The following is a 54005-nucleotide window of genomic DNA, read 5'->3' as shown; positions in this document are numbered from 1 at the left end:
ATCAATGCTGGCCGACTCACCGCTCTTCACCAGGATGCGCGGGGTGGACAGGATGGAGACGCGACTGTCCTTGGCAAACAGATTGAGGATGGCCTTGACCTGACCGGACGAAGACAGCCCCTGCCAGACCAGGCCGCCGCCGGTGCCGGCCAGCCCCTGCAGCGCGGTCAACGGACCGGACATGCCGTCCACGCTGACGTTGCGCAGCGCCCATTCGACGCCGTGGCTGAACTCGTCGGTCATGGTGACCTCGGCCACCGTGACCTCGATGACCACCTGCCGCGCCGGCTGGTCCAACCGGGCCAGCACGCCCTGGATGGCCCGCCAGCGCTGCGCCTCGCCCTGGAAGACGATGACGTTGCGGATGGGGTCGACGGCGATCTGTCCCCCCACACCGGCAATGGTGGTGGCGGCATTGCTGTTGTTGCTGCTGTTGTTGCCACGCGCATTGCTGTTGGCGCTGCCGCCACCGGCGATACCGGCATCACCACTGCCACCCTGCTGGCCGACGCGGGTGCCACCACCGCTGGACGATGCACCAAGCAGCGATTCCAGCACTGGCAGCAGGGTCTGCACCGTGGTGTGGCGGGCGGCATACAGGTACATGCCGCCGCCGGCGCTATCTTCGCTGGGCTGGTCGAGGCGATCGGCCCATTCCTGCACGGTCTTGAGCGCGGTTTCCGATTCGCTGAACACCAGCAGTGCATTCGCCGACGAGACCGGCACGAAGGTCACCACGCCGCCTGTTCCCGGACCGGTCCTGACCGCGATGCCCTGCCCGGTCAGCACCTCGCGCAGCTCCTTGGCCAGCAGGTCGGCCGGCAGGTAGAGCGGATTGATGCGCAGCGAACGCCTGCCGATCAGGCCACCGCTGTCCAGCGTCATCACCGCGCTCATCGCCGCGCGCACGGCATCGCCCGGACCGCTGATGAGCAGGGCATTGGCGTCGACCATCTCGGTGAAATTGACCTGGTAGGAGCCGAACAGGTTGCGCACCTGCGCGGCGACGACGCCAGGCTGGGAAATCTCAAGCGGCATGGCAACGAAGACGGTGCGCTGCCCGGCCGGCACATCCGGCAGCGAGCGGGTGGCCAGGATGGCGGGCATCTCGCCGCCGCCGCGCCCCTGCGCCACCGGCTGGAACTGCAGCACGCCGCCCAGCTCGCTGACCCGGACGCCATAGGCATTGAGGACTTCCTGGGCCACGGCAAACGCCTTGGCCGGCGGCTGCGGCGAGGTCAGGCTCAGGCTGAGCAGCTCGGGGCGGGAGCGCAGCGACTGGTCGATCTGCACGCCGAAGCCCAGCTCCATGCCGTACACGACATTGATGAAGGACTCGATGGTGACGCCTTCCAGCACCAGCGCGACCGGGGTCTTGCGCGGGATGGCCTGCGGGACCATGCCGGCCGCCTGCGGGGATTCGGCGGTGGTTGCGGGTTTGCGCGGCGCCAGCACCGGCCCCTCTTCGACCAGCGGGCGGGCCCGCGTGGCCGCGGCCTCGCCATCGAGCACTTCGCTTGCCGCCGTTGCGGGCTTGGGCGGGCGCAGCGGCTCCGGCAAGACCAGCGGCCGGGTGGCACAGCCGGCCAGGAGCCCGAGCAGGCAGGCGCCAAGGACCGTGTGCAGGACCGCACGGCGATCGCGTGATGGCGCCTCGTGCGTTCGATTCGTCATGCGGCTGCCGATCGTGTTCGGGACATGCGCGAGGAGATTGTGCAAAGCAGGGGCTCCGCGATGCGGGCAATGGTGTCTGTACCTCATTGCCCGCCCTGGAAGTCGTTGAAGATTTCACGTTGTTGGCGTTTGCCGTCGGCATCCAGCCAGACGATGCGGCGCCCGGACACCTGCAGCACCTTCCCGCCGTCGGGCAACCGGCCGCCGGCGCGCAGGCGCATGACGCCGTTGCCGTTGACCTGGAAGATGGCGATGTAGTTCCTTCCCTCCTTGGCCACGCCCACCGGCACGGGCGCCGGCGGCGGTGGCGGCAGTGCCTCGGCCGCAGCGGCGGGAGCCGCGCCCCAGGGCGAGGCCGACTGCCAGACGGAGACGGCATCGGCCGGATCCGGCCCGGGCGCCCAGCCATCGGTCCACACGACTGCCGGCTGGGGCTGCGCCCGCACGGCCGCGGGTGACGCGGCGAGATATTGACTGGCCAGCGCGCCCAGCAGCAGCGCCGCGACCACGACAATGACGGAACGAAGCAGACGGTTCATTGCGCAATCCCCGCGGTGGCCGCACGCGGCGCGGCGCGATCCTGACCGACGTCGCCACGTGCCGGCTTGGCGGCCCCTTCTTCGACGGCCTTGCGGTAGTAGCTGCGGAAGGTGGCGACCACACGCGGGGCGTCGCCCTCGGCCACTTCCAGCCGCTCTACCTGCACCCACGGCAGGGCGTCGGACAACGCGCGCATGAAAGCCTCGTGGCCGTGCGCGGGCAGCGTCCCCTCCAGGCGCGCGATCACCTGCCACAGCTCGGGGTAGCCTTCCACTTCGACCGTGTCTTCCACTTTGATGCGCGGCTCGCCCAGTTTCTGCTCGGCCGCCAGCGCCGTCAGCCAGGCCTGTGATTCGGCCTGCGCCATGCCCTTGCCGGCGACTTCCGGGATCTGCTCGGTCACCGCGTCGAGCTGGGCGCTGGCCGCCTTGGCGCGCGCCAGCCAGACCGTTTCCTTGCGCAGGCCTTCCAGGCGCGACAGCATCTGCAGATCGGCGGCGTAGGCGGCCCTTCGCGCGTGCACCCGGTCGGACAGCATCAACAGCCCCTGCACGCCAAGGATGGCGATGATCACCATGCCGCCGTAACGCAGGCGCGGATTTTCGCGCCACTGCGCCTGCAGCTGGGCCAGCACGGCCGGCTTATTCATCATCGGACTCCCGCGTATCCGCCCTGGCGGCAACCGGCAGCTCGAACGCCAGCCGCATGACCCCGCCGCCGGCGGGCGTCACCGCCACGCCGGACAGTACGGGATCGCCCTCGAATGCCGCCACGAAGGCGCGCGGGTCGGTCTGTTCGCTGCGCAGGTGCACCTGCAGCTTGTCCGCCTCGCGCTGCCAGGACAGCAATACGCCGCCCGCGGGCAGGTGCCGGGCCACCTCGGCCATCAGCCGATAATCGTCCGCCAGCGGGCGCAATGCCTGCAGGCGGGCCAGCTCGGCCTGCGCGGCTTCCGCCTGCTCGCGCGCGGCCAGCAGCGGATTGACTTCGGTGCGCACGCGCTCGACCCGCGCGGCCAGCTGCGCGCCGGCCTGCTGCCAGCGCTGCAGCGACGCGAGCTGCCAGCCCAGGCCCGCCGCCAATGCGGAAAACAGCAGCAGCCACGCGAGCCGCTCCTCGAACACCCCGGCCAACCGCTGCGCCAGACTCACCTCGCCCCATGGACGTGCGGACCACGTCGGGCGCACCGGCTTGGGCGCCGCGACACCGGCAGGGTCGAGGCCGGCCGCGCGCGCGAAGCGCAGCCAGGCCTCGTCGCCGGGCACTTCGCTCCACCACTGGCTGCCGGTCAACTCGCCGCCCTGCCAGAACTGTCCCTCAACCCCGCGCACCAGCTCCACCAGGCGCACGCCATCCACTGGCGAAGGCGGAAGCAGCAATGTTTCCGGCACCCAACGCCCTTCCATGTCGGCGCGCAATTCGGGCGGTGCATCCCAGAACCAGAAGTGGGCGACCCCACCGGTCCAGGCCACATAGGTCAGTGCGGTGGGCACGGGCCGATGGCGGATGGCCGCCAGCCGGGCAGCCTGCAGGCGCCTGCGCACCGGCAGCGCCCGCAGATCCTCGCGTCGGTACTGGCAGTCACCACGGGCCACCACCCACCGACGGCCGCCGAAAACCCCTCCCGGCACCATCCGCCCTTGGGCGTCATTGACCAGGCGTCTCGTGGGCAAAAAGAGGGCTGCCAGTTGGTTCCACAGGGTCATGGGCGGTCGGACGGGCGATGGGATAGGCGGCCAGAATGGCCCAGGGCCCCTGCTTGTCCGCAAGGGGCGTCAATCTTACATGCATCCGCCACGCCACGCCGGTGCGGCGCCACAGGGTCAGGCGCAGGGTTTCGTCGGCCACGTAGCGGTAATCCAGCGCGTCATCGCCGGGCACCCGGATAGCCAGCCGCCCCTGCAGATCGGGGGTGGAACTGAACGGACGCCGCTTCCGCTCTTCCAGCAGCCGGCGGCAGGCTTCCGGGCAGCCGGGGATGCGCAGCGGCAGCAATGCTGCCGGCATGGTGTTGGGATTGATACCGCCGGAGTAGAAGGGTGTCACCAGGTCAATCATTTGCGCCAGCGTGGCCGGCGGCAGGCTGTCCCAGCCCAGGACGCGCGCCAGTTCGCCCGGCGCCAGCAGGCGCCGGTTGGGCGGCGGCTTGCGATGCTCCTGCGTGTATTCGCGCGCTTCGGCGCCGTCGATGCGAGTCAGGTCATCGGCATCGATGTAATCCTGCAATGTGTCACGCAAGCGCGGCCATTTGTCGGGTTCGACCCCGTTGATCTGGAGGAAGCGGTTGAGTCCTTCCGGATTGGGCAGTACCACCGAAAAAAGCCCGCCCTCATCTTGCAGCGCGAACACCGCGCTGCCGAATCCCTGGTAGGGGCTGCCATCCAACCGCAGCTCCCCGCCCACCGGCGCGCGGCTGAGGTCGCCGAACTCGCTGAGCCTGCGGATGGCGAGGTCGGCTTCCACCAGCGGCGTAGTGGGCAGGCCGGCCTGCGTGGCCTCACGCGTAGCGATGAGGTAGAGCAGGGTGTCGCGGGTTTCGTACAGCGATGCTTCGTCCTGCACCTGTTCGCGGCCGATGCGTGCGTCCTGCACCTGGGAGACGGCCCACAGCGTCATCAGCCCCACCGCGATGGTGATGCCGGCCAGGATCCACAGCGTGACCGCCAGCACGAAGCCGCGCGGCAAGGCGCGCGGGAGGCGGGGCTCAGATGCCCTCATCGCCTTCCTCTCCGATTTTCAGCTCCCAGGGTTTCAGGCCGTCGGCCATCACCGGCACGACCCAGTCCAGGGCGCCGCGCTCCGTCATCGCGGTGAAGCGCACCATCCGCGGCATGCGGGCATGATCCTTCCAGCGCCACTCGTCCACCCAGTCGCCCTGTTCGTCCAAGTAGGCAAATGCCGCCCCGCGCAGCGGCCCTTCGACCACCACCACATCGGCCACCTGGCTGTCGGCGTAGTGCAGGCTGCCGTCCTGCAGCCACCAGCGCACGCCGGAAAAACCGCGTGCGACCAGAGGCGCCGGAGTGTCGTAGGCCAGCGACTCGCGCGTGCCGAGCTCCCCCACCTGCAACGTTTCGGCCTCCGCGTCGCGCTGCATGCCGGCCGCGGCTTCGCGGAACCATGCCTCCTGCAGCGCCGCCAACCGGCTTTCCCCCTCGAAGCGCAGCAGGCGCGTGCGCAAGCTCATGGCCTGCGCCAGCGCCTGCATGAGCACGGTGACCAGCATCGAGACGATGACGAGCGTGACGATCGCTTCCAGCAGGGTGAATCCCCTCTGCCTGCGCGCGCACGGTGACAATGGCCGGGAGGTGGTCACAGCTGCGCCGGCTCCCGGACCTGCACGTAGCCAACCTTGCGCAGGCGCAGCGATGTCGCAATGCCCTCGCCGGCGCGCACGTCCAAGGTCACGTCGTAAAGCCCGATCCGATACAGGCCCGCCTGGCGATAGCCTCCTTCCGCATCGCGCGGCGGCTCGACCGGTTCCGAGCGCCATTGCAGCACCACCTCCCCCAGCCGTTTCTCGCCGCTCGGGGTCTGCGCCGGGTTGACCGTCTCCATCCACGCCAAGGCGTTGCGCATGGCCGAATCGGCCTTGCGCGCCTGGTCGGCCCGCGCGGCCATGCGGATGGACTGATTCATGGCGGCAAACAGCGCCATGCCCGCGCCAGCCACGATCGCCAGCGCCACGATCGCTTCCAGCAACGAGAATCCGCCGTGGCGGCTAAGGCGCATCGGACACCCGGCAATCGGGACTGCGCAGCGCCCAGCGCTGCTCTCCGTCGGGACTGCTGACGTCCAGCAGTGCCGGCGCACAGAAGCCGTTGGCGGCCACTTGCAGGGTTTCGACCACGCGCACCGTCCATCCCCCGGGGAGTTCGACCCCCGGCAGCGCCAGTGCCTGCCCGGGACCGCGTTGAATCGGCGTGCCATCACGTCGTGCCAGCATCGGCAGGCGCTCCAGCTGGCGCACCGCTTCGGCGCGATCGCCGCTGCGGGAGATCGCATCCAGGGTGGTCTGCAAACGCGGTACCACCAGCGCGGTCATGAAGGACAGCAGCGCCAGCACCACAAGCAGCTCCAGCAGGGAAAACCCGAAAGCCGGCCGCGTGGCCACCGCCTCACTGGCCCGGCGGCAGGAAGCCCACATCGGCATCATTGCCTTCGCCACCCGCCTTGCCGTCGGCGCCATACGAATAGATCGCGAACGGCATGCCGTCGCGCCCCGGAATGGCGTACTGGTAAGGATTCCCCCAAGGATCCGCCGGCACCTTCTCGTCCAGGTAAGGCCCATGCCAGCGCGCGCGCGCGCGGTCGTCCGCCGGCGCCGCGTACAGCACGGACAGCCCCTCCTCAGCGGTGGGCAGGCGCCCGACCTCCAGCCGGAAGGTCTCGATGGCGCCGCGCAGCAGACGCGTCTGCGTGTCCGCCACCTGCACTTTGGAGGTGTCCACGCGGCTGAACAGCCGCGGCCCGACCAGGCTCGCAATCAGCCCGATGATGACCAGCACCACCAGCATTTCCAGCAGGGTGAAGCCCCGCGCAAGCCGCATTTCAAACTGCTTCATTGTCTTCACCTTTTCAGGCATTTCAGAGGGGAACATCGTTGACGCTGGTGATGGCCAGGATGATCGCGGTCATGATGACACCCACCACCGCCCCGATCACGATGATCGCCAGCGGTTCGACCAGCTGCAGCAGGCGCTTCATGCGGTCGCGCCCGGTGGTTTCATACAGCCCCGCCAGCGCCGAAAGCAGCTTGGGCAGCTCCCCGCTGGCCTCACCAACGGCCACCAGATCGTACCCAGTGGGGTTGAGCGCGCGATGTTCGCGCAGTGCCGCCGACAGCGTCATGCCGCCCTTGACGCCCTTGACCACCGCCGATAGCCGGTTGCGCAGAAAGTGAAATCGCACCGATGCGGCAGCAAGGCCCAGTGCGCGCACAAGTTCCACCTTGCCTTCGAGCAGCGCGGACAGCGTGCTGGCCCAGCGCCCAACTTCGGCTTCCAGTACCCAGTCGCCAATGACCGGCAACCGGATCAGGAACTCCGCCAGTTTCTCTTTTACGCCGGGCATCGCATACACCGCCCGTATGGCCACGCCCGCACCGACGAGCGCTGCAAGCACCCATCCCACGTGGGCGCTCAGCCACACCCCGGTGCTGATGACCCAGCGCGACAGCGCGGGCATGTCCGCGCCATGCTGCGTCAGCAGGCCGCCGAAGCGGGGCACGACCCACAAAAAGATGATGCCGACCGCCGCCACGCCGGACAGCACCAGCACCGCCGGATAGATCATCGCGCCGGCCATTTCCTTGCGTACGCGCTGGTCGTATTCGAACTGGCGGAGGCCGCCACGCATCGCTTCGGCCATGCGACCCGTCGCTTCCCCTGCATGCATCAACTGGTGTATGTACTCGGGCACCGGCAGCCCCGACTCGCGCAGCGCCGTGCTGAAGCTTTCGCCTCGGCGCACGGCTTTTTCCATCGAGACGAAGGCGCCCGTCAGCTCCGGGTGATGGCTGGATTTTGCGAGCGATGACAAGCTGGTCACCAGTCCCACGCCCGCCTCAAGCAGCGCCGTAAATTCCTGCAGGACCAGTTGGAGTTCGCGAATCGACGCCCGTTTCCCTTGCAGGGAGAACATGCGGCCGGCGCGCACCGGCCGCAATGAATAGGGCGTCAACCCCATCGCCGACAACCGCCGTGCGGCCTCCGTCTCCGATGCCGCATCCACGCTCCCGGTCAGCGTGGCCCCATTCCTGTCCAGGGCTTCGTAGCGGAACTGCAACACGTCAACCGTCCGCGCCCATACCGCCGGTCACGCGGATGACTTCTTCCACCGTGGTCAATCCGGCACGCGCCTTCAACAGGCCATCGTCGCGCAGGGTACGACCACCCTGGCTGTTGACGAGAGCCCGCATGCGCTCCGCGGTGGCGCCGGCGATGATCAATTCTTGCAACTCCGGCGTCACGTCCACCAGTTCATAGATGCCCAGCCGCCCGCGGTAGCCGGTGCCCTGGCAGTGGGCACAACCCGTTGCCGCTTTCCAATTCGCCGTGTCGCGATCCGCGACCAGACCGGCGATCATCCGCTCGAACGCCGGCAACACGCTGGCCGGCTGGCTACAATGAGGGCACAGCCGGCGGACCAGGCGCTGCGCCTGCACGGCCCGCACGCTGGTGGCGACCAGGAAAGGCTCCACCCCCATGTCCACCAGACGGGTGAACGCACTGACCGCATCGTTGGTATGCAGCGTAGACAACACAAGGTGGCCGGTCAGCGAAGACTGTACCGCGATCTCCGCCGTTTCAAGATCGCGGATTTCGCCGATCATGATGACGTCGGGATCCTGGCGCAGGATGGCACGCAATGCGCGCGCGAAGGTGTAGCCGATGTCCGAGTTCGCTTGGATCTGGGTGACCCCGTCCACCTCGTACTCGACCGGATCCTCCACCGTGATGATCTTGCGGTCACGCTGGTTCAGTTCTTCGAGCGTTGCGTAGAGCGTCGTCGACTTGCCCGATCCCGTAGGACCAGTCACCAGGATCACCCCGTGCGGCTCCGCCACCCAGGTGCGGAACAGGGCTAGGTCCGGCGCTGAAAACCCGAGGCCCTCGAGGCTGAGCTCTCCGCGCTCTTTCGGCAGCAGGCGCAAAACGATCGACTCGCCGTGCACGGCAGGCACTGCCGATGCGCGCACATCCACTTCCTGGCCGCTGACACGCACGCTCAGTCGGCCATCCTGCGGCAGGCGGCGCTCTGCGATGTCCATTCCGGAAATCAGCTTGACCCGCGAAGCAACAGCCGGGTACCGCGACGCCGGCAGCACCATCCGCGTATGCAAGATGCCGTCGGTACGCATCCTGACATTGAAAACCGACTCCTCCGGTTCGATGTGGATGTCGGAAGCACGTTGGTCCATTGCCTGGGCGAGGATATTGTTCACCAGTTCGATGACAGGCGCCTCCTCCGCCAGCTCGCGCAGATGGCTTACGTCGTCGTCCAGATCCATATCCTCGTGCGGCCTGGCATTGCTGACCATGTCAATCAGACGCTCTGTCTCCTGAGAGCGGGCAATTCGCCACTGCCAATCGCGACCGAAAGACTTGTCCATCGCCTCGTTGACCACGGGATTCAGGGGATCGCGCGCTACCGCGAGCACATCGCCTGCGGACGTCTCCCAGACCACCACACCGTTATCCAGCCACCAGTCGATGCTGCAATCAGCACGCTCAAGTACCGCACGTACGCTCCCCCCACCCGCAGGCCATTCAGATCCTTCCAGCTGGCGGATCCCCAGCTGCTCGCAAAGCACCGGCAGCAGCGAATCCTCCGACAGCGCACCAAGACGGACCAGCACGCTACCGATACGCCCGCCGAATTGGGACTGGAATGCAAGTGCCTTCTGTACATCGCCGGCACCGACCAGCTGGCGGTCCACGAGCAACTCACCGAGCAGGCGCTGCCGCGGCAATGGGGAGATCGCGGCTTGCGCGCTGTCGGGCATGGAGGCATCCATCAAACGTAAGCAGACGGGATTGGTGAAGGGGAATCAACCCACCCGCCGGCGCAGGTGGTTCAGCAGGTCGATGCGGGTGACCAGGCCGACGAAGGCCTCCCCGTCCATCACGATCGCGACGTGGCCGCGGTCGAATACCGGCAGCAGCGCCTCCACCGGGGCGCGCATATCGACCTTGTCGAGCCGGCTGACCATCGCCGCCGACACCGGGTCGGTGAAGCGGGCCTCGTCGCCATAGACATGCAGCAGCACGTCCGATTCGTCCAGCATGCCGACGATGCGTTCGCCGTCCATCACCGGGAGCTGGCTGACGTCGTGCGCGCGCATCCGCTGCCAGGCCGTGTTCAGCAGCTCGTCCGGTGCCACGGTCACCGTGCCCTGCGCGGCATGCGGGCGGGGAATGAGGTCGCGAAGGTCGCCGCAGGTGGCAGCCGCCGGCGCCATTTCGGCCTGCAGCGCCCGCTCGATGCCCTGCCTGGCGGCATCGAGCCAGGCCTGGATGCGTTCCGGCGCCAGCTGGAACCGCGCCGCTGCGGCGGCCACGGTGGTCGCGCCCTGCAGGAGGTCCAGCACCAGCGCGGCCTTGCGCTGCACGGTCCAGTGGGAATTTGCGTCGTTCATTACAGCGCCCGGGAAGCCACCGGCAAAGGGTAGCATCCGCCGTCGCGTCTTTAGCTCGGCCAGCCATGCGCCGGCAGCTGCGGCCTTCGCCGCAGGGGGGCCTGACGGCTGGCTTGGGACGGGACGGCGGCAGCAGCCCGCGGCCGCCGCCATCCCGCGCAACGAACCCGTTGCGGGGTCGCTCGCGCGCCTCAGTTGGCGCGTTCGTACATCTGCAGCAGGCGCTGTTTCGCGGCCAGTTTCTCGCGCTTCATCTGGCCCAGCGTGGCGTCGTCGATCGGCAGGACGCCCAATTCCGCGTCGAGGACCTGCTTGTCGAGTTCCCGGTGGCGGAAGTACAGCTGCCTGAATTCGCTGTTCGCCTTCATCATCGCTTCGATCTCAGCCTGGGGTTGCGCTTCGAACATGAAAGCCTCCTGATCGGCAATACGCCGCCTTGCGCGGTGTCCTGGCGGCGCGGGGGGGACGGCGGCGGATGCCGCCGGGGGATACGCAGCGGGCCGCGTGGGCGCACTGCGGAGCGGGCGGGCAGGATCCTCGCCATGCCACTGACAAGGGCCTTGCCGGAAACGGAAACGCCCCGGCCGGCAGGCACGGGGCGTTGCGATTTGCAGGAGCGGCCGGAACGGGACGGGCATCCACCACCCACCCGCCTCCGCCGCGCTGGTGGCTTGCGGCGGCGATCTCCGGGTTGTCGAACGGGTCATGCATAGGCCTGCCTCGGGCCAGACGATCCTGGGGAATTCAGGCCATCCGGGTATCCGACCCTACGCCTGCCGAAACGGCTTGGCAAGTGCCCGCGGCGGCGGCGGCGCGGGCGCCCAAATAGCGCATAAGCCCTTGATTTTTCAGTTTTTCGTGGCGACGATGATGTCCACGCGGCGGTTCTTCGCCCGCCCGGCCGCAGTGCCGTTGTCGGCCACCGGCTCGGCAGCCCCCCGGCCCTGCGCACCCACCCGGTCCCGCGCCAGTCCGGCGGCCACCAGACTGGCGCGCACCTGCTGGGCACGCTGTTCCGACAGGCGCTGGTTGGCAGCGGCATCGCCCTGACTGTCGGTATGCCCGATCACCTGCACGGCGCCACCCGGCAGGGCCGCCAGATAGATGCCAAGCGCCTTGAGGCTGGCGGCCGCGGCCGTGGTCAGCCGGGCCTGCCCCGAGGCGAAGGCGTCGCCCGCGAGGGTGAACACCTCTCCGCGAGCGTCGCGCCGCAGCGGCGGCAGCTTCGCCCCGGCCACCAGTTCGGCTTCCTTGCGCGCCAGCGCCGCTTCCTTCTCCCGCGCGGCCTCCAGCTTGTCCTGCTGGGCAGCCTGGGCCCCGTCCAGCACCGCCTCGACCTGCTCCGCCTGGGCGCGCAGGCGCGCGGCCTCCTCGGCCTGCAGCTGGGCCTGGAGGCGCATGCGCTCGGCCTCGGCGCGGGCCCGCTCGGCATCGCGACGACTGGCCTCGATCAGCAACTCGCTGCGCTCGCGCTCCAGCCGCTCGATCTCGCGCTGCGCAGCCTCGATGCGCGCCGCCTGCTCGGCGATGGCGACCCGCCGCTCCGCCTGCGCCAGTGCAGCCGGCAGCGCGCGACGCGACACCGACGGCAGCATCGCCAGGGCCTGCCGCGCCTGCAGGCGTTCGTACTGGCCGAGGGCGCCCAACCGCGGGTCGGCATCCAGCGCCTGCATGCGTTGCTCGGGCGTGCCTGCCGGCACCGGCAGATCGAGCGGGTCGTCGGCGGCTGGCATTGCCTCGACCTGCAGGCGCGCCTGCAACTCGGCGATCTCCGCGCGCTTCTGCAGCAGCTCGGCGCGGGTGCGGGCCGCATTGCTGCGCACCCGCGCCTGATCGGCTTCGCCGGCGGCCGACAGGGCGGCGGCACGCGCCTCGTCGTCGCGCCCCCGGGCCATCGCCTCCTGCGCGCGCTGCAGGCTGGCGCGGGCAGCCTGCAGGGCCTCCGCTGCGTACTGGTCGGCATCGGCCGACTCCGCGCGCAGTACCGCCTGCCGCGCGGCGTCCAGTTCGGCAGTGGGTGGCGGCAGGCTGGCGCAGCCACTGGCGAGCAGCATGCCGGCGAGGACCGGGGCATACAGCGCGATGCGGAAGTGTGCGAAGCTTTGGCGCATGGGAGGTCGCGGCTCGTTGTGACGTCGCGGCCATTGTGGGAAGCCATCGCCGGCGATGCAAACCCCGGCGGACGCGCAGCAAGGGAGCCTCATGGATATCAGCCATTTCTTCAAGCTGATGGCGGAGAAGGACGCCTCGGACATGTTCCTGTCCACCGGCGCGCCTGTGAACATCAAGATCGAGGGCATGCTGCAGCCGATGAGCGACAGCCCGCTCACCGCCGGCGAATGCCGCGACATCGCCTATGGGCTGATGGACGCCGCCCAGATCGCCGAGTTCGAGCGCGAGAAGGAACTCAACATGGCGATCTCGGTGCCCGGTTGCGGGCGCTTCCGCGTCAACGTGTTCCAGCAGCGCGGCGAAGTGGGCATGGTGATCCGCGCCATCCGCAGCATCATTCCCACCATCGAGGAGCTGCAGCTTCCGACGGTGCTCAAGGACATCATCATGGCGCCGCGCGGGCTGGTGCTGATCGTCGGTTCGACCGGCTCCGGCAAGTCCACCACGCTGGCGTCGATGATCGACCATCGCAACAGCACCAGCACCGGCCACATCCTCACCATCGAGGATCCGATCGAATACCTGCATCGGCACAAGCTGTCGGTGGTCAACCAGCGCGAGGTCGGGCTGGACACGCACAGCTTCCACGCCGCCCTGAAGAACGCGATGCGCGAAGCGCCCGACGTGATCCTGATCGGCGAGATCCGCGACGCCGAGACGATGGAGGCGGCGATCGCCTTCGCCGAGACCGGCCACATCTGCCTGGCCACGCTGCACTCCAACAACGCCGACCAGACCATCGAGCGCATCCTCAACTTCTTCCCCGAGGGCGCCCACAAGAACGTGCTGATGAACCTGGCCTTGAACATGAAGGCGGTCATCAGCCAGCGCCTGGTGCTGGGCGTGGACGGCCGCCGCATGCCGGCCACCGAGGTGCTGATCAACACGCCGCTGATCCGCGACCTGCTGCGCCGCGGACAGGTCCACGAGATCAAGGCCGCGATGGAGGAGTCGCTGCAGGACGGCATGCAGAGCTTCGACCAATGCCTGTTCCGCCTGCACAAGGACGGACGGATCGAACTGGAGGAGGCGCTGAAGGCGGCCGACTCCCGCGACGGATTGGCGCTCAAGTTCCGCCTGTCGGAAGGCGCCAGCGGCGAGCACGACCCCTACGCGGACGTGTTCGCGGCGCACTGAACCGCGCGCCGCGCCGCCATCCGGCCCGCCGCTACCGCGCGGCGGGTGCGTCCGGCTGGTTCTCCGGCCGCGCGGCGTCGAAGGCAGGCAGGGTCAGGCACGAAGCCTCGATCCGGGCCAGCGTGGGATAGGCGGCCATGTCCACGCCGAAACGACGCGCGTTGTAGATCTGCGGCACCAGGCAGCAGTCCGCCAGGGTGGGCGTTTCGCCTTCGCAGAAGTCGCCGGTGGACGGATGTTCCGCCAGCAGCGCCTCGGCGGCGACAAAGCCCTCCGTGATCCAGTGCTTCACCCACGCATCGCGCTCGGGCTGCGGCACGTTCCACTCGCGCTCGAAATACTGCAGCACGCGCAGGTTGTTGAGTGGATGCACGTCGCAGGCCACCAGCAGCGCCAGCGCGCGCACCCGCTGGCGCGCGCGCGCGGTCGCCGGCAGCAGCGGACGGTCCGGCCAGACTTCGTCGAGGTATTCCAGGATCGCCAGCGACTGGCCCAGCCGGCGCTGCCCGTGGCCGAGCGTGGGCACCAGCTGCTGCGGGTTGATCGCGCGGTAGTCCGCGGAGTGCTGCTGGCCGCCGTCCTGCACCAGGTGCACCGGCACGATCTCGTAGGGCAGGCCCTTCAGGTTCAGGCCGATGCGCACGCGGTAAGCGGCGCTGGAACGCCAGTAGGAATACAGCTGCAGCAGTTCGCTCATGCCCGCCACCTTAGCGCGGTGGCGGCGCGGCGCAAGACCGCTGGCGCCGCCGCTTCGCCCGTCCGCCCGCGCGCCTCAGGGCAGCGGCTGGCGCTCGATCCGCTGCTCGATCGCGCCGAAGATGCTGTTGCCCGCGCGATCCAGCACTTCGATGCGGACGGTGTCACCGAACGACATGAACGGCGTGCTCGGCTTGCCGTCGCGCAGGGTTTCCACGGTGCGCTGTTCGGCAAAGCAGGAGGCGCCCAGCGTGGTGTCCTCGTTCGCCACCGTGCCGGAGCCGACGATGGTGCCCGCCGACAGCGGCCGGGTCTTGGCCACGTGCGCCACCAGCTGGGCGAAGTCGAACTGCATGTCCACGCCCGCTTCCGGCGCGCCGAACCACTTGCCGTTGACGTGGGTGAGCATCGGCAGGTGCAGCTTGTTGTCCCGCCAGGCGTCGCCCAGTTCGTCCGGGGTCACGAACACCGGGCCCAGCGCGCTGCGCGGCTTCGACTGCACGAAGCCGAAGCCCTTGGCCAGTTCCGGCGGGATCAGGTTGCGCAGCGAGACGTCGTTGACGATGCCGACCAGCTGGATGTGGCCGGCGGCCTGTTCCGGGGTGACCGCCATCGGCACGTCGTCGGTGACGATGACGACCTCGGCCTCGAGGTCGATGCCGTAGTCCTCGCTGACCACCTTGACCGGGTCGCGCGGGCCGAGGAAGCCGGCGCTGACCGCCTGGTACATCAGCGGATCGACGTAGAAGCTTTCCGGCACCTGCGCCCCGCGCGCGCGGCGCACCCGCTCCACGTGCGGCAGGTAGGCGCTGCCGTCGACGAATTCGTAGGCGCGCGGCAGCGGCGCGGCCAGCGCGTGCACGTCGAGGTCGAACGCGCCGGCTGCGTTGCCGGCGTTGAGGTCCTCGTACAGCGCGTTCAGCCGCGGCGCGGCGTTCTCCCAGTCTTCCAGCGCCCGCTGCAGCGTCGGCGCGATTGCGCTGGCGCGCACGGCGCGCGCAAGATCCTGCGACACCACGACCAGGGTGCCGTCGCGCCCGCCTTCCTTGAGAGAACCCAGCTTCATGGTGACCTCGGACTCCGAATTCGTTAGTTGCAATTGTAACGGTGCCGCCGGGGAATCGCAGCCAGGCGCGGCCAGCGGATCAACCGACGGGATCGCCGAGGAAGCCTGCGGCGCGAAAGGTCAGCACCAGGGTGTCGCGATGGCCGCCCGCCGCGTCCAGCGGCTGGATCGGGGTGGATTCATGGATCACGCGGGCATCGTCCATCAGCAGCAACGACCACGGCTCGTCGAGGGTGAAGCGCTGGCCGTCCGGGCCGTGCGCGGCGAACACGCGGGTTTCGCCGCCCTTGATCGCCTCCCGCGCCACCAGCAGTACCGCCACGAAATCCACGCCGTCGCGATGCGCGCCTTCCGGCGTGGGCCGGCCGAGGCCATCGCTGGTGTCGATGCGGAACTGGTGCGCCTCCACGTGCCAGCGCGCCACCCCGGGCCGCTGGCCCGAACAGGCGCGCGCCAGCGCGAGGATCAGCGCCGGCCACGCAGGCTGCGCCACCGTGGCCGGCTCCACCGGCTCGAACCAGCGCTCCATGCCGCCGTGCAGGGCGTTGTATTCGACCGGCTGCCAGTGCATGCGGTGCGGCACCTGCCGCAGCGCCTCGCCTTCGACCACGAAGCAGGCATGGCGGCGGCGCCGATAGCGGCCACCGTCCTTCAGGTATCCGTCGCGGCGCAGGTCTTCCCAGCTTGGTACCAGTGCCTGCAATGCCTCCGGCCCGACACCGGCCAGCGCCGCCACGCCAGGCGCATCCAGCACCGCATAGCCGCGATCCCGCAGCGCCTCGTCCAGCGACGACAGCGGCACGGTAGGCGGCGCGAAGTGGGCGACTGACGGCATGGCGGGGTTCCTGGCGGGAAGCGCGATTGTCGCATCGCGCTTTCGCGGACAAAACAAAACCCGCCTTGCGGGCGGGTTCTGTCGGTATCGCGACTTCGTATGTGGCAGCCCCGGATGGATTCGAACCACCGAATGCCTGAGTCAGAGTCAGGTGCCTTACCGCTTGGCGACGGGGCTATGGAGCTAATTGTACCGCGTTCGGAATGAAGTGGAACCCAACGCGGCTTGCCGTTTTCCGGCGGAGGCAGGCAGGCAGCGGGCGTCGACGACGTCCCCGATGCCGGCGCGCCAGCGCCGGAAGGCGGCGATTAGCGCTTGGAGAACTGGGTCGCGCGACGGGCCTTGTGCAGGCCGACCTTCTTGCGCTCGACTTCGCGGGCGTCGCGGGTCATGAAGCCCGCCTTGCGCAGCTCGGTCTTCAGGGTTTCGTCGTACTCGACCAGCGCGCGGGCGATGCCCAGGCGGATCGCGCCGGCCTGGCCGGTGGTGCCGCCGCCGGTGGTGGTGACCACGATGTCGAAGCTTTCGGTGTTCTTGGTCAGCTCGAGCGGCTGGCGCACGATCATGCGCGCGGTCTCGCGGCCGAAGAACTCGTCCAGCGGACGGTCGTTGACGGTGATGTTGCCGCTGCCCTTGCGCAGGAACACGCGGGCGGTGGAGGACTTGCGGCGGCCGGTGCCGTAATTCTGGGTGATAGCCATGATGATCGTGCCTTAGAGTTCGAGCGGCTGCGGCTGCTGGGCGGCGTGCGGATGCTCGGCGCCGGCATAGACCTTGAGCTTGCGGTACATGGCGCGGCCCAGCGGGCCCTTCGGCAGCATGCCCTTGACCGCGATTTCGATGACGCGCTCCGGGTGGCGCTCCAGCGCCTGGCCCAGCGACTCCGTCTTCAGGTTGCCGATGTAGCCGGTGAAGCGGTGGTACATCTTGTCCTGCAGCTTGTTGCCGGTCACCGCGATCTTGTCGGCGTTGATCACGACGAGGTAATCGCCGGTGTCGACGTGCGGGGTGAAAACGGGCTTGTGCTTGCCGCGCAGGCGATAGGCCAGTGCTGCGGCCAGACGGCCCAGGGTCTTGCCCTCGGCGTCGACGACGTACCAGTCGCGCTGGACGGTCTCGTTCTTGGCGATGAAAGTCTTCATTGGGAACTCTTGTTCAGGGGTACCTGGTCGGGCTGGTTCCGCTTCGCGGAACGGCGCCTCGCGTTGTTTTTCCGTACTGGCGGGGCATGCCCGGGCACGAAAGAAGCGGAATCATACACGCAGGCCCGGCCACAGGCAAGCCGCCAGCGGCCCCGACCGCACACGGCCTAGAATGCGCGGATGGACACGCTACGCCACCTCGGCCCGCTGGACCGCCTGCTGAATTCGACCCAGAACGCACTGTCCACGGTGCTGGGCACGCCGCGCGCGCAGCGGCGCAACCCCGGCGCCGACGCGCCCGCTGCCGCACTGGACGCCGGCGAGCGCCGCCATGCCGCGGGCCTGATGCGCATCAACCACACCGGCGAAGTCTGCGCGCAGGCGCTGTACATCGGCCAGGCCGCGGTGGCGCGCGATCCGGCCACCCGCACCCACCTGCTGGAAGCGGCGCAGGAGGAGACCGACCACCTGGCCTGGTGCGCCGACCGCCTGCGCGAGCTGGACAGCCAGCCCAGCCTGCTCAATCCGCTGTGGTACGCCGGCAGCTGGGCGATCGGCGCGGCGGCCGGGCTGCGCGGCGACGGCTGGAACCTGGGTTTCGTGGTGGAAACCGAGCGCCAGGTCGAGGCGCATCTCGCCGAACACCTGCAGACCTTGCCGGAGGCCGACGCGCGCAGCCGCGCGATCCTGTCGGTGATGAAGGACGACGAGGCCCGCCACGCCGACAACGCGCTGGCGGCCGGCGCGCGCATCCTGCCGCCGCCGATTCCGACCCTGATGGCGGCGATGTCGACGGTGATGAAGACGGTGGCCTACCGGCTCTGAGCCGGCATCGCGCGGCACGCACCCGGCCGCCTCAATCCGTCAGGACCACCCCGTCCACCATCCGCATGCGCGGACGCATCGATATGCTGCGCGCGGCATCCATCAGCTGCAGTTCGCCGTCCTGGATCATCGCGGTCACCCGCATCCCGCGCTCTAGCAACGGGGTCGCCGCCGCCACCGCCGCGTCGTCCAGCTCCATGACGGTCAGATTGCGCAGCCGGGCCAGCGCCGGCGCATTGCGTTTCCACCAGGCGTCGGCCGCCTGCCCGCCATAGCCCACCACCACCACCTGCGCCGCGCGCCCGCTGGCCTTGCGCAGGCGGCTCTCATCCGGCTGCCCGAGTTCGATCCACTGCAGGATGTCGCCGGTGTAGTCGCGCCGCCACAGCGCCGGCTCGTCCTCGTCGCTGAGCCCGCGGCCGAACTCCAGGCGCTCGTCGGCATGCAGAGCGAACGCCAGCAGCCGCACCAGCAGGCGGATCTCGGTTTCCGACGGGTGCTGGGCCAGCGTCAACGCATGGCTGGCGTAGTAATGGCGATCGAGGTCGGTGACCTGCAGTTCAACCTTGTAGATGGTGGCGTTGGCGGCCATGGCGCGTCCCTGGGCCACTCGGCCGGGCTGAAAGGGCGCCATTCTACGGGTACGCCGCCGCGGGCCTGCCGGCGCGACGTATGCTGCGCACCGGACGCACACAGGAAGGCGCGATGGCCAGCCACGAATACGATCCCGACGACAACTTCGGCCATGCCTTCCACGCCCGGGCCGACGTGGACGGGGACGACGCGCTGGAAACCGTGGCCTGGCAATTCCTGCTGCTGGCCAATCCGGACGACGAAGACGCGGCCCTGCAGCAGTTCGCCGCCTTCAGGCAGGCACTGGACAATGCCGGCGACGACGCCGATCCGGGCGTGCTGCTGCGCGCGGCGATCGATTGGCAGGCCGGCTTCCACGTGCCGGAAGACGATGCGCAGGGCCTGATGGAGGCGCTGGACGAGCTGGTGGCGCGCTGGCGGCTGCGCATCGACTGGGGCCTGGACGACGATGCGCCGGCGCCGCCGGACACCACTGCGCTGCTGCAGACGGCGTTCACCCAGCTGCGCGAATACCACTACAGCCTGTGGACGGTTGAAACCGGCGAAGCCACCCTGGCCGGCTGGATCACCCATGAGCGCGACGAGGAGGCGATGCAGCTGGTGGCCAGCGCCCTCGGCATGTCCGCACGGCCCGGCGTCGGCTGAGGCCCGCCACGAAAAAAGCCGGCGTGCGCCGGCTTCTCCGGACTCGCGGACCCGTCGGTTTCAGTCGATCAGGTTGCGGCCGTGGTAGAGCTCCTCGATCTCGCGCTTGAGCCGCGCCTCGATCTTCATGCGCTCCTTGAACGACAGGTTGCGCGCCTTCTCCTCGAACAGGTACTGGTCGAGGTCGAAGTCCTTCAAATGCATCTTGGTGTGGAACATGTTCTCCTGGTAGACATTCACGTCGAGCATTTCGTAGCGCGCGCGGATGTTCTTGGCCAGGTAGTCCTGGATGGAATTGATCTTGTGGTCGATGAAGTGCTTGCGGCCCTTCACGTCGCGGGTGAAGCCGCGCACGCGGTAGTCCATCACCACGATGTCTGATTCCAGCGACTCGATCAGGTAGTTCAGCGCCTTCAGCGGCGAGATCACGCCGCAGGTGGACACGTCGATGTCGGCGCGGAAGGTCGCGATGCCGTTGTCCGGATGGGTCTCCGGATAGGTGTGCACGGTGATGTGCGATTTGTCGAGGTGGGCGACCACCGCGTCGGAGATCACGCCCTTGGCGTCGGCCTTGTCGATCACCGGCTGCTCGGAGATCAGGATCGTCACCGACGCACCCTGCGGGTCGTAGTCCTGGCGCGCGATGTTGAGGATGTTCGCGCCGATGATCTCCGCCACGTCGGTGAGGATCTGGGTGAGGCGGTCGGCGTTGTATTCCTCGTCGATGTACTCGATGTAGCGCCTGCGCTCGTCCTCCGACGCCGCGTAGCACACGTCGTAGATGTTGAAGCTGAGCGACTTGGTGAGGTTGTTGAAGCCTTGCAGCTTCAGGCGCGGCAGCGGTTTGACCACGGCGGTTGGCTTCCAGCGGAAACGGGACAGACCGGCGATTATGCGGCAAAGCGCGCAGCCGCGCGTGGAGGCGCGCCCGCGCGGGGCGCCCGCGGGTGCCCGCCGCGGGCGCGCCACGGCCACCGGGCGGCCCGATAGTTTGCCCGCCGTCACGGTTCGGCCTAAGCTTGGGTATTCCAGAATGTCCGCCTGAATGAGCAGCAAAGCCCCCAAGACCGCCATGCCGCGCGCATTCAACCCTCTGGGCGCCGATGCCGAGACGATCGGACGCTTCATTGCAAACTGCCATCGCCGCAAGTACCCGGCGCGCAGCGAGGTGTTCCATCCGGGCGATCCCGCGGGCACGCTCTACTACATCATCTCCGGTTCGGTGAGCATCACCACGCGCGAGGACGACGACCGCGAGCTGGTGCTGGGCTACGTGGGGCCGGGCGAATTCGTCGGCGAAATGGGCCTGTTCGTGGAAACCGAACAGCGTGGCGTGGCGCTGCGCACGCGCACCCCCTGCGAGCTGGCCGAGATCAGCTACGAGCGCCTGCAGGCGCTGCTGGTGGCACAGGCCAACGACGCCACCCGCCTGCTGTACTCGATCGGCGCGCAGATCAGCCAGCGCCTGCTGGACACCAGCCGCAAGGCTGGCCGACTGGCCTTCCTCGACGTGACCGACCGCATCTACCGCACCCTGTTCGACCTGTCGCGGGAGCCGGAGGCGATGACCCATCCGCTGGGCACCCAGCTGCGGGTGTCGCGGCAGGAACTGGCGCGGCTGGTCGGCTGTTCGCGCGAGATGGCCGGGCGCGTGCTGAAGAAGCTGCAGGCCGATGGCAAGCTGCACGCCCGCGGCAAGACCGTGGTGGTCTACGGCACCCGCTAGAACCCAAGGAGCAGTCCGCGCATGAGCCATGCATTCTCTCCCGGCCACCATGCCCCGGACGTGGACCTGCGCAACGCGGTGCCGGCGGATGCCGACGACGTGGCGCACCTGCTGGCCGAGCTGGGCTATCCCTGCGACCTGGCCGATGCCTCCGAGCGGATCAGCGCGATCCTCGCCAACGACCGCCAGGCGCTGGTGCTGGCGCGCCGTAACGGCGCGGTCTGCGGGATGATGGCGCTGGATTTCATGTATTACCTGCCACTGGGCACCACCACCTGCCGGGTCACCGCGCTGGTGGTCACCCCCAGCGCGCAGGGCATGGGCATCGGCCGGCACCTGCTGAAGGAAGCCGAGCGCCGCGCCCGCAGTGGCGGCGCCGCACGCATCGAGCTGACCTCCGGCGCGCAGCGCACCGAAGCACATGCCTTCTACCAGGCCTGCGGCTACAGCGGCAGCTCGGTGCGCTTCGTCAAGGCGCTGGGCTCGGCGTAATCACTTCGGCAGGAGCGCCTTGCTTCGGCGCGATGCGCTTGCAGGAACCCGCGGAAGCATTCTCGCCCCCTGCGGTGCGCACCTAGCGGACGGGTTCACCGGCGCGGCCGGGGCAGCCCCAGTTGAGGATGGGCGTGCCGGCCGGCAGCACGCGCCGGAACATCGCCACCCGCGCCGCCTTCGGGTTCACCACCACCGGCTTTCCAGCCGCCTGCAACAGCGGCAGGTCGGCGCTGCTGTCGGAGTAGGCGCTTGCCACCGGCGCGGTGTAGCCGGCGGCGCGGATCATCGTCATCTTCATCGCGTGGTGGCAGTGGCGCAGCGCGCCCATGGCGCCCAACTTCGGCCCCAGCAGGGTGCCGATCACCGGCACGTCCTCATGCGCGACGAAGGCCAGGATCGCCCGCGCCAACTCCGGCGGCGCGCCGGTGGCGACCAGCACGCAATCACCGCGCTCGCGATGCTGCTGGAACACGTCCAGCGCCAGCGGCAGCAACCGCGCCTTGATCTGCTCTGCGTGGGTGACCACGTAACGGTCGATCAGCGCATCCAGCGCAGCGCGGTCACGCACACCCAGCGTGCCCACCCAGACGAATACCGAGATGCCGGCGCGGCGCGTGCGCAGCCACGCCACCATCGGCCCCGCCACCGGCGCCACCAGCAGCGCCAGCAGCACCCGCCACCAGTTGCGCTCGATCAGCCATTTGAACAGGTGGCTGCCGGAATCGCCGTCGTACAGGGTGTGGTCGAAATCGAACACCACCAGCGGCGCATCGCCCTGCGGCGGCGGGTAGCGCTGGCTCATGCAGACGCCCGGCCGTCGAACAACCCGCGCAGCGCGGCGCCGGGATCGGGCTGGCGCATGAACGCTTCGCCGACCAGGAATGCGTGCACGCCGGCATCGCGCATCAGCGCCACGTCGGCGGGCGCGAGGATGCCGCTCTCGGTCACCAGCAGCCGGTCCGCCGGCACCATCGTCTTGAGGTCCAGCGTGGTCTGCAGCGATACCTCGAAGGTCTTGAGGTTGCGGTTGTTGATGCCCAGCAGCCGCGCCGGCACCGGCAGCGAGCGCTCCAGCTCGTCGATGTCGTGCACCTCCAGCAGCACGTCCATGCCCAGCTCGGCGGCGATGAAGGCGAACTCGGACAGCTGCGCATCGTCCAGCGCGGCGGCGATCAGCAGCACGCAATCGGCGCCCAACACCCGCGCCTCGTACAACTGGTACGCGTCGACGATGAAGTCCTTGCGCAGCACCGGCAGCGCGCAGGCCGCGCGCGCCTGTTGCAGGTAGGCATCGCTGCCCTGGAAGAAATCGACGTCGGTGAGCACCGACAGGCAGGCCGCGCCGCCGGCCTCGTAACTGCGGGCGATCGCGGCCGGATCGAAATCGGCGCGGATCACGCCCTTGGAAGGGCTGGCCTTCTTCACCTCGGCGATCACCGCCGGCTGGCCGGCCGCGATCCTCGCCAGCACCGCATCGGCAAAGCCGCGCAGCGGCGGCGCACGGCCGGCGCGGGTCTTCAACTCGAACAACGAGACTTGTTCGCGACGCGCGGCCACTTCTTCGTGCTTGCGGCGCAGGATGGTGTCGAGGATGGTGCTCAAGATGGACTTCCGGTAAGTACGGGGAGGCGGGGTGGATCAGCCCTGGTCGGCCAGCGCGCGGCTGGTGGCGACGTACTGCTGCATGCGCGCACGCGCGCTGCCGTCGGCGATGGCCGCGCGGGCGCGGGCCAGGCCATCGGCGATGCTGTCGGCTACGCCGGCCACGTACAGCGCCGCGCCGGCATTGAGCGCGACGATGTCGTTGGCCGGGCCGGGCCGATTGTCCAACACCGCGCGCAGCATGGCGATGGATTCTGCCGGGTCGGCCACCTTCAGGTTGCGGCTGGCCGACATGGCGATGCCGAAATCCTCGGGATGGATCTCGTATTCGCGCACATTGCCGTCGCGCAGTTCGCCCACCAGCGTGCCGGCGCCGAGCGAGATTTCGTCCATGTTGTCGCGCCCCCACACCACCAGCGCGCGCTCGGCACCCAGCTCGTGCAGCACGCGCGCCTGGATGCCGACCAGGTCAGGGTGGAACACGCCCATCAGGATGCGGGTGGCACCCACCGGGTTGGTCAGCGGGCCGAGGATGTTGAAGATCGTGCGCACGCCCATCTCGCGGCGCACCGGCGCCACCACCTTCATCGCCGGGTGGTGGATGGGCGCGAACATGAAGCCGATTCCGACCTCCTCGATGGCGCGCGCCACCTGCGCGGGCTGCAGTTCGATCGCCGCGCCCAGCGCCTCCAGCGCGTCGGCGCTGCCGGATTTCGAAGACACGCTGCGATTGCCGTGCTTGGCCACCCGCGCGCCGGCCGCGGCGACCACGAACATCGCGCAGGTGGAGATGTTGAAGGTGTGCGAACCATCGCCACCGGTGCCGACGATGTCGACCAGCCGGGTCTTGTCGGCCACCTCCACCGGCCGCGCGAACTCGCGCATCACGGTGGCGGCGCCGGCGATCTCGCCCACCGTTTCCTTCTTCACCCGCAGCCCGGTGAGGATGGCCGAGGTCAGCGCCGGCGACACTTCGCCGCGCATGATCTGGCGCATCAGGTCGACCATTTCGTCGAAGAAGATCTCGCGGTGTTCGATGGTGCGCTGCAGGGCTTCCTGCGGGGTGATGGGCATGGTCAACGCTCCAGGAAGTTCTTCAGCAGCGCGTGGCCGTGCTGGGTAAGGATCGACTCCGGATGGAACTGCACGCCTTCGACCGGATACTCGCGATGGCGCAGGCCCATCAGCTCTTCCACGCTGCCGTCGTCGTTCTCGGTCCAGGCGGTGGCTTCCAGGCAATCGGGCACGCTGGTTTTCTCCACCACCAGCGAGTGGTAGCGGGTGGCCTCGAACGGCGTCGGCAGGCCGGCGAACGCGCCTTTTCCTTCGTGGTGGATGGGCGAGGTCTTGCCGTGCATGATCCGCCCCGCGCGCACCACCTTGCCGCCGTAGACCTGCCCCAGCGCCTGGTAACCCAGGCATACGCCGAACACCGGGATGCGCGGACCCAGCTCGCGCAGCACGTCGAGCGACACCCCCGCCTCGTTCGGCGTGCACGGCCCCGGCGAGATCACGATCTTGTCGGGGGCAAGCGCCTCGATCTGCGCCACGCTGAGCGCGTCATTGCGCTCCACCCGCACCTCCGCGCCGAGTTCCTGCAGGTACTGCACGAGGTTGAAGGTGAAGCTGTCGTAGTTGTCGATCATCAGCAGCATGTCAGAGCCCCCTCGCCGCCTGCGCCACGGCGCGGAACAGCGCGCGGCCCTTGTTCATGGTTTCCTGCCATTCGGCGTCGGGATCGGAGTCGTAGACCACGCCGCCACCGGCTTGCACGTGCAGCATGTTGTCCTGGATCACCGCGGTGCGGATGGCGATGGCGGTGTCGGCATCGCCGTGCCAGCCGATGTAGCCAACCGCGCCGGAATAGACGTTGCGCTTGACCGGCTCCAGCTCGCGGATCACTTCCAGCGCGCGGATCTTGGGGGCGCCGGACACGGTGCCGGCCGGGAAAGTGGCGCGCAGCACGTCGGCGTAGGACAGGCCCGCCCGCAGGGTGCCGGTGACCTCGCTGACGATATGCATGACGTGGCTGTAGCGCTCGATCACGAACTGCTCGCCCACCTTGACGCTGCCGGCGGCGCTGATCCGGCCGACGTCGTTGCGGCCCAGGTCGATCAGCATCAGGTGCTCGGCGCGCTCCTTGGGATCGGCCAGCAGTTCGGCTTCCAGCGCCAGGTCCTCCTCCGGGGTCTTGCCGCGCGGGCGGGTGCCCGCGATGGGCCGCACGGTGACGGTGCCGGTGCCTTCCGCATCGAACTGGAGGCGGGCCAGGATCTCCGGCGACGAGCCCACCACCTGGGTGGCACCGACGTCGAGGAAGTACATGTACGGCGACGGATTCAATGCGCGCAGCGCGCGGTATACGTCGACCGGGCGGGCGCTGAACGGCACCGACAGGCGCTGGCTGGGCACTACCTGGAAGATGTCGCCGGCACGGATGTACTCCTGCGCCTTGCGCACCACCGCGTGGTATTCCTCGCGGGTGAAGCTGGAGCGGAAATCGGACTCGTCGATCGCCGCCGGCACCAGCGTTTCCGGATACGGCGCGCCGCTCTGGCGCAGGCGATGCGCCAGCGCGTCCAGCCGGCGGTTGGCGCGCGCCCATGCCTGCGGCTCGCGCGGGTCGGCGTGGACGATCAGGTACAGCCGGCCCTTGAGGTTGTCGAACACCGCCAGCTCGTCGCTGAGCATCAGCAGGATGTCGGGCGTGCCCAGCGCATCGGGATTGGCATGCGCGCACAGGCGCGGCTCGATGTATTCGATGCACTCGAAGCCGAACCAGCCCACCAGCCCGCCGCTGAAACCGGGCAGGCCGTCGATCTTCGGCACCCGGTGGGCGGCGCGCAGGCGCTCCACCTCGGCCAGCGGGTCGTCCAGTTCGCGGGTTTCCACCACCTCGCCGTGCTCCAGCACGCGCAGGGTGTGGCCGCGCACTTCGTACACGCGGCGCGCCGGCAGGCCGATGATCGAATAGCGGCCGAAGCGCTCGCCGCCTTCCACCGATTCGAACAGGTAGGTATGCGGGCCGTCGGCCAGCTTCAGGTAGACGGACAGCGGAGTGTCGAGGTCGGACAGCACCTCGCGCACCACCGGGACAAGGGTGTAGCCGTCAGATGCGTACTGGTCGAACTGGGCGTGCGTGGTCACGGAGGACGTCCTTCGAAAGATGCGTGCAGGCGAACGGGGCGGCATTGCCACGCCACCATCGCCAGCTGCGCTCGAAAGACGGGTTCGCCCGGTTCATCGGCCAACTTTAGCCGCAACCCGGCGCGTCATGCAAACCACTTTCCGTCATGTCGATGTCACGCCCAGGCGGCAGCATTGGAGTCCATCGCAGGGACGAAGGACGGGCAGGACGCCCACCCATTCCGCCGGCGCCACTACCCGGCACCGGCAGCGGCAGCAGGTTGCGAGGCGGCCGCAAACACAGGCTTCGCCCGTGCCGCGCCGGGCTCAACGCGCGGCGACCACCGCCTGCTTCATCGCCGCGATCGTGGCGGCATAGTCCGGCTTGCCGAAGATGGCGCTGCCGGCGACGAAGGTATCGGCGCCGGCCTTCGCGATCTCGCCGATGTTGTCCGGCTTCACCCCGCCGTCGATTTCCAGCCGCACCGGCCGGCCGCTGGCGTCGATCATCGCCCGCACCTTGCGCAGCTGCTTGAGCGCGGACGGGATGAACGACTGGCCGCCGAAGCCGGGGTTCACCGACATCAGCAGCACGTAGTCGATCTCGTCCAGCATGGTGTCCAGCACGTCCAGCGAGCTGGCCGGGTTGAACACCAGCCCGGCCTGGCAGCCCTTCGACTTGATCAGCTGCACGCTGCGGTGGACGTGCTTGCTGGCCTCGGGGTGGAAGCTGATGTGCGAAGCGCCGGCATCGGCGAACATCGGGATCAGCCCGTCCACCGGCTCGACCATCAGGTGCACGTCGATCGGCGCGGTGACGCCGTGCTTGCGCAGCGCCTCGCAGACCAGCGGGCCGATGGTCAGGTTGGGCACGTAGTGGTTGTCCATCACGTCGAAGTGCACCCAGTCGGCGCCGGCGGCCAGCACGTTGTCCACTTCCTCGCCCAGCCTGGCGAAGTTGGCGGACAGGATGGACGGGGCGATGACGGTCGATTGCGTGCTCATTGCTTTCTCAGCTTCCGGATGCGGTCGTAGGCGGCGTTGATCTCGCGCGACTTGGTTTCGGCGAGCTTCTGCAGGTCGGGCGCGGCACCGGCCACGCGGTCGGGGTGGTACTGGCTCATCAGCCGGCGGTAGGCGCGGTCGATCTCGGCGTCGCTGGCGTTGGCCGGCAGGTCGAACACCCGGTAGGCCCAGTCGACGTCGGCGTTGCCGCTGGCGTCGGCCTGCTGGTCCTGCGCGCGCGGCCTGCGCTTCTCCCCCCGGCGCGGCGGGGAGAACCAGTCGTGGTCGAAGGCATAGCCCACCAGCAGGCCCAGCAGGCCGCCCACCGGATGGCGCAGCAGCAGCCAGCCGGCGATGAAGCCCAGGAATTGTCCGTACCAGCGTCGCATCCCCGCAGTTTACAGGGCCGCGGGGCGGCGCCGGCCTTAAACTAGGCGCCCCACCGCAGCGCACGCAACCATGGCCACCACCCTGCTCCAGTCCGACCTGCCCGGCCTGAACCTGGTCCACCGCGGCAAGGTCCGCGATGTGTTCGACCTCGGCGACGGCCACCTGCTGATGGTGGCGACCGACCGCCTGAGCGCGTTCGACGTGGTCCTGCCCGACCCGATCCCCGGCAAGGGCGAGATGCTCTGCCAGATCAGCAACTTCTGGTTCGAGAAGACCGCTCACATCATCGCCAACCACCTGACCGGGATCGATGTCGCCAGCGTGCTGCCGGCCGGCGTGGACGCGGCGCTGTACGCCAGGCGCGCGGTGGTGACCAAGAAGCTCAAGCCCGTCCCGGTGGAATGCATCGCCCGCGGCTACATCATCGGCAGCGGCTGGAAGGACTACCAGCGCACCGGCGCGATCAGCGGCATCGCCCTGCCTGCCGGGTTGCAGCAGGCGCAGCAGCTGGCCGAACCCATCTTCACCCCGTCCACCAAGGCGGCGGTGGGCGACCACGACGAGAACATCGATTTCGCCGCGGCGGTCAACTTGGTCGGCCGCGAGCAGGCCGAAGCGGTGCGCGATGCGACGCTTGCGATCTATGCCTTCGCCCGCGACTACGCCGCGCAGCGCGGGATCATCCTGGCCGACACCAAGTTCGAGTTCGGCACCGACGCCGACGGCAAGCTGTACGTGATGGACGAGATGCTGACCCCGGATTCCAGCCGCTACTGGCCGGCCGACGCGTACGCCGTCGGCACCAGCCCGCCCAGCTACGACAAGCAGTTCGTGCGCGACTATCTGGAGACGCTTCCCTGGGACAAGACCGCGCCCGGCCCGCGCCTGCCCGCCGAGGTCATCGAACGGACCCGCGCCAAGTACGCCGAAGCGCTGCAGAAGTTGGCCGGCATCAGCATCGATTGAAGTTGAGGCGTCGGGCGCGGGCTACAGCCCGCCCGGCAGTTCGGCCTCGAAGCGCGCGCCGCCCAGCTCCTGCGAGCGGCCCACGCGCAGCTGGCCGCGGTAGCTCCTGAGGATGTCCTGCACGATCGACAGGCCGATGCCGTGGCCCTGCACGCGCTCGTCGCCGCGCACGCCGCGCTGCAGCACGTGGGCGATGCGGTCGTCGGCAATGCCGGGGCCATCGTCCTCCACCGCGATCAGCAGCCCGGGGCGGCGGCCGGGCGCCTGCGCGCCTTCAGCCACCGTCAGCAGCACGCGCGACTTCGCCCACTTGAAGGCGTTCTCCAGCAGGTTGCCGAGCAGCTCCTGCAGGTCGCCGGTTTCGCCGTGGAAGCGCGCCTCCGGCGCGATCTCGAACTCGCACAGCACGCCCTTGCTGGCGTAGACCTTCTCCAGCCCGACCACGATCTGCTCGGCCTGCGGCTCGATCTCGATCGGCGCGGAGAACAGCTGGTGGCCGGAACGCGCCGCGCGCGCCAGCTGGTAGCCCACCAGGTCGTTCATGCGGCGCAGCTGCGCATCCACCTCGCTGCGCAGCTCGGCCTCGCCGGTGTCGGCGTCCAGCCGCGAGCGCAGCACCGCCAGCGGCGTCTTCAGGCTGTGGGCGAGGTCGGCCAGCGTATTGCGCTGGCGCTCGAGGTTCTCGCGCTCGCTCTGGATGAAGGCATTGATGCTGTCGGTCAGCGGTTCCAGCTCGCGCGGATGCGCCTCGCTCATGCCGGCGGCAGCGCCCGCTTGCACCCGCTTGAGTTCCCCGATCACGTCGCGCAGCGGGCGCAGGCTCCAGCGCAGCACCAGCATCTGCAGCAGCAACAGGACCACGCCGGCGCCGCCCAGGTACCACCACAGCGCGGCGCGGAACGCCGCCACCTGCCGGCCCAGCGCGGTGGTGTCCTCGAGGATGTAGACGGTGTAGGGAATCTCGCGGTCGCCGGCCTCGTCGCTGAAGGCCAGGCCGTAACCGTAGCGGTAGACCTCGCCCGGCGCGCCGCTGATGCGGGTGAAGGGCAGCGGCCCTTCGAACACCTGCCGGCCCGGCTCAAGCAGGGCGCCGCCTGGCAGGCGGGGGCCCTGCGCGGAATCCGATTCCCACTGCCCGGTCGCCAGCACGATCTGCGCGTACAGCCCGCTGCCGGGCCGCTTGAAGCGCGAATCCGGCGGGTCCCAGGGGGGGATCACGGTGCCGTCGCGGGCGAAATCGCTGCTGGCGTAGGCCAGCGCATAGCTGTGCAGGCGCTCGCGCATGCCGCTCTGGGCGGTGCTCTGGAAAGCGCGGTCGAGCGCGTAGCCGGCCAGCGCGAGGAAGGCGATCACGCCCAGGCTGGCCGCCCACAGCTGCCGCGACTGCAGCGAGCGCGGCTGGCCGATGCGCAGGCGCCGCACGCGCCGCGACGCGACGGGTTCGGGCTCGGCGGGTGCGGGGGTCATGCGCCTGCGCGCGCGGTTACTCGCCGCTGCGCGCGATGGCGAAGCGGTAGCCGCGGCCGCGCACGGTCTCGATCGGCTTCAATTCGCCGTCCGGATCCAGCTTCTTCCGCAGGCGGCCGATGAAGACTTCCAGCACGTTGGAGTCGCGGTCGAAATCCTGCTGGTAGATGTGCTCGGTGAGGTCGGCCTTCGAGACCAGCTCGCCGGCGTGCATCATCAGGTACTCGAGCACCTTGTACTCGTAGCTGGTCAGGTCCACGTTGCTGCCGTTGACGCTGACCGTCTGCGCGGCCAGGTCCAGCACCACCGGGCCGCATTCCAGGGTCGGCTTGCTCCAGCCGGCGGCGCGGCGCACCAGCGCGTTGATGCGCGCCAGCAGCTCCTCGACGTGGAACGGCTTGACCAGGTAGTCGTCGGCGCCCTGCTTGAGGCCATCGACCTTGTCCTGCCAGCTGGAGCGCGCGGTGAGGATCAGCACCGGGAACTTCTTGCCCTCGTCGCGCAGGGCCTTGATCAGCTCCATGCCGCTCATCTTGGGCAGGCCGAGGTCGATGATGCCGACGTCGAACGGCACCTCGCGGCCCATGTACAGGCCCTCCTCGCCATCCTGCGCGGCATCCACGGCATAACCTTCGCGCTTCAGGCGCGCGGCCAGGGTCTCGCGGAGCGGGGCTTCGTCTTCGACGAGCAGGATACGCATGGTCACTCCTTGGGAAAGGTCGAAAGGGGCGGCTCGGGCTTACTCGTCGTCGCGCTGCGGCCGTGGCGACGGACGGTCGCGACGGACAGGATCCTGCATGAACACCCGCACCCGGCCCTGGTCGTCCACCACCTTGACCCGGTGCATGTCGCGGCCATCGAACTGGATGCGCTCGGCCGAGAGCACCTCGCCGCGGGTATTGCGCTCCACCCGGCGCACCGCATCCGACAGGCTGACGCGCGGCGCCTGCTGCAGCTCGCGCTCCGGCTCACGGTCGCGCGGCGGCGCCGGTTGCGCCTGCTGCGCCATCGCCAGCGACGACGCCATCAGCAGGACGGCGGCGGACAGATTGGACAGGACGGTCGGAATGCGGGGCATGGCGTGACTGACGTGGGAAGGCAGGTACGGGAGCATTCTTGGAAGCAGGGGGTGAATCAGCCCTGAAGTTTCCTGAACAGGATAGCGCGCCGTTCAGCCTCCTGCCCGCCCGGCTCAGAACAATTCGCCGATGCAGCAACGCAGGGAGCCGCCCGCGGCCTCGATCGCGTCCAGCTCCACCGTTTCCACCCGCAGACCCGCCGCCGCCAGCGCGTCGCGGTGGGCGGGCGCCAGCGCCCGGCCGGCGGCCGCGCTCATCCACACCGTGTCCGCCGAAAGCGCGATGCAGTTGGCCACGAAGGCAGCGTGTTCGGCGGCGTCGCAGACCACCGCATGCGGGGCGTACAGCGCGGCGATGGCAGCGGCCACCGCGGGATCGGCAAAGCCCTTCGGGCACACCACCACGGCGCGGCCGGCCAGCACCGCCAGCACCACGTTGGTGTGGTATTCGCCGGGCGCAAGCTCGAACAGCAGGGTGGCGCGCAGGCCGAACGCCTCGTGCATCCGTCGAGCGCCTTCCGCATCACAGCGCTCGGACAGGCCGCAGAAGCCCAGCCCGCGGGCGCGGTCGATCACCAGCGCGCCGGTCAGTTCGCATGCATGCGGCTGGGTGGAGAGATCGACCTCCTGCCGGCCCAGCACATCGCGGAAGAAGCCGCGGATGTCGGCGCGCGCGGCTTCGCGCTGGCGCACCTCGTGGCGCATGCGGCCGACGACATAGCGCCCCGCCGCGGTGCCGAACACGTTGTTGGGGAACACCGCGTCGGGGGTGTCGGGATTGCCGGCGAAGCAGACCGTCGGCAGCACCGCCGACACCGCCCGCTGCAGGTCGCGATGCTGGGCCGAGGCGCGGGCGGCGTCGAACGCCGCGGCATCGGCCATGTAGGCGTTGTCGCGGGCCGATTGTTCGGCCAGGCGGAAGCCATCGGGCGCCACCAGGAAGGCGGCGCGCGCGGTGGCCGGGCCGAAGTCGGTGGGCAGGGCACGGGCCAGCGCCAGGAAGGCATCGGGATCGCGGGTGATCATGTCGGGAGCGGCTCGCGTTCGGCGTGTGAGAGGGCCCGCTCGACCAGCGCCCAGTCGGCGCCGGGCCGGTGCGCACCTTCGCTGAGGATCTGGCGGAAGGCGCGCCCGCCGGGCTGGCCGGCGAACAGGCCCAGCAGGTGGCGGGTGATGTGCTTGAGGAACACGCCGCGCGCCAGCTGCGCCTCGACGTAGGGACGGTACGCGCGCAGCAGTTCGCCGCGCGTGCGGGGCTTGCCGCCGAACCAGCGCGCGTCGAGCCGGTGCAGCAGGTAGGGCGTGTGGTAGGCGGCGCGGCCGAGCATCGCGCCATCGACATGCTGCAGGTGCGCGGTGGCCTCGTCGGCATCGGCGATGCCGCCGTTGACGATCACCTGCAGCTGCGGCCGTTCGCGCTTGAGCCGGTAGGCCCAGTCGTAGCGCAGCGGCGGCACCTCGCGGTTTTCCTTCGGGCTAAGACCCTTTAGCCAGGCATTGCGCGCATGCACCACGAACATCCGGCAGCCGGCCTCGGCAATCGTGTCGATGAAAGCGAGGAAGCGCTCCCATTCGTGGTCGTCGTCCACGCCCAGCCGGCACTTCACCGTCACCGGCACGCCCGGCGCCGCGGCGATCATCGCCGCCACGCTGTCCGCCACCAGCGCCGGCTCGCGCATCAGGCAGGCGCCGAAACGCCCGGCCTGCACGCGGTCGGACGGGCAACCGCAGTTGAGGTTGATCTCGTCGAAACCGGCCTCCGCACCGATCCGCGCCGCCTGCGCCAGCAACGGCGGCTCGCTGCCTCCCAGTTGCAGCGCCACCGGGTGCTCGGACGGATCCATCGCCAGCAACCGCGCGCGGTCACCGTGGATCACCGCATTGGCGTGCACCATCTCCGAATACAGCCGCCCATGCGGTGCCAGCAGCCGGTGGAATACGCGGCAGTGCGAATCCGTCCAGTCCATCATCGGGGCGACGGACAGGCGCAACTGGTCGGCGGGAATGGCGGGCGAGGCGTTCACGCGGCGCATTGTACGGAGGCCGGGGCAGGCCCCGCCGCGATGCGCGAGAATAGGCGGTCCGTTCGACCCCTTGCCTGCCCGCCATGATGAACACCAGCTATCGCAAGTACCTGCCCGGTACCGCCCTCGACTACTTCGACGCACGCGAGGCGGTGGAAGCGCTCAAGCCGGGCGCCTGGGCCGGCCTGCCGTACACCGCGCGGGTGCATGCCGAGAACATCGTGCGCAAGGCCGAGCCGACCCGGATCAACGACTATCTGCTGCAGCTGATCGAGCGCCGCCGCGACCTGGATTTCCCGTGGTTCCCGGCGCGGGTGGTCTGCCACGACATCCTCGGCCAGACCGCGCTGGTGGACCTGGCCGGCCTGCGCGAGGCGATCGCGGCGGCCGGCGGCGACCCGGCGCAGGTCAACCCGGTGGTGCCGGTTCAGCTGATCGTGGACCACTCGCTGGCGGTGGAGGCGCCGGGTTTCGACCCGCAGGCGTTCGCCAAGAACCGCGCCATCGAGGACCGCCGCAACGCCGACCGCTTCGACTTCATCGAGTGGTGCCGGCTGGCCTTCGACAACGTCGACGTGATCCCGGCGGGCAACGGGATCATGCACCAGATCAACCTGGAGAAGATGTCGCCGGTGATCTACACCCGCGACGGCGTGGCCTTCCCGGACACCTGCGTGGGCACCGATTCGCACACCCCGCACGTGGATGCGCTGGGCGTCATTGCCGTCGGCGTGGGCGGGTTGGAAGCGGAGAGCGTCATGCTGGGCCGCGCCTCGATGATGCGCCTGCCCGACATCGTGGCGGTGGAACTCACCGGCAAGCCCGGCCCCGGCATCACCGCCACCGACGTGGTGCTGGCGCTTACCGAATTCCTGCGCAAGGAAAAGGTGGTCGGCGCGTACCTGGAGTTCCGCGGCGAAGGCGCGTCCGCGCTGACCATCGGCGACCGCGCCACGATTTCCAACATGGCGCCGGAGTACGGCGCCACCGCGGCGATGTTCTTCATCGACGGCAACACCCTGGACTACCTGCGCCTGACCGGCCGCGACGATGCCCAGGTGGCGCTGGTGGAAACCTATGCGAAGACCGCCGGCTTCTGGGCCGACGACCTGCTGCATGCGCAGTACGAACGCACGCTGCACTTCGACCTTTCGACCGTCGTACGCAATCTGGCCGGCCCGTCCAACCCGCACCGCCGGCTGCCGGTGACGGCGCTGGCCGAGCGCGGCATCGCCGACGAAACCAAGCTCGATGCCGCGCGCGACGAAGAGGCCCGCGGGCTGATCCCCGACGGCGCGGTGATCATCGCCGCCATCACCAGCTGCACCAACACCTCCAACCCGCGCAACGTGATCGCCGCTGCGCTGCTGGCGCGCAACGCCAATGCGCGCGGGCTGACCCGCAAGCCGTGGGTGAAGACCTCGCTGGCCCCGGGTTCGAAGGCGGTGCAGCTGTACCTGGAGGACGCCGACCTGCTGCCGGAACTGGAACGGCTGGGCTTCGGCATCGTCGGCTTCGCCTGCACCACCTGCAACGGCATGAGCGGCGCGCTGGACCCGGCCATCCAGCAGGAAGTGATCGAACGCGACCTGTACGTCACCGCGGTGCTGTCCGGCAACCGCAATTTCGACGGCCGCATCCATCCGTATGCGAAGCAGGCGTTCCTGGCCTCGCCGCCGCTGGTGATCGCGTACGCCATTGCCGGCACCGTGCGCTTCGACATCGAGAAGGACGTGCTGGGCATCGACGCCGACGGCGTTGAGGTGCGGCTGAAGGACATCTGGCCGAGCGATGCCGAGATCGACGCGGTGGTGAAGGCCAGCGTCAAGCCCGAGCAGTTCCGCAAGGTGTACGAGCCGATGTTCGCGCCGCGCGCGCGCGGCCAGCAGGCCAAGCCGCTGTACGACTGGCGCGAGATGAGCACCTACATCCGCTGCCCGCCCTACTGGGAGGGCGCACTGGCGGGCGAGCGCACGCTGCGCGGCATGCGTCCGCTGGCGGTGCTGGGCGACAACATCACCACCGACCACCTGTCGCCGTCCAACGCGATCCTGCCCTCCAGCGCCGCCGGCGAATACCTGGCGAAGATGGGCCTGCCGGAAGAAGACTTCAATTCCTACGCCACCCATCGCGGCGACCACCTCACCGCGCAGCGCGCCACCTTCGCCAATCCCAAGCTGCTCAACGAGATGGTGCGCAACGACGATGGCAGCGTGCGCCAGGGCTCGCTGGCGCGGATCGAGCCGGAGGGCAAGGTGGTGCGGATGTGGGAGGCGATCGAAACCTACATGCAGCGCCGCCAGCCGCTGATCATCATCGCCGGCGCCGACTACGGCCAGGGCAGCTCGCGCGACTGGGCGGCCAAGGGCGTGCGCCTGGCGGGGGTGGAGGCGATCGTGGCCGAAGGCTTCGAACGCATCCACCGCACCAACCTGGTCGGCATGGGCGTGCTGCCGCTGCAGTTCCAGCCCGGCACCACCCGCCTGACGCTGGGCATCGACGGCAGCGAGACCTTCGACGTCGCCGGCATGCCGGCGCCGGGCGCGACATTGACGCTACGCATCCACCGCCGCGATGGCGACACCGTCGAAGTGCCGGTCACCTGCCGGCTGGATTCCGACGAGGACGTGCACATCTACGCCGCCGGCGGCGTGCTGCAGCGGTTCGCGCAGGATTTCATCGCCGCCAACAGCGCGGGCTGAATTCGCAGCCGCGTCAGAACCAAAAGGCCACGCGCGCCCACGCAATGGGCATGTGGCCTGCGCGGCCGGCTTACCGCCGCGCGCCGGCCGCAGGCACATCGCCGGCACCCGCGAAAGAGTACCATTACGGTACTGATTCAAACGGGAGTGCCGCCATGTCCTTGCCTGTGCCGTCTTCCAGGGCCGAATGGGACGAGGTGCTGGTCGACATCGTCGACTACGTCCGCGATTTCCAACCCGCCTCCGCGCTGGCCTGGCGCAGCGCGCGGCTGGTGCTGATCGATTCTCTGGGCTGCGCGCTGGAAGCGCTGGAGCACCCGGCCTGCACCAAGCTGCTGGGGCCGGTGGTGCCCGGCGCCACGCTGGAAAACGGCGCGCGCGTGCCCGGCACCGGCTTCCAGCTGGATCCCGTCAAGGCCGCGTTCGACATCGGCGCGGCGATCCGCTGGCTGGACTTCAACGACACCTGGCTGGCCGCCGAATGGGGCCACCCGTCCGACAACCTCGGCGCGATCCTGGCGGTGGCCGACTGGCGCAGCCGCGGCGGCGCGACGCTGACCATGCGCGACGTGCTGGCCTGCGCGATCAAGGCGCACGAGATCCAGGGCGTGATGGCGCTGAAGAACTCCTTCAACCAGGTCGGGCTGGACCACGTGGCGCTGGTGAAGCTGGCCTCGACGGCGGTGGTGTCGATGTTGCTCGGACTCAGCCGCGAGCAGTCGCTGGCAGCACTGTCGCAGGTATTCGTGGACGGCCAGAGCCTGCGCACCTACCGCCACGCGCCCAATACCGGCTCGCGCAAGAGCTGGGCCGCCGGCGATGCCTGTTCGCGCGCGGTGCGGCTGGCGCTGATCGCGCAGGCCGGCGAGATGGGCTATCCCGGCGCGCTCACCGCGCCGGCGTGGGGCTTCTACGACGTCAGCTTCCAGGGGCGCCCGTTCCGGTTTGAACGCAACTACGGCAGCTACGTGATCGAGAACGTGCTGTTCAAGATCAGCTACCCGGCCGAGTTCCACGCGCAGAGCGCGGTGGAGGCGGCGATGACGCTGCACCAGCAGCTGCGCGCGCTCGGCCGTGGCATTGATGACATCGAGAAGATCGTCATCCGCACCCAGGCCGCGTGCATGCGCATCATCGACAAGCACGGCCCGCTGGACAATCCCGCCGACCGCGACCACTGCATCCAATACATGGTGGCGGTGCCTTTGCTGTTCGGCCGCCTGACCGCCGCCGACTACGAAGACGACGTGGCTGCCGATCCGCGCATCGACGCGCTGCGCGCGCGCATCCGCTGCGTGGAGGAGCCGCAGTTCACCGCCGACTACCACGACCCCGGCAAACGCAGCATTGCCAATGGCCTGACCGTCCACTTCAAAGACGGCAGCGCGCTGGACGAGGTGCTGGTGGAATACCCCATCGGCCATCCGCGCCGCCGCGACGAAGGGCTGCCGCTGCTGGAGGAAAAATTCCGCCGCAACCTCGCGCGGCGGTTCGATACGCAGCGCCAGCAGCGCATCCTCGAGGTGGCGCTCGACCAGGCGCGGCTGGAAGCCATGCCGGTGCGCGATTTCATGGACCTGCTGGCGGCCTGAAGTTCGCGAAAGCGCCGGCAAGCGGCGAAAATGGGTGCCCGCACCCACCGCAGGCATCGCCATGTCATCGCTTCCGCAACTGCGCATCCCCGCCACCTACATGCGCGGCGGCACGTCCAAGGGCGTGTTCTTCAGGCGCGACGACCTGCCGGAAGCAGCGCAGGTGCCCGGCCCGGCGCGCGACGCGCTGCTGCTGCGGGTGATCGGCTCGCCCGATCCCTACGGCAAGCACACCGACGGCATGGGCGGGGCGACCTCCTCGACGTCCAAGTGCGTGATCATCGCGCCGGCGTCCGTGCCGGATCACGACGTCGATTATCTCTACGGGCAGGTCAGCATCGACACCGCCTTCGTGGACTGGTCCGGCAACTGCGGCAACCTGTCCACCGCGGTCGGTCCGTTCGCCATCGCCAACGGCTTCATTCCCGGCGAACGCATCCCGCAGGACGGCACCGTGACCGTGCGGGTGTGGCAGGCGAACATCGGCAAGACCATCCTGGTGCATGTGCCGGTGCGCGGCGGGCAGGTGCAGGAGACCGGCGATTTCGAACTGGATGGCGTGACCTTCCCCGCCGCCGAGATCGTGCTGGAGTTCGTCGATCCTTCCGACGACGAGGGCGACGGCAGCTCCATGTTCCCCACTGGCAACCTGGTCGATGACCTCGACGTGCCGGGCGTGGGGACGCTGAAGGCGACCATGATCACCGCCGGCATTCCCACCGTGTTCGTCAACGCCGCCGACATCGGCTTCATCGGCACCGAGCTGCAGCCGGCGATCAACGAAGACAGGGCGGCGCTGGCGAAGCTGGAGGCGATCCGCGTGGCCGGCGCGCTGCGCATGGGGCTGATCAAGACGGCGGAAGAAGCCGCAACCCGCCAGCACACGCCGAAGGTGGCCTTCGTTGCGCCGGCGGCGGACTACGTTTCGTCCAGCGGCAAGCGCATCGACGCCGGCAGCATCGACCTCAACGTGCGCGCGATGTCGATGGGCAAGCTGCATCACGCGATGATGGGCACCGCCTCGGTCGCCATCGCCACCGCGGCGGCGGTGCCGGGCACGCTGGTGAACACCGCGGCTGGCGGCGGTACCCGCGAACGCGTGTGCTTCGGCCACCCCTCCGGCACGCTGGCGGTGGGCGCGTCGGTCGATCAGGTCAGCGGACAGTGGGCGGTGACCCGCGCCGTGATGAGCCGCAGCGCGCGGGTGCTGATGGAAGGCTGGGTGCGGGTGCCGCAGGACTGATCCGCCTGCGTCCGCGGTGTCACGCAGCTCGCGCAGGCGGTTTGGCGCATCCGGCGAACAAGCCGATGGTCAGCGGGCGGTGACCCGCGCCACGATGAGCCGCAGCGCGCCGCTGCTGACGGAAGGCCGGGTGCGGCGCCGCAAGACTGACCCGCCTACGTCCGCGACGCGCCACGCAGCTCGCGCAGGCGGGTTTGCCCTGTAGCGAAATCAAGGAGGAGGCAGCGGGCGCAGCCCGCTGCCGGGGGACATTCGCGGAAGGGCGAACCCGCCTGCGCGAGCACCGCAATGTACGGCGCCCTAGTGGTGGCCGTTGCCCTTGCCGCTGTTGCCCTTGCCCTTGTTCTTGCCGCTATTGCCCTTGCTGTTGCCGGGGCCGTCGCCACGCGCATTGCCACGCGCGTTCTCGGGCTTGTGGGCATGCCCGCGGCCGCGATCCGGATAGGCGCGCCGCAGGTCGTCGTCGAGGCTGATCGGACGCGACCAGCGGTCGTAGGTGGGCACGAAGCCGCGCTTGAGCCGGTGGAACTCCGGCGAGCCCGGCTTGATGCCCAGCCGCTTGGCGGCGACACCCCAGCCCTGCGCATGGTTGGCCTGCCAGTAGTCGGCCACGTAGCGGCACGGACGGTTGATGACCTGGGCGATGGCGCAGGCGTAGTACACATCGCCCGGCGCCCAGCGGCGGTTGACCAGCAGGTCGATGACCAGATCGCGCGGCGCACCGTGGTAGCGCACCATCTCGTCGATGAAGGGATCGCGGTAGCGGCTGCCGTAGCGATTCATGTCGCCCAGCCAGGTGTCGACCCAGACATCGCCGCTGCGCGGATTCCAGTTGAGGCTCAGGGTCTGCGCGCCCGCGCTGCCGGCGCCTGCGGCAAGCAGCGCGGCCACGGCGAGCGAAGACATCAGGCGAATGCGGCGCATGGAAAGCTCCGTGGCGACGCCGGGTGTGCCGGCGTGAGACAGTGTCTACCGCGGCAGTGAACGCGTTATGAAAATGCGCCGGCTCGGGCGGGCGCCGTTCATCAATCGCCGCCGAAGCCGGCCTTGTGCAGCTCGTGCCGGGCCTGGTCGAACCCCTGCGCCGGCACGAAGTCGCCTTCGCGGCTGCTCAGCTCCACCCAGCGCTGGAGGATGGCCTCCGCGCTGGCCGCTTCGCCCAGGTGGATGCCCCGGGTCAGCGCCACGTAGGCCAGTTCGAAACCGCCGGCGCCGGCACTGAGGATGGCGCGGTTGGGGGCGTTCTCGGCCACCAGCGCCAGCACCGCCGGGCTGACCAGCTCCGGCTTGAACCGGGCCAGCTGCTCCGGCGGCAGGATGCCTTCCATCATGCGGGTGGCGCCGGTGGGCGCCAGGCAGTTGACCCGGATGTCGTGCTTGGCGCCCTCGATGCCCAGCGTCTGCATCAGCCCTACCAGCGCCATCTTGGCCGCTGCGTAATTGGCCTGGCCGAAGTTGCCGTACAGGCCGCTGCAGGAGGTGGTCATCACGATGCGGCCGTAGTTGCGCTCGCGCATGTGGTTCCACACCGCCTGCGTGCAGTGGACGGCGCCCATCACGTGCACTTCCAGCACCAGCCTGAAGTCGGCCAGCGCCATCTTGGCGAAACTCTTGTCGCGCAGGATGCCGGCGTTGTTGACCAGGATGTCGATGCCGCCCCAGTCGGCCAGCGTTTCATCCGCCATCGCCTGCACCGCCACCGCATCGACCACCGAGCACTTCGCCGCTCGCGCCTGGCCGCCGGCGGCGCGGATTTCCTCGGCCACCGCATCGGCAGCGTCGCCGAGATCGTTCACCACCACCCTGGCCCCGCGCTGCGCCAGCAGCAGTGCGTGCGCGCGGCCCAGGCCAGCGCCCGCGCCGGTCACGATGGCGGTACGGCCGGTCAGATCGATCATGCATCCACTCCCTTGTTCTGTTCTGCCGCCGACGCCAGCGTGTCGAGCTCCACCACCGCCTGCGCCAACCGGTCGATGGCGGCGACCTCGCGCATCCGCGCGCGTCCCGGAATGGACGGCACCTCGGCTTCGTGCATCCAGGTCCGGTGATAGGGCACGTGCACGCCCCAGCCGCCCAGCTCCAGCACCGGCGCGATGTCCGAGCGCAGCGAGTTGCCCACCATCAGGAAGCGGCGCGCGGGCACGCCGAACTCCTCCAGCAGCCGCGCGTAGGTGGCCGGATCCTTCTCGCTGACGATCTCGATGCGGCGGAACCGGTCGGCCAGGCCGGACTCGCGGACCTTGGCCTCCTGGTGGAACAGGTCGCCCTTGGTGATCAGCACCACCGGATACCGCGCCGCCACCGCTTCCACCGCCTCGCGCACGCCGTCCAGCAGCTCCACCGGATGCCGCAGCAGCTCCTTCGCCAGCGCCACGATGCGCTTGATGTCGGTGGCGGCGATGCGCTCGTCGGTGATCTCCACCGCGGCCTCCACCATCGACAGCGCCATGCCCTTCACGCCGTAGCCGAAGAAGGCGAGATTGCGGGCCTCGTATCCGTACAGGCGCCGGCCGACGTCGGCCAGGTCGACGTAGCGGGAGATGATGCGTTCGAACTGCGCCTGCGCTTCGTCGAAATAGTCCTGGCTGCGCCAGAGGGTGTCGTCGGCATCGAAACCGACCAGGGCGATGCCGCCGCGGGATGCATTTTCCATCGCCGCATTCTACGGATCCGGCCAGGCATGCAGAATGAAGGGCCTCCCATTCCCGCATCCGCCCATGACCGACTGGACCCGCCTGATCCGCGACATCCACGACTTCCCCAGGCCCGGCGTGCTGTTCAAGGACATCATGCCGGTGCTGGCCGATGCCGATGCCTTCGCCGCGGTGATCGACGCGCTGGCAGCACCCTGGCGCGACGTGCCCATCGACGCGGTGATGGCGATCGAATCGCGCGGCTTCCTGTTCGGCGCACCGCTGGCACGGGCGCTGGGCACCGGCCTGGTGCCGCTGCGCAAGCCGGGCAAGCTGCCGGGCCCGGTGCTGGAGGCACGGTATGCGCTGGAGTACGGCGAAGATGTCCTGCAGGTGCAGACCGGCGCGGTGGCAAGGGGCGCGCGCGTGCTGCTGGTCGACGACGTGCTGGCCACCGGCGGCACCCTGCTGGCGGCACGCGAGCTGGCGTTGCGGCTGCAGGTGGACCTCGTCGGCGCCAGCGTGCTGATGGAACTGGCGGCACTGGGCGGTCGTGCCCGTTGGGACGGCACCCCGTTGCGGGCCGCCCTGGTGGTGTGACGCACTCGGCTTTCCGCCGATCGCCAGGATGCGGCGCCTCCGCCGCCACCGGCCGGGCGAGGACAAGACCCGCCTGCCGCAGCGTGCCGCGCCCGCCCTGCACGCGGCCAGGCATGCAGGCCGCACCCGTGGCAGCGGCCTGCGCCGCCGCGCTCAGACCGCTTCGGCGGCCGGGTACAGCTCGACGCTTTCGCGCTGCAGGCGGTCGAACAGCGCGCGCAACACGGTATTGGCGTCGCGCCGGAACCCGTCCGGGTCCGCCACCAGCCGCGAGGGCACCCGCCACTGCGCGACGAACGCCGCGAACGCGCTGGCGATGCCCTGCATCTCGCCGCGGTAGCGCGCGCTCATCGCCGCCACCTGCGGGTCGCCGGAGCGCGACAGCGCGGGATACAGCACGCGATCTTCGGCCGCCAGGTGGAATTTGATGTGGCTGGCGGTGCCGGTGATGATCTCGCTGATCCGCACCGCGTTCTCGCGCACGCCGGCGCGCGACAGCTCGCGCAGGGTGTCGATCTGGCGGAAGATCTGCGCGTGGTCGTGGTAGTAGCGCTGGATGTCCATCTGGGGTTCGCCTCGAAATCAATCAGTACTTTTTCGGTACCGATTATCTGCGCGGCAAACGCCGGCGGGCGGCGAATGCCGCCGCGGCTGACCCAGATCAAACCGGCGCCGGCGGCTCAGGCCTTCTTCACGAACTCCGACTTCAGGCCCATCTGGCCGATGCCGTCGATCTTGCAGTCGATGTCGTGATCGCCATCGACCAGGCGGATGTTGCGCACCTTGGTGCCCACCTTCACCACCAGCGACGAGCCCTTCACCTTCAGGTCCTTGATGACGGTGACGGTGTCGCCATCGGCCAGCACGTTGCCCACGGCGTCCTTGACCACCTTGGCTTCGTCGCCCGCCTCGATATCGCCGGGCACCCACTCGTGCCCGCACTCCGGGCACACCAGCTGCGCACCATCCTGGTAGCTGTATTCGGAGTTGCACTTTGGGCAGGGCGGCAGCGTGGTCATGAGGCAGCAATCGATAGCGGCAGAGCGCGTGATTTTACGCCGCCGCGGACACATGCTGGCCCGATGCGAATGGTTCCGCTCTCCGCTGATGTCTGGTGCATCACCGATCACTCCAACCGCGACTTCGCGCCCACCGGCGCGGAACCTCACGACCAGTCGTGCAGTGGCGGAGCCACGACAGAGCGCATATCGGGGATCGGCGTACAAGGCCGAAGCTGCCGGTTGGCCTCGCGAAACGCGCATCGCGTATCGCGCATCGCGCATCGCAAATCGCAAATCGCAAATCGCATATCGCATGTCGCATGTCGCACATCGCACATCGCGCATCGCACATCGCACTACACGTGATGCGAGACGCGAGCCGGGTGTCGCATGGCGCGACCGCATCCGATCATGACCGGAACAAAACGGAGGGCGGCTTGCGCCGCCCTCCGTGCCACAACCGCGTCCTGCCCGACGCATCCTTGCGTGCGATTCTTGTTGTTCCCGGAGCGCCGTGCAGCGCCGTGGGGGAGGCGTGCCGGCGGACGATCAGGACGCGCGTGTTGCCTGGGCCATGCGGTGCGTCACTGCTTGGGCACGTCCTTGTTGCCGTTGCTGGACAGCCAGGCCTGGTACTCGTCCTGGGTCAGCTCGCCATTGCCGTCGGCGTCGGCCTGCCCGAACGCCTTGGCCAGGCTCTGCAGCGCGGCGGCTTCGCCGACGGTAAGGATGCCGTTGCCATCCGCATCCAGTTCGCCCCAGCTCTTCTTCGCCGGTTCGACGTCCTGCGCGGACTGCGCGGGGGGTTGGGTGGCCTGCTGCGGCGGCGCCTGCTGCGCCTGGGCGTCCTGTGCGAACGCCACCGGTGCGGCGATGGCCACGGTGAACGCGGTGGCCAACAGCAGGGAGATTCTGGGGGTATGCATCATCGGGGGTTCCTCGTTCTGCGGGGGATCAAAACGGATGGGTTGCCGCGGCCGCTCCTGCAGCCGCCATGCCACCTTACGGGCGCGGTCTGAACGCATTCCGGCGCGGAACCTGAACCTCCACGCGGGCTTAACCACGCCACCCCGGAAGCGGTCTAGCCCCCGGCCGGCGCATTTGCTTCTACCCTGTCAGGACCCGCCGCGACCCTGCGATCGCGCCCCGCCCGTGGTGAAGGAATGGACATGAAGGTGATCGACCTGCGCAGCGATACGGTGACCAGGCCCGGCGCAGCCATGCGCGACGCGATGCATGCGGCAGCGGTAGGCGATGACGTCTACGGCGAAGACCCGACGGTCAACGCGCTGCAGCAGCGGTTGGCGGAAGATCTCGGCTTCGAGGCCGCGCTGTTCGTGCCCACCGGCACGCAGTCGAACCTGCTGGCGCTGCTGGCGCACTGCGAACGCGGCGACGAATACCTCGTCGGCATGGACGCGCACACCTACAAGTTCGAAGGCGGCGGCGCGGCGGTGCTGGGCTCGATCCAGCCGCAGCCGATCGTGCAGGCCGAAGACGGCAGCCTGCCGCTGGACCGGCTGGCGGCGGCAATCAAGCCGATCGACCCGCACTTCGCGCGCACCCGCCTGCTGGCGCTGGAAAACACCTGGCACGGACGCCCGCTGCCGCTGGACTACTTGCGCCAAGCCGGCGAATTCGCGCGCGAACGCGGGCTGGGCTACCACCTCGATGGTGCGCGCCTGTTCAACGCGGCGGTGGCCTGCGCGGTGCCGGCACGCGCGATCGCGCGCCATTTCGACACCGTCTCGGTGTGCCTGTCGAAGGGCCTGGGCGCGCCGGTGGGTTCGGTGCTGGTGGGCCCGCAGGCGCTGATCGACAAGGCGCGGCGCTGGCGCAAGGTCTGCGGCGGCGGCTGGCGCCAGGCCGGGATGCTGGCGGCGGCCTGCCTGCACGCGCTGGATCACCACGTCGACCGGCTTGCCGACGACCACGCCCGCGCGGCGCGGCTGGCCAGCGCGCTGGCCACCGTCGATGGCATCCGGCTGCTCGGCCAGCACACCAACATGGTCTTCATCGACGTGCCGGCAGAGCGGTTGCGCGCGCTGGACGCCCACCTGCGCCAGGCCGGCATCCGGATCAGCATCGGCTATCTCCCGACCCTGCGGCTGGTCACCCACCTGGACGTGGACGACGACGACATCGGCCGCACCGTGGAGGCGTTCGCGGGGTTTTTCGCCGCCACCTGAGCGCACCGGCGCAGCCGGGCCGCCCATGACCGCCGCGTAACGGATCGGGTGCCAACGTGCGCACTCCGTCCCGCGGGAGTGGTGTGATGAAAACGTTCAAGGTCGGTTACCTGGTCGGCAGCCTGGCGAAGGCGTCGATCAACCGCAAGCTGGCGAAGGCGCTGGTAAAGCTGGCGCCGCCGGAACTGGCGCTGCAGGAGATCGCCATCGGCGAGCTGCCGCTGTACAGCTACGACTACGACGCCGACTACCCGGAAGTGGCACGCCGCTTCAAGCAGGCGATCGCCGGGGTGGATGCGGTGCTGTTCGTCACTCCCGAATACAACCGTTCGATCCCCGGCGCGCTGAAGAACGCGATCGACTGGGCCAGCCGCCCGTGGGGCCAGAACTCGTTCAACCGCAAACCCTCCGGCGTGGTCGGCACCTCCCCCGGCTCGATCGGTACCGCGGTGGCGCAACAACAGTTGCGCGGCGTGCTGTGCTTCTGCAATTCGCCGCTGATGAACACCATGGAAGCCTATATCCAGTTCACCCCTGGCCTGATCGACGACGACGGCAACGTGAGCAACGCCGGCACCGCCGATTTCCTGCGCAAGTACATGCAGGAATACGCGGCGTTCGTGGAGCGCGTACTCACCGTGCTGCCGCGCGAAGACTGAGCCATCTGGCGTGGAACGGGGGCGGGCGCCCCGGCCACCGGTTGGCCGGGGCGCCCGTTATGCGCGACCCGGGCAACCCAAAGCGGTTTGCATGCGGACCGGAAAGAAGAAGGAGCAAGCCGGGGAGCCACCGGCCCGCTCCAGTGTTTGCGGCAGCTGTCCGGCACTTGCGTGCGCCTGCAACACCGGACAGACCGCCGCCCAACTCAGTGCTTGCCGGCCTTGGCGCCGGCGTTGGCGGCCCACCAGGTCTTGTACTCCTCGCCGGTCAGCTCGCCGTTGCCGTCGGCATCGGCCTGGCCGAACACCTTGGCCAGGCTGTCCAGCGATGCCGCCTCCGACATGCTCAGGCTGCCGTTGCCGTCGGTGTCCAGCGCCTGCCAGTCCTTCTTGCCTTCCCTGCCATCGCCAGCGTTCGCCGCCGGCTGGGCGGGCGCGGCCGGAGTGGCCGGTTCGGTGCGCTGGGACTGGCCATCCTGGGACTGCGATGCCGGCACCGCCGGGGTGGCCGGCGTCGCCGGGATCGCCGGGATGGTCTTCTGCGGTTCGACCCGCTGCTGCGGCTCGGCGCGCTGCATGGCGTGCATCTCCATGCCGGCCGACGCCTGCGCCGGCAGCTGGGCGGGTACGCGCGCCGCGGCGGTGGCATTCACGCCGGCGCCGTGGCTCTGGGCGAACGCGGCCGGCGACGACAGCGCGAACGCGGCGGCGAGCGGGAACAGCAGGGTGGTGTGGTTGAGCTTGCGCATGACGAATCCTCTTTCCTGTTCTGCGGGGGATCAAAACGGATCAATGCCGGCACGCAGGGCGCGACGGACATGCCCCACCTTAGCCAGGCACGCTGAATAGCTGCAGCGATGCAAGATGAACGTCGACGGCGCCTTAACCCGAGCCCGGTGGAAGCGCGCTAAGCGCGCCACGGCGACGTTTCAGGCGGATGCAGGGCGATCGCTGCATCCGCCCGCGCGCGCGCCGCGTATCAGGCCCTGCAACGCATCCGCGCCTGCGGCCTGCGCCTGCACTCCCCCACTTTCTGGAGAACCCCGATGAAGTCGACCCTGCCCTTCGCCGTTGCCGGTGCGCTGGCCCTGGCCCTCTGCAGCGCCCCCGGTCATGCCGCCTCGCCCGTCGTCGCCAACGCCGGGGCGAAGGCCAGCACGGACATCGTGGCTGCCGCCGTCGCCACCCCCAGCCTGAGCACCCTGGTCGCCGCGGTGAAGGCTGCCGATCTGGTCGGCACGCTGCAGGGCGCCGGTCCGTTCACCGTGTTCGCGCCCACCAACGACGCCTTCGGCAAGCTGCCCGCGGGCGCGGTGGAGGGCCTGCTGAAGCCGGAGGCCAAGCCCGCGCTGGCCGGCGTGCTGACCTACCACGTGGTGGCCGGCAATGTGGACGCCGCCGCCCTGGCGAAGCAGATCCAGGCCAATGGCGGCAGCGCCACCCTCACCACCGTGCAGGGCGGCACCCTCACCGCCACCGCCGACGGCAAGGGCGGCATCGTGCTGACCGATGCCAAGGGCGGCACCGCCAAGGTGGTCGCGGCCGACCTGCGCCAGAGCAACGGCGTGGTGCACGTGATCGACAGCGTGCTGATGCCGCAGTAAGCGCTGCAGCCGGGTGGACTCCCCACGCGGGCGGCTTCGGCCGCCCGTGTTTTTTTAATCGCATGGCGACGCGCCACACGGCACCGCCGCGGGACGTCAGGCCTCGTCCTGCGCGTAGCCGGCCACCGCGACGGTGCCGTCGTCCTCCACGTCCAGCACCACCGTGATCGGGCGGCAGCAGACCGCGCAGTCCTCGATGTAGCGCTGGGCGCCCGCGCTGGCGTCCAGCGCCAGCGTGATCGGCTCGCCGCAGTACGGGCAGTCGATGTCCTGGAACGCCAGCAGGTTCATCGCCTCATTCCACCGTCCGGCCGGCCTGGATCAGGCGCTCGACCGGATAACCGCGGCGCGCCGCGCGATCGCGCAGGGCGTCGAACTGCGCGCGCGGCATGGTCGGGGTGCGCGAAAGGATCCACAGGTACTGGCGCGACGGCCCGCCGACCACCGCCCAGCGGTAGTCGGGATCCAGCTCGACCACCCAATAGTCCGCCCACACCATCGGCAGCCAGCCCAGCCAGGCCGGCGCGAACCGCACCTGCAGCGCACCGGGCTGCCCCGCCACCGGCCGCGCCACGCCCTCAGACACCAGCCGCCTGGCCTCGCGCGTGTCGCAGGCATTGCGCACCACCAGCCGCCCGTCCGGCCGCGGCGTGTAGGTGGCGGTGGTGTTCGCCGCGCAGCGGCGCTGGAAGAACAGCGGCAGGTGCGCGATCTCGTGCCAGGTGCCGGCGTAGCGGTGCAGGTCCAGCGCCGGCACCGGGGCGTTGGGCAACGCGGCTTCCTGCGCGGCGGCGGCACCGACGCCGGAGATCAGGGCAAGCGACAGCAGCACGGAACGGACCATGGCAGCGGCACCTCGCGCGGGGCTCGCGCCCATGCTGGCCGGGCGCGCGTTCCGCCGCAGTGAACGCGCTGGCCACCCGGCGCCGGCAGGCATCACGGCTTCAGCTTACGCGCCGCTTCCACGTACTTGGCGGTCTTCGGATTGGCGGCATTCCAGCGCGGCGCCTGCGGGTCGTTGGCGATGGTCTGCAGCGCCAGCGCCACCGTGCGGTTGATCGCGGCCATGTTGTCGTAGTCGATCTTGTCCCAGGTGTCGGCGGCGCCGTGGTAGTCCGGGAACGCATACGCCACGCTGACGGTGTGCGCGGGTACGCCGAGGTCGGCCAGCGCCTGGTTGTCGCTGTGGGCGAAGTAGCGGTCGCTGTTGACCGGGTGCCTGGTGATGCGGGTGCCGGTCAGCTCGCCGGCCTTGCGCAGCACCTCGCCCACGTCGGAGTAGTCGGCGCCGGTGACCGCGGCGGCGCGCACCTGCGGGCCTTCGCTGTCGTCGGTGCGGCCGACCTGTTCCAGGTTGATGTTGGCCACGGTGTCGGCCACCGGCACCAGCGGATGCGCGCCGTAGTAGCGCGAGCCCACCAGGCCGTGCTCCTCGCCGAACACGGTCATGAACACGATGCTGCGCCGGGGCCGCACCTTCTGCGCGGCGAACGCGCGCGCCAGCTCCAGCACCGACACCGTGCCGCTGCCGTCGTCGTTGGCGCCGTTGTAGATCGCGTCGTCGCCCTTGCCCTCGCGCACGCCCAGATGGTCGTAGTGCGCGGTCACCAGCACGTAGGTCTTCGACAGTTCCGGATCGGAACCGCGCAGCAGGCCCACCACGTTACGCACCGGCAGCGGCGCCGGCGCATCGGCGTACTTCGCGCGCACCCGGGCCGGTGCGATCTCGCGCCAGTCCGCGGTCTGGAAGTAGCCGTCGTCGCCCAGCGGCTCCAGCCCGGCGGCGCGGAACTGCGCGGCGATGTATTCGGCGGCGATGTCCAGCCCGCGCGACGGCGTGCCGCGGCCCTCCAGCGCGTCGGAGGCGAGGAACGACAGGTGCCCGCGCATCGCGTCGGCGGAAATGCTGGACAGCCACTGCGCCTGCTCGCCCGGCGGCGGGGGCGTACCCGCCTGCGCGGCGGAAGCCGCCAAGACCGCGGCGACCAGGGCAACACGCACGCGCCGGACAAGGGACATGGGACGCTCTCGGCTCAGGGAATGAGCCCGGAGTCTAGCGGTCACGGCGGCGCGGGCGGGGGCAACCAACGCCTCTTGCGCCCGCGCGCAAACGGTGCTGTCGCGCCATCCCCCTCCGTACCGCCACGGCGTGGCGGCGCCGGTAAAGTGCGGGCAGTCACGTTCTGCCGCACGCATCGGCATGCTCTACTACGCGGATGAATCGCACTGCCCTGATCGCCGCCCTCTGCCTGCTCGCCGGCGCCTGCACCGCCCCGCGCGAACGGCCCGCCGCGCCCGCCGCCACGCTCACGCTGGCCAGCTGGAACATGGAACACCTGGCCGAACGCAACGGTTCCGGCTGCCGGCCGCGCAGCGACGCCGACTACGCCGCGATGCGCGCCTACGCAGAGGCGCTGGACGCGGACGTGATCGCCTTCCAGGAAGTGGAGTCGCGCGCCGCCGCCGAGCGCGTGTTCGACCCGGCGCGCTACACCGTCGAGATCGAGCAGCGCGTGGGCAGCGGGCGCAGGGGCGAATGCGGCGGCCAGCCGGGCCTGACCATCAACCCGCAGCGCACCGGCTTCGCGATCCGCAAGGGCGTGGCCTTCGAGCGGCAGGCGGACTTCACCGCGCTGCAGCTTGGCAACCCCGACCTGCGCTCCGGCGTGGACGTGATCGTGCGCCCGGCCGGCGGCGCGCCGATCCGGCTGCTGTCGGTGCACCTGAAGGCCGGCTGCAACAACGGCAACCAGCGCGAGGCCTGCCCGGTGCTGTTCCAGCAGGTGCCGGTGCTGGAGCAGTGGATCGACCAGCGCGCCGGCGAACGCCTGCGCTTCGCAGTGCTGGGCGACTTCAACCGCCGCCTGGCCCTGCCGGGCGACGCGGTGTGGACCGACTGGGACGACGCCAGCCCCGCCAACGCCGACCTCGCCCGCGCTTCCGGCGAGCGGCAGGCACGCTGCAATCCCCGCTACCGCGACTTCATCGACTACATCGTGCTGGACCGCCGCGCCAGCGGCGACCTGCTCGGCTTCGAAGAGAAGACCTACGCCGGCCCCCCGCTCAGCGACCACTGCGCGATCACCGCGCAGCTGCAGGCTCACTGAGCGCCGACAAGCGCAACGGGTTGCGGCCGCGCGTCGGCCTCTTCACGTGATGCCCGCTTGCGCGCGGCCATGCTCCGGCTTCCCCCGACGCCGGACACCCGCATGACGCCCACCCCGACCACCGCCGCCCATGTCGACCTGCAACGCTACCTGGGCACCTGGTACGAGATCGCGCGCAAGCCGATGCGCCACGAGGACGCCACCGCCCGCGACATCACCGCCACCTATTCGTTCGACGAAAGCGGCGCGGTGTGCGTGGTCAACGCCTGCATCAACGCGGAGGGCGAAGTGGAAGTGTCGACGGGCATGGCCACGCCCACCGATGCCAGCAACGCGCGGCTGGAAGTGAGCTTCCTGCCGGAGGGCCTGCGCTGGATCCCGTTCGCCAAGGGCGACTACTGGATCCTGCGGGTGGACGACGACTACCAGACCGCGCTGGTCGGCGACCCCGACCGCAAGTACCTTTGGCTGCTGCGCCGCCAGCCGAAGATGGACGCCGCCAGCAAGGCGGCGTGGCTGGAGTACGCGCGTGCGCAGGGCTACACGCTGGACGACCTGGTCCATCCGCAGCAGAGCGGGCAGGTGCATCGCAATCCCGCCGGGGATTGAGCGCCCGCGGTGGCGCGGCGGGTGGCCGCGGCGCCTGCCTTCACCCACCCGCAGGCGTGACGCGGAGCCGCCCGCGGGCCTGCCTCGCGCGGGCCTGGGTCACTCGGCGTCGATATCCACGGTCACGCCCTGCACGGTGTTTTCCACCACGGTCACCGCGAAATCGCGCTGGCCCTCGCGCTTCTTCACCAGCACGTCCTCGCCGTCGTCCGTTTCCACGCTGTAGCGGTTGCTGGCCACCATCTGCAGCGCGGTGCTGATGTCGCGCGCCACGTCGTTCTCGGCGCGGCCGGCGGCCACCTGGGTGGTGGCGCGGATCGGCTCGCCCTTTTCCGGCGACACCAGCACCACGATCTGGCCGGCGGTTTCGGCATTGCCGCTGACCTCCAGCCGCCACTTGTTCTGCAGGCCATCGGCATGGGCCACGCAGGCATACAGGGCCAGGCTGGTGGCAAGGATCCATCGACGCATGGGGGTGCTCCTTGGGGGTGGAGGCCCAGCGATAACGGCGCTGTCGTGAGCAGCTGGTGAAGCAGCCGCGTGCCGGCGCCAAAGCATTCAGCCTGCGCCGCAATCCCAACCGCAGCTGTCTGGCGGGCGGCCTTGCTCACGCCGCGTGCACAACGCGTGCACGAAAACAGCGCCATCGCCCACCGGAGCCGCGCAGATGGACCACGGCACCCACTGCATCGAAGACAACGGCATGGACGCCGAGCTCTCCGCGCTGGACGCGCTGGAACTGGACATGCCCGCGCTGCAGGCGCGCGCCAGCGACCTGTTCGCGCTAGCTACCGCCTGGGCCTAGCGCCACGACGCCATCATCGCGGCCACGCCCGCGGCGTCGCTGGGCGTGGTCGAGGCGCGCTTGCGCCGCATGGGCATCCGGTGGGGCATGGTGCCCGGCGCACGCATGACCGGGCAAATCCCGGCCCTGCCGACGGCGCCCGGCGAAGGGTTCCGCGCGGGCTGAGGCCCGCCGTCGGCGTTACAGGAACGTGCCCGCCACCGGCGTTTCCAGCTTCGCTTCGGGACACATGTCGGTGTAGCGGTCAAACAGCTCCGCAACCTCCGGCGGCGCTTGCAGCTGACTTGTTAGGGAATCCGTCTGGAAGGTGATCGGCACGTTGTCGCGGCACGCAATCGGCGCGCCCTCGAAGGTATGCGGCACCGACCACTTCGCAATCGCTTCGCGCGAGGCCGCGTCCAGGCGCTGGTACACCCGGTCGACCTGGGCGGGATACATCAGTTCCACCTCGCTCGGCTTGCCCGCCGCGTCGTACAGCACCGCATACACCAGCACTGCATTGACGCCGCTGCGCATCAGCTCGGGCGGGAAGCGCGGCGGCGACATCGGCGTTTTTTCCGTCCGCCGTACGATCAGGGCGGGTTTCTCCTGCTTGCCCACCCCGAGGATGCGGAAGGCGAAGCTGCTTTCCGCCACCGGCACGATTTCCAGCTTGATGGACTGCGACACCGGCGACGCCACCTGCTTGCCCTGCCATTGCAGGGGCGTGTAGCGCCACGTTGCGACGCGGCGCCGGACCATCGCCTGCAGGTTTTCCGCCAGCGCCGCATCCGGCTGGATGTCCGCCAGCGTGCCGTCGGCCTGCACCGTGGCGCTGAAGTCGAACCGCACCAGCTGCGGTTTGGCTGGAGGCTTCGCCGCCTGCGCCATGCCCGTCCACCCCACGAAGCCGCAAGCCAGCGCGGCCCACACCGTCATCCGCATGTGCATTCCCCCCGGAAAGGCGCCGCCCGCGAAGGCGGGCGGCGCATCGAATCATATCGCCCCCGTCGCGCTTACGCGCCCAGCAGCTCCACCTCGAACTTCAGCGTGGCGTTCGGCGGGATCACGCCGCCGGCGCCGCGCGCGCCGTAGCCCAGGCTGGCCGGGATGATCAGGGTGCGGGTGCCGCCTTCCTTCATGCCCTGCACGCCCTCGTCCCAGCCGCGGATGACCATGCCGCCGCCAAGCGGGAAGATGAAGGGCTCGCCGCGGTCCTTGCTGGAATCGAACTTCGCGCCCTGCTCGCCGTTCTCGAACAGCCAACCGGTGTAGTGCACGGTGACGTTGCGGCCGGGCCGGGCCTCGGCGCCGCTGCCAACAACGGCGTCTTCGAACTGCAGCCCGGAGGCGGTGGTGGTGAAAGCCATGGTGATTCCTTTCAGTGGTGTTGAGCCAGGCGGCAGTGTAGCGGGCGGCAAACCACGGGTGAGCCCGCGCGGCGCGATCGATGAGCCCGCGCGGCGCGATCGATGAGCCCGCGGCTGGCGCGCATGGAAGCGGCGGAAACCGTGCGGTTTGCGCTCACCGCATCAGCAGGCAGTCCAGCGCATCCAGCGCGATATGGATCAGCAGGCCGATGCCCACAAGCCGGGTGGCGCGCGGCACCGCCAGCGCACCGTACACGGCGATGGCCGGCGCGGTGTGCAGCGGGTGGAAGCCGATGCTGCACCGCCCCGGCGCGTAGATGGGGTCGGCCAGCAGGTGGTCGATGTCGATCAGCCAGCCCAGCAGCAGCAAGCCCCACGCGCGGCGGAAGCCGATGGTCTTGCCCGACCCGCGATAGACCGCCCACGCCACCAGCGCGGGAACGGCGGCATGCAGCAGCAGGTGCAAGAGAGCGCGCAGGGACATGCAGGGAATCGGGCGAGGCGTGGCGCCCTAGGGAAGGTCTGATCAACACACTCTGAAGCTTCAATCTCGGGCCACAGAGCGGG

The 54005-nt window shown here is 69.5% G+C and carries 62 protein-coding genes, 1 tRNA gene and 1 pseudogene (1 of these 64 running past the window's edge); 16 read left to right on the top strand and 48 right to left on the bottom strand.

Going from position 1 to position 54005, the window contains the following annotated elements:
- The 14 genes and pseudogenes from SPK54_RS09785 to SPK54_RS09720 form a co-directional block, all read right to left on the bottom strand.
- Positions 1–1674, bottom strand: the 5' portion of a protein-coding gene (locus SPK54_RS09785) for a secretin N-terminal domain-containing protein (protein WP_330947715.1). Its footprint begins 624 nt before the window's first position; 1674 of the gene's 2298 nt are visible here — the first part of the coding sequence; the start codon lies at positions 1672–1674; its stop codon lies off the left edge, out of view.
- A gap of 83 nt (positions 1675–1757) precedes the next feature.
- Positions 1758–2213, bottom strand: coding sequence for a hypothetical protein (locus SPK54_RS09780; RefSeq protein WP_330947714.1), 456 nt, complete (start codon positions 2211–2213; stop codon positions 1758–1760).
- Positions 2210–2863, bottom strand: coding sequence for a hypothetical protein (locus SPK54_RS09775; protein ID WP_330947713.1), 654 nt, complete (start codon positions 2861–2863; stop codon positions 2210–2212). Before SPK54_RS09775 ends, SPK54_RS09780 begins: the two co-directional genes overlap by 4 nt.
- Positions 2856–3845, bottom strand: a complete 990-nt coding sequence (locus tag SPK54_RS09770; protein ID WP_330947712.1) for a hypothetical protein — start codon at positions 3843–3845, stop codon at positions 2856–2858. Before SPK54_RS09770 ends, SPK54_RS09775 begins: the two co-directional genes overlap by 8 nt.
- 16 nt (positions 3846–3861) lie before the next feature.
- The gene (locus SPK54_RS09765) at positions 3862–4932 is read right to left on the bottom strand and encodes a hypothetical protein (protein WP_330947711.1); all 1071 of its coding nucleotides are present in this window, start codon (positions 4930–4932) and stop codon (positions 3862–3864) included.
- Positions 4919–5530 carry a type II secretion system protein gene (locus SPK54_RS09760; RefSeq protein ID WP_330947710.1) on the bottom strand — a complete coding sequence of 204 codons (612 nt, stop codon included), beginning with the start codon at positions 5528–5530 and terminating at the stop codon, positions 4919–4921. Before SPK54_RS09760 ends, SPK54_RS09765 begins: the two co-directional genes overlap by 14 nt.
- On the bottom strand, positions 5527–5901 hold the full coding sequence (locus SPK54_RS09755; RefSeq protein ID WP_330947709.1) for a hypothetical protein: 375 nt from the start codon (positions 5899–5901) through the stop codon (positions 5527–5529). Before SPK54_RS09755 ends, SPK54_RS09760 begins: the two co-directional genes overlap by 4 nt.
- Before the next feature lie 34 nt (positions 5902–5935).
- Positions 5936–6367, bottom strand: a complete 432-nt coding sequence (locus tag SPK54_RS09750) for a prepilin-type N-terminal cleavage/methylation domain-containing protein (protein WP_330947708.1) — start codon at positions 6365–6367, stop codon at positions 5936–5938.
- Positions 6333–6779 carry a type II secretion system major pseudopilin GspG gene (gene gspG / locus SPK54_RS09745; protein ID WP_330947707.1) on the bottom strand — a complete coding sequence of 149 codons (447 nt, stop codon included), beginning with the start codon at positions 6777–6779 and terminating at the stop codon, positions 6333–6335. Before gspG ends, SPK54_RS09750 begins: the two co-directional genes overlap by 35 nt.
- Positions 6780–6801: 22 nt before the next feature.
- Positions 6802–8004 carry a type II secretion system F family protein gene (locus SPK54_RS09740; RefSeq protein WP_330947706.1) on the bottom strand — a complete coding sequence of 401 codons (1203 nt, stop codon included), beginning with the start codon at positions 8002–8004 and terminating at the stop codon, positions 6802–6804.
- 1 nt (position 8005) lies between these two features.
- The gene (locus SPK54_RS09735; RefSeq protein ID WP_330947705.1) at positions 8006–9721 is read right to left on the bottom strand and encodes an ATPase, T2SS/T4P/T4SS family; all 1716 of its coding nucleotides are present in this window, start codon (positions 9719–9721) and stop codon (positions 8006–8008) included.
- Positions 9722–9766: 45 nt separating this feature from the next.
- Positions 9767–10153 (bottom strand): annotated as a pseudogene (locus tag SPK54_RS09730) (CBS domain-containing protein); the annotation flags it as partial.
- Positions 10154–10545: 392 nt separating this feature from the next.
- Positions 10546–10761, bottom strand: coding sequence for a YdcH family protein (locus SPK54_RS09725; RefSeq protein ID WP_190279986.1), 216 nt, complete (start codon positions 10759–10761; stop codon positions 10546–10548).
- A 441-nt stretch (positions 10762–11202) separates the two neighbouring features.
- Positions 11203–12465 carry an OmpA family protein gene (locus tag SPK54_RS09720; RefSeq protein WP_330947704.1) on the bottom strand — a complete coding sequence of 421 codons (1263 nt, stop codon included), beginning with the start codon at positions 12463–12465 and terminating at the stop codon, positions 11203–11205.
- Between the two features lie 91 nt (positions 12466–12556).
- Here SPK54_RS09720 and SPK54_RS09715 point away from each other — a divergent pair, with 91 nt between their 5' ends.
- Positions 12557–13663 carry a PilT/PilU family type 4a pilus ATPase gene (locus tag SPK54_RS09715; RefSeq protein ID WP_330947703.1) on the top strand — a complete coding sequence of 369 codons (1107 nt, stop codon included), beginning with the start codon at positions 12557–12559 and terminating at the stop codon, positions 13661–13663.
- 31 nt (positions 13664–13694) lie between these two features.
- Here SPK54_RS09715 and maiA read toward each other — a convergent pair whose 3' ends face one another.
- The 6 genes from maiA to rplM all read right to left on the bottom strand — a co-directional run bounded on the left by maiA (position 13695) and on the right by rplM (position 17402).
- Complete coding sequence (maiA, locus tag SPK54_RS09710) at positions 13695–14360, bottom strand: maleylacetoacetate isomerase (RefSeq protein WP_330947702.1); 666 nt, start codon at positions 14358–14360, stop codon at positions 13695–13697.
- Positions 14361–14435: 75 nt separating this feature from the next.
- Positions 14436–15425, bottom strand: coding sequence for a fumarylacetoacetate hydrolase family protein (locus tag SPK54_RS09705; RefSeq protein ID WP_330947701.1), 990 nt, complete (start codon positions 15423–15425; stop codon positions 14436–14438).
- Positions 15426–15504: 79 nt separating this feature from the next.
- Positions 15505–16260, bottom strand: coding sequence for a 2OG-Fe dioxygenase family protein (locus SPK54_RS09700; protein ID WP_330947700.1), 756 nt, complete (start codon positions 16258–16260; stop codon positions 15505–15507).
- Positions 16261–16362: 102 nt separating this feature from the next.
- Positions 16363–16437 (bottom strand) — tRNA-Gln (locus SPK54_RS09695).
- A gap of 131 nt (positions 16438–16568) precedes the next feature.
- The gene (gene rpsI / locus SPK54_RS09690) at positions 16569–16961 is read right to left on the bottom strand and encodes a 30S ribosomal protein S9 (RefSeq protein ID WP_330947699.1); all 393 of its coding nucleotides are present in this window, start codon (positions 16959–16961) and stop codon (positions 16569–16571) included.
- Positions 16962–16973: 12 nt separating this feature from the next.
- Entirely contained in the window at positions 16974–17402 is a 429-nt protein-coding gene (rplM, locus tag SPK54_RS09685) for a 50S ribosomal protein L13 (protein WP_187571610.1), read from the bottom strand.
- A 180-nt stretch (positions 17403–17582) separates the two neighbouring features.
- Here rplM and coq7 point away from each other — a divergent pair, with 180 nt between their 5' ends.
- Positions 17583–18227, top strand: coding sequence for a 2-polyprenyl-3-methyl-6-methoxy-1,4-benzoquinone monooxygenase (coq7, locus tag SPK54_RS09680; protein ID WP_330947698.1), 645 nt, complete (start codon positions 17583–17585; stop codon positions 18225–18227).
- 31 nt (positions 18228–18258) lie between these two features.
- Here coq7 and SPK54_RS09675 read toward each other — a convergent pair whose 3' ends face one another.
- Complete coding sequence (locus SPK54_RS09675) at positions 18259–18819, bottom strand: YaeQ family protein (RefSeq protein WP_330947697.1); 561 nt, start codon at positions 18817–18819, stop codon at positions 18259–18261.
- 113 nt (positions 18820–18932) lie between these two features.
- Between SPK54_RS09675 and SPK54_RS09670 the strand changes: the two genes are divergently transcribed.
- Complete coding sequence (locus SPK54_RS09670; protein ID WP_330947696.1) at positions 18933–19466, top strand: hypothetical protein; 534 nt, start codon at positions 18933–18935, stop codon at positions 19464–19466.
- A 60-nt stretch (positions 19467–19526) separates the two neighbouring features.
- Here SPK54_RS09670 and speD read toward each other — a convergent pair whose 3' ends face one another.
- Positions 19527–20318, bottom strand: a complete 792-nt coding sequence (gene speD, locus SPK54_RS09665) for an adenosylmethionine decarboxylase (RefSeq protein WP_330947695.1) — start codon at positions 20316–20318, stop codon at positions 19527–19529.
- A 193-nt stretch (positions 20319–20511) separates the two neighbouring features.
- Here speD and crp point away from each other — a divergent pair, with 193 nt between their 5' ends.
- Together crp and SPK54_RS09655 are read left to right on the top strand one after the other, a co-directional pair.
- Positions 20512–21192, top strand: a complete 681-nt coding sequence (gene crp, locus SPK54_RS09660; RefSeq protein WP_330947694.1) for a cAMP-activated global transcriptional regulator CRP — start codon at positions 20512–20514, stop codon at positions 21190–21192.
- 21 nt (positions 21193–21213) lie between these two features.
- The gene (locus SPK54_RS09655; RefSeq protein ID WP_330947693.1) at positions 21214–21684 is read left to right on the top strand and encodes a GNAT family N-acetyltransferase; all 471 of its coding nucleotides are present in this window, start codon (positions 21214–21216) and stop codon (positions 21682–21684) included.
- Between the two features lie 82 nt (positions 21685–21766).
- Here SPK54_RS09655 and SPK54_RS09650 read toward each other — a convergent pair whose 3' ends face one another.
- The 7 genes from SPK54_RS09650 to SPK54_RS09620 form a co-directional block, all read right to left on the bottom strand.
- Complete coding sequence (locus SPK54_RS09650) at positions 21767–22489, bottom strand: haloacid dehalogenase-like hydrolase (protein ID WP_330947692.1); 723 nt, start codon at positions 22487–22489, stop codon at positions 21767–21769.
- On the bottom strand, positions 22486–23289 hold the full coding sequence (gene trpC, locus SPK54_RS09645; RefSeq protein WP_330947691.1) for an indole-3-glycerol phosphate synthase TrpC: 804 nt from the start codon (positions 23287–23289) through the stop codon (positions 22486–22488). Before trpC ends, SPK54_RS09650 begins: the two co-directional genes overlap by 4 nt.
- A gap of 36 nt (positions 23290–23325) precedes the next feature.
- A complete protein-coding gene (trpD, locus tag SPK54_RS09640; RefSeq protein ID WP_330947690.1) occupies positions 23326–24363 on the bottom strand; it encodes an anthranilate phosphoribosyltransferase in 1038 nt (345 codons plus the stop codon).
- Positions 24364–24365: 2 nt separating this feature from the next.
- Positions 24366–24944, bottom strand: coding sequence for an aminodeoxychorismate/anthranilate synthase component II (locus SPK54_RS09635; protein WP_330947689.1), 579 nt, complete (start codon positions 24942–24944; stop codon positions 24366–24368).
- Position 24945: 1 nt separating this feature from the next.
- The gene (gene trpE / locus SPK54_RS09630; protein WP_330947688.1) at positions 24946–26436 is read right to left on the bottom strand and encodes an anthranilate synthase component I; all 1491 of its coding nucleotides are present in this window, start codon (positions 26434–26436) and stop codon (positions 24946–24948) included.
- Between the two features lie 306 nt (positions 26437–26742).
- Positions 26743–27420, bottom strand: coding sequence for a ribulose-phosphate 3-epimerase (gene rpe / locus SPK54_RS09625; protein ID WP_330947687.1), 678 nt, complete (start codon positions 27418–27420; stop codon positions 26743–26745).
- The gene (locus tag SPK54_RS09620) at positions 27417–27809 is read right to left on the bottom strand and encodes a DnaJ domain-containing protein (RefSeq protein ID WP_330947686.1); all 393 of its coding nucleotides are present in this window, start codon (positions 27807–27809) and stop codon (positions 27417–27419) included. Before SPK54_RS09620 ends, rpe begins: the two co-directional genes overlap by 4 nt.
- A 70-nt stretch (positions 27810–27879) precedes the next feature.
- Between SPK54_RS09620 and SPK54_RS09615 the strand changes: the two genes are divergently transcribed.
- Positions 27880–28776, top strand: a complete 897-nt coding sequence (locus SPK54_RS09615) for a phosphoribosylaminoimidazolesuccinocarboxamide synthase (RefSeq protein WP_330947685.1) — start codon at positions 27880–27882, stop codon at positions 28774–28776.
- A gap of 21 nt (positions 28777–28797) precedes the next feature.
- Here SPK54_RS09615 and SPK54_RS09610 read toward each other — a convergent pair whose 3' ends face one another.
- From SPK54_RS09610 to dusA, 5 genes are all read right to left on the bottom strand, one after another.
- On the bottom strand, positions 28798–30243 hold the full coding sequence (locus tag SPK54_RS09610; protein ID WP_330947684.1) for an ATP-binding protein: 1446 nt from the start codon (positions 30241–30243) through the stop codon (positions 28798–28800).
- A 16-nt stretch (positions 30244–30259) separates the two neighbouring features.
- On the bottom strand, positions 30260–30943 hold the full coding sequence (locus SPK54_RS09605; protein ID WP_330947683.1) for a response regulator transcription factor: 684 nt from the start codon (positions 30941–30943) through the stop codon (positions 30260–30262).
- 39 nt (positions 30944–30982) lie between these two features.
- The gene (locus SPK54_RS09600; RefSeq protein ID WP_330947682.1) at positions 30983–31321 is read right to left on the bottom strand and encodes a hypothetical protein; all 339 of its coding nucleotides are present in this window, start codon (positions 31319–31321) and stop codon (positions 30983–30985) included.
- Between the two features lie 114 nt (positions 31322–31435).
- Complete coding sequence (locus SPK54_RS09595; RefSeq protein ID WP_330947681.1) at positions 31436–32347, bottom strand: arginine deiminase-related protein; 912 nt, start codon at positions 32345–32347, stop codon at positions 31436–31438.
- On the bottom strand, positions 32344–33345 hold the full coding sequence (gene dusA, locus SPK54_RS09590; RefSeq protein WP_330947680.1) for a tRNA dihydrouridine(20/20a) synthase DusA: 1002 nt from the start codon (positions 33343–33345) through the stop codon (positions 32344–32346). The genes SPK54_RS09595 and dusA overlap by 4 nt, the downstream gene beginning before the upstream one ends.
- A gap of 86 nt (positions 33346–33431) precedes the next feature.
- On the opposite strand from dusA, the gene acnD reads away from it, so the two are divergent.
- From acnD to prpF, 3 genes are all read left to right on the top strand, one after another.
- On the top strand, positions 33432–36047 hold the full coding sequence (gene acnD / locus SPK54_RS09585) for a Fe/S-dependent 2-methylisocitrate dehydratase AcnD (RefSeq protein ID WP_330947679.1): 2616 nt from the start codon (positions 33432–33434) through the stop codon (positions 36045–36047).
- A gap of 155 nt (positions 36048–36202) precedes the next feature.
- Positions 36203–37639 (top strand): bifunctional 2-methylcitrate dehydratase/aconitate hydratase, encoded by a 1437-nt coding sequence (locus tag SPK54_RS09580; protein ID WP_330947678.1) that lies wholly within the window; start codon positions 36203–36205, stop codon positions 37637–37639.
- Between the two features lie 61 nt (positions 37640–37700).
- Entirely contained in the window at positions 37701–38882 is a 1182-nt protein-coding gene (gene prpF / locus SPK54_RS09575) for a 2-methylaconitate cis-trans isomerase PrpF (RefSeq protein WP_330947677.1), read from the top strand.
- 300 nt (positions 38883–39182) lie between these two features.
- Here prpF and SPK54_RS09570 read toward each other — a convergent pair whose 3' ends face one another.
- From SPK54_RS09570 to SPK54_RS09560, 3 genes are all read right to left on the bottom strand, one after another.
- Complete coding sequence (locus tag SPK54_RS09570; protein ID WP_330947676.1) at positions 39183–39806, bottom strand: hypothetical protein; 624 nt, start codon at positions 39804–39806, stop codon at positions 39183–39185.
- A gap of 101 nt (positions 39807–39907) precedes the next feature.
- Positions 39908–40780 (bottom strand): SDR family NAD(P)-dependent oxidoreductase, encoded by an 873-nt coding sequence (locus SPK54_RS09565; protein WP_330947675.1) that lies wholly within the window; start codon positions 40778–40780, stop codon positions 39908–39910.
- Positions 40777–41535, bottom strand: coding sequence for an HAD family hydrolase (locus tag SPK54_RS09560; protein ID WP_330947674.1), 759 nt, complete (start codon positions 41533–41535; stop codon positions 40777–40779). Before SPK54_RS09560 ends, SPK54_RS09565 begins: the two co-directional genes overlap by 4 nt.
- A gap of 64 nt (positions 41536–41599) precedes the next feature.
- Here SPK54_RS09560 and SPK54_RS09555 point away from each other — a divergent pair, with 64 nt between their 5' ends.
- Positions 41600–42115, top strand: a complete 516-nt coding sequence (locus tag SPK54_RS09555) for an adenine phosphoribosyltransferase (RefSeq protein WP_330947673.1) — start codon at positions 41600–41602, stop codon at positions 42113–42115.
- A 153-nt stretch (positions 42116–42268) separates the two neighbouring features.
- Here the strand turns inward: SPK54_RS09555 and SPK54_RS09550 are convergent, their stop codons facing one another.
- From SPK54_RS09550 to SPK54_RS09540, 3 genes are all read right to left on the bottom strand, one after another.
- On the bottom strand, positions 42269–42679 hold the full coding sequence (locus SPK54_RS09550; RefSeq protein ID WP_330947672.1) for a hemerythrin domain-containing protein: 411 nt from the start codon (positions 42677–42679) through the stop codon (positions 42269–42271).
- Positions 42680–42795: 116 nt separating this feature from the next.
- The gene (locus SPK54_RS09545; RefSeq protein WP_330947671.1) at positions 42796–43134 is read right to left on the bottom strand and encodes a zinc ribbon domain-containing protein YjdM; all 339 of its coding nucleotides are present in this window, start codon (positions 43132–43134) and stop codon (positions 42796–42798) included.
- Between the two features lie 566 nt (positions 43135–43700).
- Positions 43701–44042, bottom strand: a complete 342-nt coding sequence (locus tag SPK54_RS09540) for an EF-hand domain-containing protein (RefSeq protein WP_330947670.1) — start codon at positions 44040–44042, stop codon at positions 43701–43703.
- A gap of 243 nt (positions 44043–44285) precedes the next feature.
- Here SPK54_RS09540 and ltaE point away from each other — a divergent pair, with 243 nt between their 5' ends.
- Together ltaE and SPK54_RS09530 are read left to right on the top strand one after the other, a co-directional pair.
- Entirely contained in the window at positions 44286–45305 is a 1020-nt protein-coding gene (gene ltaE, locus SPK54_RS09535; protein WP_330947669.1) for a low-specificity L-threonine aldolase, read from the top strand.
- An 86-nt stretch (positions 45306–45391) separates the two neighbouring features.
- Positions 45392–45964, top strand: coding sequence for an NADPH-dependent FMN reductase (locus SPK54_RS09530; RefSeq protein WP_330947668.1), 573 nt, complete (start codon positions 45392–45394; stop codon positions 45962–45964).
- 206 nt (positions 45965–46170) lie between these two features.
- On the opposite strand, the gene SPK54_RS09525 is transcribed toward SPK54_RS09530, so the two are convergent.
- A complete protein-coding gene (locus tag SPK54_RS09525) occupies positions 46171–46713 on the bottom strand; it encodes a hypothetical protein (protein ID WP_330947667.1) in 543 nt (180 codons plus the stop codon).
- A 297-nt stretch (positions 46714–47010) separates the two neighbouring features.
- On the opposite strand from SPK54_RS09525, the gene SPK54_RS09520 reads away from it, so the two are divergent.
- A complete protein-coding gene (locus SPK54_RS09520) occupies positions 47011–47568 on the top strand; it encodes a fasciclin domain-containing protein (RefSeq protein ID WP_330947666.1) in 558 nt (185 codons plus the stop codon).
- Positions 47569–47664: 96 nt separating this feature from the next.
- Here SPK54_RS09520 and SPK54_RS09515 read toward each other — a convergent pair whose 3' ends face one another.
- The 3 genes from SPK54_RS09515 to SPK54_RS09505 form a co-directional block, all read right to left on the bottom strand.
- Positions 47665–47859, bottom strand: a complete 195-nt coding sequence (locus SPK54_RS09515; protein ID WP_330947665.1) for a CPXCG motif-containing cysteine-rich protein — start codon at positions 47857–47859, stop codon at positions 47665–47667.
- A 4-nt stretch (positions 47860–47863) separates the two neighbouring features.
- Positions 47864–48412, bottom strand: coding sequence for a lipocalin family protein (locus SPK54_RS09510; RefSeq protein WP_330947664.1), 549 nt, complete (start codon positions 48410–48412; stop codon positions 47864–47866).
- A gap of 92 nt (positions 48413–48504) precedes the next feature.
- Positions 48505–49587: a M28 family peptidase gene (locus tag SPK54_RS09505; protein WP_330947663.1), complete on the bottom strand. Its 1083-nt coding sequence runs from the start codon at positions 49585–49587 to the stop codon at positions 48505–48507.
- Positions 49588–49784: 197 nt separating this feature from the next.
- On the opposite strand from SPK54_RS09505, the gene SPK54_RS09500 reads away from it, so the two are divergent.
- On the top strand, positions 49785–50675 hold the full coding sequence (locus SPK54_RS09500) for an endonuclease/exonuclease/phosphatase family protein (protein ID WP_330947662.1): 891 nt from the start codon (positions 49785–49787) through the stop codon (positions 50673–50675).
- A 102-nt stretch (positions 50676–50777) separates the two neighbouring features.
- On the top strand, positions 50778–51284 hold the full coding sequence (locus SPK54_RS09495) for a lipocalin family protein (RefSeq protein ID WP_330947661.1): 507 nt from the start codon (positions 50778–50780) through the stop codon (positions 51282–51284).
- Positions 51285–51383: 99 nt separating this feature from the next.
- Here SPK54_RS09495 and SPK54_RS09490 read toward each other — a convergent pair whose 3' ends face one another.
- Positions 51384–51755: a hypothetical protein gene (locus SPK54_RS09490; protein WP_330947660.1), complete on the bottom strand. Its 372-nt coding sequence runs from the start codon at positions 51753–51755 to the stop codon at positions 51384–51386.
- Between the two features lie 196 nt (positions 51756–51951).
- Here SPK54_RS09490 and SPK54_RS09485 point away from each other — a divergent pair, with 196 nt between their 5' ends.
- Positions 51952–52089 (top strand): hypothetical protein, encoded by a 138-nt coding sequence (locus SPK54_RS09485; protein WP_330947659.1) that lies wholly within the window; start codon positions 51952–51954, stop codon positions 52087–52089.
- A gap of 180 nt (positions 52090–52269) precedes the next feature.
- Here SPK54_RS09485 and SPK54_RS09480 read toward each other — a convergent pair whose 3' ends face one another.
- The 3 genes from SPK54_RS09480 to SPK54_RS09470 all read right to left on the bottom strand — a co-directional run bounded on the left by SPK54_RS09480 (position 52270) and on the right by SPK54_RS09470 (position 53922).
- Complete coding sequence (locus tag SPK54_RS09480) at positions 52270–53013, bottom strand: hypothetical protein (RefSeq protein WP_330947658.1); 744 nt, start codon at positions 53011–53013, stop codon at positions 52270–52272.
- A 71-nt stretch (positions 53014–53084) separates the two neighbouring features.
- Positions 53085–53438, bottom strand: a complete 354-nt coding sequence (locus SPK54_RS09475) for an FKBP-type peptidyl-prolyl cis-trans isomerase (protein WP_330947657.1) — start codon at positions 53436–53438, stop codon at positions 53085–53087.
- Between the two features lie 154 nt (positions 53439–53592).
- A complete protein-coding gene (locus SPK54_RS09470) occupies positions 53593–53922 on the bottom strand; it encodes a DUF6122 family protein (protein ID WP_330947656.1) in 330 nt (109 codons plus the stop codon).
- Positions 53923–54005: the final 83 nt, after the last annotated feature.

This window comes from Thermomonas sp. LB-4 (assembly GCF_036409385.1).
Classification (GTDB): domain Bacteria; phylum Pseudomonadota; class Gammaproteobacteria; order Xanthomonadales; family Xanthomonadaceae; genus Thermomonas.
The sequence above is the reverse complement of the archived record's forward strand: the minus strand, read 5'-3'. Positions and strand labels throughout refer to the sequence as shown.

Coding starts and splice junctions, on each gene's coding strand:
- SPK54_RS09780 (WP_330947714.1), bottom strand. CDS start 2,213: ATGAACCGTCTGCTTCGTTCCGTCATTGTCGTGGTCGCGGCGCTGCTG.
- SPK54_RS09775 (WP_330947713.1), bottom strand. CDS start 2,863: ATGAATAAGCCGGCCGTGCTGGCCCAGCTGCAGGCGCAGTGGCGCGAA.
- SPK54_RS09765 (WP_330947711.1), bottom strand. CDS start 4,932: ATGAGGGCATCTGAGCCCCGCCTCCCGCGCGCCTTGCCGCGCGGCTTC.
- SPK54_RS09750 (WP_330947708.1), bottom strand. CDS start 6,367: ATGCCGATGTGGGCTTCCTGCCGCCGGGCCAGTGAGGCGGTGGCCACG.
- gspG (WP_330947707.1), bottom strand. CDS start 6,779: ATGAAGCAGTTTGAAATGCGGCTTGCGCGGGGCTTCACCCTGCTGGAA.
- SPK54_RS09735 (WP_330947705.1), bottom strand. CDS start 9,721: ATGCCCGACAGCGCGCAAGCCGCGATCTCCCCATTGCCGCGGCAGCGC.
- SPK54_RS09725 (WP_190279986.1), bottom strand. CDS start 10,761: ATGTTCGAAGCGCAACCCCAGGCTGAGATCGAAGCGATGATGAAGGCG.
- SPK54_RS09720 (WP_330947704.1), bottom strand. CDS start 12,465: ATGCGCCAAAGCTTCGCACACTTCCGCATCGCGCTGTATGCCCCGGTC.
- SPK54_RS09715 (WP_330947703.1), top strand. CDS start 12,557: ATGGATATCAGCCATTTCTTCAAGCTGATGGCGGAGAAGGACGCCTCG.
- maiA (WP_330947702.1), bottom strand. CDS start 14,360: ATGAGCGAACTGCTGCAGCTGTATTCCTACTGGCGTTCCAGCGCCGCT.
- SPK54_RS09705 (WP_330947701.1), bottom strand. CDS start 15,425: ATGAAGCTGGGTTCTCTCAAGGAAGGCGGGCGCGACGGCACCCTGGTC.
- SPK54_RS09700 (WP_330947700.1), bottom strand. CDS start 16,260: ATGCCGTCAGTCGCCCACTTCGCGCCGCCTACCGTGCCGCTGTCGTCG.
- rpsI (WP_330947699.1), bottom strand. CDS start 16,961: ATGGCTATCACCCAGAATTACGGCACCGGCCGCCGCAAGTCCTCCACC.
- rplM (WP_187571610.1), bottom strand. CDS start 17,402: ATGAAGACTTTCATCGCCAAGAACGAGACCGTCCAGCGCGACTGGTAC.
- coq7 (WP_330947698.1), top strand. CDS start 17,583: ATGGACACGCTACGCCACCTCGGCCCGCTGGACCGCCTGCTGAATTCG.
- SPK54_RS09675 (WP_330947697.1), bottom strand. CDS start 18,819: ATGGCCGCCAACGCCACCATCTACAAGGTTGAACTGCAGGTCACCGAC.
- SPK54_RS09670 (WP_330947696.1), top strand. CDS start 18,933: ATGGCCAGCCACGAATACGATCCCGACGACAACTTCGGCCATGCCTTC.
- crp (WP_330947694.1), top strand. CDS start 20,512: ATGAGCAGCAAAGCCCCCAAGACCGCCATGCCGCGCGCATTCAACCCT.
- SPK54_RS09655 (WP_330947693.1), top strand. CDS start 21,214: ATGAGCCATGCATTCTCTCCCGGCCACCATGCCCCGGACGTGGACCTG.
- SPK54_RS09650 (WP_330947692.1), bottom strand. CDS start 22,489: ATGAGCCAGCGCTACCCGCCGCCGCAGGGCGATGCGCCGCTGGTGGTG.
- trpD (WP_330947690.1), bottom strand. CDS start 24,363: ATGCCCATCACCCCGCAGGAAGCCCTGCAGCGCACCATCGAACACCGC.
- SPK54_RS09635 (WP_330947689.1), bottom strand. CDS start 24,944: ATGCTGCTGATGATCGACAACTACGACAGCTTCACCTTCAACCTCGTG.
- rpe (WP_330947687.1), bottom strand. CDS start 27,420: ATGAGCACGCAATCGACCGTCATCGCCCCGTCCATCCTGTCCGCCAAC.
- SPK54_RS09620 (WP_330947686.1), bottom strand. CDS start 27,809: ATGCGACGCTGGTACGGACAATTCCTGGGCTTCATCGCCGGCTGGCTG.
- SPK54_RS09615 (WP_330947685.1), top strand. CDS start 27,880: ATGGCCACCACCCTGCTCCAGTCCGACCTGCCCGGCCTGAACCTGGTC.
- SPK54_RS09610 (WP_330947684.1), bottom strand. CDS start 30,243: ATGACCCCCGCACCCGCCGAGCCCGAACCCGTCGCGTCGCGGCGCGTG.
- SPK54_RS09605 (WP_330947683.1), bottom strand. CDS start 30,943: ATGCGTATCCTGCTCGTCGAAGACGAAGCCCCGCTCCGCGAGACCCTG.
- SPK54_RS09600 (WP_330947682.1), bottom strand. CDS start 31,321: ATGCCCCGCATTCCGACCGTCCTGTCCAATCTGTCCGCCGCCGTCCTG.
- SPK54_RS09595 (WP_330947681.1), bottom strand. CDS start 32,347: ATGATCACCCGCGATCCCGATGCCTTCCTGGCGCTGGCCCGTGCCCTG.
- acnD (WP_330947679.1), top strand. CDS start 33,432: ATGAACACCAGCTATCGCAAGTACCTGCCCGGTACCGCCCTCGACTAC.
- SPK54_RS09580 (WP_330947678.1), top strand. CDS start 36,203: ATGTCCTTGCCTGTGCCGTCTTCCAGGGCCGAATGGGACGAGGTGCTG.
- prpF (WP_330947677.1), top strand. CDS start 37,701: ATGTCATCGCTTCCGCAACTGCGCATCCCCGCCACCTACATGCGCGGC.
- SPK54_RS09570 (WP_330947676.1), bottom strand. CDS start 39,806: ATGCGCCGCATTCGCCTGATGTCTTCGCTCGCCGTGGCCGCGCTGCTT.
- SPK54_RS09565 (WP_330947675.1), bottom strand. CDS start 40,780: ATGATCGATCTGACCGGCCGTACCGCCATCGTGACCGGCGCGGGCGCT.
- SPK54_RS09560 (WP_330947674.1), bottom strand. CDS start 41,535: ATGGAAAATGCATCCCGCGGCGGCATCGCCCTGGTCGGTTTCGATGCC.
- SPK54_RS09555 (WP_330947673.1), top strand. CDS start 41,600: ATGACCGACTGGACCCGCCTGATCCGCGACATCCACGACTTCCCCAGG.
- SPK54_RS09550 (WP_330947672.1), bottom strand. CDS start 42,679: ATGGACATCCAGCGCTACTACCACGACCACGCGCAGATCTTCCGCCAG.
- SPK54_RS09545 (WP_330947671.1), bottom strand. CDS start 43,134: ATGACCACGCTGCCGCCCTGCCCAAAGTGCAACTCCGAATACAGCTAC.
- SPK54_RS09540 (WP_330947670.1), bottom strand. CDS start 44,042: ATGCATACCCCCAGAATCTCCCTGCTGTTGGCCACCGCGTTCACCGTG.
- ltaE (WP_330947669.1), top strand. CDS start 44,286: ATGAAGGTGATCGACCTGCGCAGCGATACGGTGACCAGGCCCGGCGCA.
- SPK54_RS09530 (WP_330947668.1), top strand. CDS start 45,392: ATGAAAACGTTCAAGGTCGGTTACCTGGTCGGCAGCCTGGCGAAGGCG.
- SPK54_RS09525 (WP_330947667.1), bottom strand. CDS start 46,713: ATGCGCAAGCTCAACCACACCACCCTGCTGTTCCCGCTCGCCGCCGCG.
- SPK54_RS09520 (WP_330947666.1), top strand. CDS start 47,011: ATGAAGTCGACCCTGCCCTTCGCCGTTGCCGGTGCGCTGGCCCTGGCC.
- SPK54_RS09515 (WP_330947665.1), bottom strand. CDS start 47,859: ATGAACCTGCTGGCGTTCCAGGACATCGACTGCCCGTACTGCGGCGAG.
- SPK54_RS09510 (WP_330947664.1), bottom strand. CDS start 48,412: ATGGTCCGTTCCGTGCTGCTGTCGCTTGCCCTGATCTCCGGCGTCGGT.
- SPK54_RS09505 (WP_330947663.1), bottom strand. CDS start 49,587: ATGTCCCTTGTCCGGCGCGTGCGTGTTGCCCTGGTCGCCGCGGTCTTG.
- SPK54_RS09500 (WP_330947662.1), top strand. CDS start 49,785: ATGAATCGCACTGCCCTGATCGCCGCCCTCTGCCTGCTCGCCGGCGCC.
- SPK54_RS09495 (WP_330947661.1), top strand. CDS start 50,778: ATGACGCCCACCCCGACCACCGCCGCCCATGTCGACCTGCAACGCTAC.
- SPK54_RS09490 (WP_330947660.1), bottom strand. CDS start 51,755: ATGCGTCGATGGATCCTTGCCACCAGCCTGGCCCTGTATGCCTGCGTG.
- SPK54_RS09485 (WP_330947659.1), top strand. CDS start 51,952: ATGGACCACGGCACCCACTGCATCGAAGACAACGGCATGGACGCCGAG.
- SPK54_RS09480 (WP_330947658.1), bottom strand. CDS start 53,013: ATGCGGATGACGGTGTGGGCCGCGCTGGCTTGCGGCTTCGTGGGGTGG.
- SPK54_RS09475 (WP_330947657.1), bottom strand. CDS start 53,438: ATGGCTTTCACCACCACCGCCTCCGGGCTGCAGTTCGAAGACGCCGTT.
- SPK54_RS09470 (WP_330947656.1), bottom strand. CDS start 53,922: ATGTCCCTGCGCGCTCTCTTGCACCTGCTGCTGCATGCCGCCGTTCCC.